Origin of the sequence: Halomonas sp. R57-5 (assembly GCF_900070345.1) — a bacterium.
Taxonomy (GTDB): Bacteria; Pseudomonadota; Gammaproteobacteria; order Pseudomonadales; family Halomonadaceae; genus Vreelandella; species Vreelandella ventosae_B.
In genome coordinates, this window is the sequence record NZ_LN813019.1 from 865,074 (window position 1) to 922,744 (window position 57,671).

General features: G+C 58.0%; 53 protein-coding genes (2 of these 53 cut by a window edge). 27 read left to right on the forward strand and 26 right to left on the reverse strand.

The features are described 5' to 3' along the window. The 3 genes in view from HALO_RS03905 to mtnB are tightly spaced (at most 56 nt apart) and all read right to left on the reverse strand, a layout consistent with a single transcriptional unit that may run on beyond the window. Positions 1–405, reverse strand: partial view of a 1,2-dihydroxy-3-keto-5-methylthiopentene dioxygenase gene (locus HALO_RS03905; RefSeq protein ID WP_035580722.1) — the 5' portion only. It extends 144 nt beyond the left edge of the window; 405 of the gene's 549 nt are visible here — the first part of the coding sequence; its start codon is at positions 403–405; the stop codon falls past the left edge of the window. An 11-nt stretch (positions 406–416) separates the two neighbouring features. Then, positions 417–1,103: an acireductone synthase gene (gene mtnC / locus HALO_RS03910; protein ID WP_035580720.1), complete on the reverse strand. Its 687-nt coding sequence runs from the start codon at positions 1,101–1,103 to the stop codon at positions 417–419. 56 nt (positions 1,104–1,159) lie between these two features. Next, on the reverse strand, positions 1,160–1,747 hold the full coding sequence (gene mtnB, locus HALO_RS03915; RefSeq protein ID WP_050713078.1) for a methylthioribulose 1-phosphate dehydratase: 588 nt from the start codon (positions 1,745–1,747) through the stop codon (positions 1,160–1,162). A gap of 102 nt (positions 1,748–1,849) precedes the next feature. Here mtnB and mtnA point away from each other — a divergent pair, with 102 nt between their 5' ends. Continuing rightward, positions 1,850–2,875, forward strand: coding sequence for an S-methyl-5-thioribose-1-phosphate isomerase (mtnA, locus tag HALO_RS03920; RefSeq protein ID WP_035580717.1), 1,026 nt, complete (start codon positions 1,850–1,852; stop codon positions 2,873–2,875). 16 nt (positions 2,876–2,891) lie between these two features. Here the strand turns inward: mtnA and HALO_RS03925 are convergent, their stop codons facing one another. The 8 genes from HALO_RS03925 to HALO_RS03960 form a co-directional block, all read right to left on the reverse strand. Further along, positions 2,892–3,572, reverse strand: a complete 681-nt coding sequence (locus HALO_RS03925; protein WP_050713079.1) for an RES family NAD+ phosphorylase — start codon at positions 3,570–3,572, stop codon at positions 2,892–2,894. Next, entirely contained in the window at positions 3,569–3,970 is a 402-nt protein-coding gene (locus HALO_RS03930; RefSeq protein ID WP_050713080.1) for an MbcA/ParS/Xre antitoxin family protein, read from the reverse strand. The genes HALO_RS03925 and HALO_RS03930 overlap by 4 nt, the downstream gene beginning before the upstream one ends. 93 nt (positions 3,971–4,063) lie before the next feature. Beyond that, positions 4,064–5,902 carry a DNA helicase RecQ gene (gene recQ, locus HALO_RS03935; protein WP_035580708.1) on the reverse strand — a complete coding sequence of 613 codons (1,839 nt, stop codon included), beginning with the start codon at positions 5,900–5,902 and terminating at the stop codon, positions 4,064–4,066. A 64-nt stretch (positions 5,903–5,966) separates the two neighbouring features. After that, entirely contained in the window at positions 5,967–6,809 is an 843-nt protein-coding gene (locus tag HALO_RS03940) for a carbohydrate ABC transporter permease (protein ID WP_050713081.1), read from the reverse strand. Continuing rightward, positions 6,806–7,690: a carbohydrate ABC transporter permease gene (locus HALO_RS03945; RefSeq protein ID WP_035580701.1), complete on the reverse strand. Its 885-nt coding sequence runs from the start codon at positions 7,688–7,690 to the stop codon at positions 6,806–6,808. The genes HALO_RS03940 and HALO_RS03945 overlap by 4 nt, the downstream gene beginning before the upstream one ends. Positions 7,691–7,752: 62 nt before the next feature. Further along, complete coding sequence (locus tag HALO_RS03950) at positions 7,753–9,033, reverse strand: ABC transporter substrate-binding protein (RefSeq protein WP_050713082.1); 1,281 nt, start codon at positions 9,031–9,033, stop codon at positions 7,753–7,755. Positions 9,034–9,062: 29 nt separating this feature from the next. Beyond that, positions 9,063–10,193: an ABC transporter ATP-binding protein gene (locus HALO_RS03955; RefSeq protein WP_050713083.1), complete on the reverse strand. Its 1,131-nt coding sequence runs from the start codon at positions 10,191–10,193 to the stop codon at positions 9,063–9,065. 113 nt (positions 10,194–10,306) lie between these two features. Beyond that, positions 10,307–11,725: a sigma-54 interaction domain-containing protein gene (locus HALO_RS03960; RefSeq protein WP_050713084.1), complete on the reverse strand. Its 1,419-nt coding sequence runs from the start codon at positions 11,723–11,725 to the stop codon at positions 10,307–10,309. Between the two features lie 222 nt (positions 11,726–11,947). Here HALO_RS03960 and speB point away from each other — a divergent pair, with 222 nt between their 5' ends. The 7 genes from speB to HALO_RS03990 all read left to right on the forward strand — a co-directional run bounded on the left by speB (position 11,948) and on the right by HALO_RS03990 (position 19,584). Further along, positions 11,948–12,898, forward strand: coding sequence for an agmatinase (gene speB / locus HALO_RS03965; protein WP_035580690.1), 951 nt, complete (start codon positions 11,948–11,950; stop codon positions 12,896–12,898). 103 nt (positions 12,899–13,001) lie between these two features. Next, complete coding sequence (locus tag HALO_RS03970; protein ID WP_035580687.1) at positions 13,002–14,384, forward strand: YjiH family protein; 1,383 nt, start codon at positions 13,002–13,004, stop codon at positions 14,382–14,384. A 10-nt stretch (positions 14,385–14,394) separates the two neighbouring features. Continuing rightward, the gene (locus HALO_RS03975) at positions 14,395–16,068 is read left to right on the forward strand and encodes a 5-guanidino-2-oxopentanoate decarboxylase (RefSeq protein WP_231896804.1); all 1,674 of its coding nucleotides are present in this window, start codon (positions 14,395–14,397) and stop codon (positions 16,066–16,068) included. Continuing rightward, positions 16,058–16,195: a hypothetical protein gene (locus HALO_RS23435; protein WP_231896805.1), complete on the forward strand. Its 138-nt coding sequence runs from the start codon at positions 16,058–16,060 to the stop codon at positions 16,193–16,195. Before HALO_RS03975 ends, HALO_RS23435 begins: the two co-directional genes overlap by 11 nt. Then, the gene (locus tag HALO_RS03980) at positions 16,144–17,367 is read left to right on the forward strand and encodes a purine-cytosine permease family protein (protein WP_231896806.1); all 1,224 of its coding nucleotides are present in this window, start codon (positions 16,144–16,146) and stop codon (positions 17,365–17,367) included. Before HALO_RS23435 ends, HALO_RS03980 begins: the two co-directional genes overlap by 52 nt. Then, positions 17,364–18,098, forward strand: coding sequence for an MBL fold metallo-hydrolase (locus HALO_RS03985; RefSeq protein ID WP_035580685.1), 735 nt, complete (start codon positions 17,364–17,366; stop codon positions 18,096–18,098). The genes HALO_RS03980 and HALO_RS03985 overlap by 4 nt, the downstream gene beginning before the upstream one ends. Before the next feature lie 13 nt (positions 18,099–18,111). After that, on the forward strand, positions 18,112–19,584 hold the full coding sequence (locus tag HALO_RS03990) for an aldehyde dehydrogenase family protein (protein ID WP_050713085.1): 1,473 nt from the start codon (positions 18,112–18,114) through the stop codon (positions 19,582–19,584). Between the two features lie 28 nt (positions 19,585–19,612). Here HALO_RS03990 and HALO_RS03995 read toward each other — a convergent pair whose 3' ends face one another. Together HALO_RS03995 and HALO_RS04000 are read right to left on the reverse strand one after the other, a co-directional pair. Further along, a complete protein-coding gene (locus HALO_RS03995) occupies positions 19,613–20,542 on the reverse strand; it encodes a hydroxymethylglutaryl-CoA lyase (protein ID WP_050713086.1) in 930 nt (309 codons plus the stop codon). Positions 20,543–20,552: 10 nt separating this feature from the next. Then, the gene (locus HALO_RS04000) at positions 20,553–21,758 is read right to left on the reverse strand and encodes a CaiB/BaiF CoA transferase family protein (RefSeq protein ID WP_050713087.1); all 1,206 of its coding nucleotides are present in this window, start codon (positions 21,756–21,758) and stop codon (positions 20,553–20,555) included. Positions 21,759–21,906: 148 nt separating this feature from the next. Here HALO_RS04000 and HALO_RS04005 point away from each other — a divergent pair, with 148 nt between their 5' ends. From HALO_RS04005 to HALO_RS04020, 4 genes are all read left to right on the forward strand, one after another. Continuing rightward, positions 21,907–22,815 (forward strand): LysR family transcriptional regulator, encoded by a 909-nt coding sequence (locus tag HALO_RS04005; RefSeq protein WP_050713088.1) that lies wholly within the window; start codon positions 21,907–21,909, stop codon positions 22,813–22,815. A gap of 121 nt (positions 22,816–22,936) precedes the next feature. Further along, the gene (locus HALO_RS04010; RefSeq protein WP_035580674.1) at positions 22,937–23,917 is read left to right on the forward strand and encodes a TRAP transporter substrate-binding protein; all 981 of its coding nucleotides are present in this window, start codon (positions 22,937–22,939) and stop codon (positions 23,915–23,917) included. A 91-nt stretch (positions 23,918–24,008) separates the two neighbouring features. Next, positions 24,009–24,563, forward strand: a complete 555-nt coding sequence (locus tag HALO_RS04015; RefSeq protein ID WP_035580671.1) for a TRAP transporter small permease — start codon at positions 24,009–24,011, stop codon at positions 24,561–24,563. Next, complete coding sequence (locus HALO_RS04020; RefSeq protein ID WP_050713089.1) at positions 24,560–25,855, forward strand: TRAP transporter large permease; 1,296 nt, start codon at positions 24,560–24,562, stop codon at positions 25,853–25,855. Before HALO_RS04015 ends, HALO_RS04020 begins: the two co-directional genes overlap by 4 nt. Here the strand turns inward: HALO_RS04020 and HALO_RS04025 are convergent. The 3 genes from HALO_RS04025 to HALO_RS04035 are packed head-to-tail and all read right to left on the reverse strand — an operon-like array spanning position 25,842 to position 29,816. Continuing rightward, entirely contained in the window at positions 25,842–27,299 is a 1,458-nt protein-coding gene (locus HALO_RS04025) for an FAD-binding oxidoreductase (protein WP_035580665.1), read from the reverse strand. The two genes, HALO_RS04020 and HALO_RS04025, sit on opposite strands and share 14 nt — an antisense overlap. Continuing rightward, on the reverse strand, positions 27,299–28,600 hold the full coding sequence (locus HALO_RS04030) for an L-fuconate dehydratase (RefSeq protein ID WP_035580661.1): 1,302 nt from the start codon (positions 28,598–28,600) through the stop codon (positions 27,299–27,301). The genes HALO_RS04025 and HALO_RS04030 overlap by 1 nt, the downstream gene beginning before the upstream one ends. Positions 28,601–28,652: 52 nt before the next feature. Next, complete coding sequence (locus tag HALO_RS04035; protein ID WP_035580659.1) at positions 28,653–29,816, reverse strand: fumarylacetoacetate hydrolase family protein; 1,164 nt, start codon at positions 29,814–29,816, stop codon at positions 28,653–28,655. Positions 29,817–30,075: 259 nt separating this feature from the next. Here HALO_RS04035 and HALO_RS04040 point away from each other — a divergent pair, with 259 nt between their 5' ends. From HALO_RS04040 to nanR, 8 genes are all read left to right on the forward strand, one after another. Continuing rightward, positions 30,076–30,840, forward strand: coding sequence for an SDR family NAD(P)-dependent oxidoreductase (locus HALO_RS04040; protein ID WP_035580657.1), 765 nt, complete (start codon positions 30,076–30,078; stop codon positions 30,838–30,840). Beyond that, entirely contained in the window at positions 30,837–31,850 is a 1,014-nt protein-coding gene (pdxA, locus tag HALO_RS04045; RefSeq protein WP_035580655.1) for a 4-hydroxythreonine-4-phosphate dehydrogenase PdxA, read from the forward strand. The genes HALO_RS04040 and pdxA overlap by 4 nt, the downstream gene beginning before the upstream one ends. Then, on the forward strand, positions 31,847–33,037 hold the full coding sequence (locus HALO_RS04050; RefSeq protein WP_035580652.1) for a four-carbon acid sugar kinase family protein: 1,191 nt from the start codon (positions 31,847–31,849) through the stop codon (positions 33,035–33,037). Before pdxA ends, HALO_RS04050 begins: the two co-directional genes overlap by 4 nt. A gap of 198 nt (positions 33,038–33,235) precedes the next feature. Further along, a complete protein-coding gene (locus tag HALO_RS04055) occupies positions 33,236–34,237 on the forward strand; it encodes a sialic acid TRAP transporter substrate-binding protein SiaP (protein WP_035580649.1) in 1,002 nt (333 codons plus the stop codon). Between the two features lie 56 nt (positions 34,238–34,293). Next, positions 34,294–34,836: a TRAP transporter small permease gene (locus tag HALO_RS04060; protein WP_035580646.1), complete on the forward strand. Its 543-nt coding sequence runs from the start codon at positions 34,294–34,296 to the stop codon at positions 34,834–34,836. 41 nt (positions 34,837–34,877) lie between these two features. Beyond that, positions 34,878–36,257 (forward strand): TRAP transporter large permease, encoded by a 1,380-nt coding sequence (locus HALO_RS04065; protein WP_035580644.1) that lies wholly within the window; start codon positions 34,878–34,880, stop codon positions 36,255–36,257. A gap of 46 nt (positions 36,258–36,303) precedes the next feature. Next, positions 36,304–37,380: an Ldh family oxidoreductase gene (locus HALO_RS04070; protein ID WP_035580641.1), complete on the forward strand. Its 1,077-nt coding sequence runs from the start codon at positions 36,304–36,306 to the stop codon at positions 37,378–37,380. A gap of 76 nt (positions 37,381–37,456) precedes the next feature. Then, positions 37,457–38,176 carry a transcriptional regulator NanR gene (nanR, locus tag HALO_RS04075; protein ID WP_035580639.1) on the forward strand — a complete coding sequence of 240 codons (720 nt, stop codon included), beginning with the start codon at positions 37,457–37,459 and terminating at the stop codon, positions 38,174–38,176. Between the two features lie 29 nt (positions 38,177–38,205). Here the strand turns inward: nanR and HALO_RS04080 are convergent, their stop codons facing one another. From HALO_RS04080 to HALO_RS04095, 4 genes are all read right to left on the reverse strand, one after another. Further along, positions 38,206–39,843, reverse strand: coding sequence for a UxaA family hydrolase (locus HALO_RS04080; protein ID WP_035580636.1), 1,638 nt, complete (start codon positions 39,841–39,843; stop codon positions 38,206–38,208). Positions 39,844–39,891: 48 nt separating this feature from the next. Further along, positions 39,892–40,743, reverse strand: a complete 852-nt coding sequence (locus HALO_RS04085; RefSeq protein WP_050713090.1) for a fumarylacetoacetate hydrolase family protein — start codon at positions 40,741–40,743, stop codon at positions 39,892–39,894. Positions 40,744–40,767: 24 nt separating this feature from the next. Beyond that, positions 40,768–41,517, reverse strand: a complete 750-nt coding sequence (locus HALO_RS04090; protein ID WP_035580631.1) for an SDR family oxidoreductase — start codon at positions 41,515–41,517, stop codon at positions 40,768–40,770. Positions 41,518–41,806: 289 nt separating this feature from the next. After that, a complete protein-coding gene (locus tag HALO_RS04095; protein WP_035580628.1) occupies positions 41,807–42,883 on the reverse strand; it encodes a TRAP transporter substrate-binding protein in 1,077 nt (358 codons plus the stop codon). Between the two features lie 332 nt (positions 42,884–43,215). Between HALO_RS04095 and HALO_RS04100 the strand changes: the two genes are divergently transcribed. From HALO_RS04100 to HALO_RS04115, 4 genes are read left to right on the forward strand one after another with little or no spacing between them, the layout of a single operon-like run. Beyond that, positions 43,216–45,018, forward strand: coding sequence for an IlvD/Edd family dehydratase (locus HALO_RS04100; RefSeq protein ID WP_050713091.1), 1,803 nt, complete (start codon positions 43,216–43,218; stop codon positions 45,016–45,018). Positions 45,019–45,035: 17 nt separating this feature from the next. Then, positions 45,036–45,980 (forward strand): DMT family transporter, encoded by a 945-nt coding sequence (locus HALO_RS04105; RefSeq protein WP_035580625.1) that lies wholly within the window; start codon positions 45,036–45,038, stop codon positions 45,978–45,980. Between the two features lie 31 nt (positions 45,981–46,011). Then, a complete protein-coding gene (locus HALO_RS04110; protein ID WP_035580622.1) occupies positions 46,012–46,782 on the forward strand; it encodes a FadR/GntR family transcriptional regulator in 771 nt (256 codons plus the stop codon). Positions 46,783–46,817: 35 nt separating this feature from the next. Next, positions 46,818–47,744: a Gfo/Idh/MocA family protein gene (locus HALO_RS04115; RefSeq protein WP_035583506.1), complete on the forward strand. Its 927-nt coding sequence runs from the start codon at positions 46,818–46,820 to the stop codon at positions 47,742–47,744. 19 nt (positions 47,745–47,763) lie between these two features. Here HALO_RS04115 and HALO_RS04120 read toward each other — a convergent pair whose 3' ends face one another. The 6 genes from HALO_RS04120 to HALO_RS04145 form a co-directional block, all read right to left on the reverse strand. Then, positions 47,764–49,338, reverse strand: a complete 1,575-nt coding sequence (locus HALO_RS04120) for an aldehyde dehydrogenase (NADP(+)) (protein WP_050713092.1) — start codon at positions 49,336–49,338, stop codon at positions 47,764–47,766. A gap of 30 nt (positions 49,339–49,368) precedes the next feature. After that, positions 49,369–50,355, reverse strand: a complete 987-nt coding sequence (araD1, locus tag HALO_RS04125; protein ID WP_050713093.1) for an AraD1 family protein — start codon at positions 50,353–50,355, stop codon at positions 49,369–49,371. A gap of 34 nt (positions 50,356–50,389) precedes the next feature. Continuing rightward, complete coding sequence (locus HALO_RS04130) at positions 50,390–51,691, reverse strand: TRAP transporter large permease (protein ID WP_035580615.1); 1,302 nt, start codon at positions 51,689–51,691, stop codon at positions 50,390–50,392. Further along, positions 51,691–52,296 carry a TRAP transporter small permease subunit gene (locus HALO_RS04135; RefSeq protein WP_035580613.1) on the reverse strand — a complete coding sequence of 202 codons (606 nt, stop codon included), beginning with the start codon at positions 52,294–52,296 and terminating at the stop codon, positions 51,691–51,693. Before HALO_RS04135 ends, HALO_RS04130 begins: the two co-directional genes overlap by 1 nt. An 88-nt stretch (positions 52,297–52,384) precedes the next feature. Beyond that, the gene (locus HALO_RS04140) at positions 52,385–53,404 is read right to left on the reverse strand and encodes a TRAP transporter substrate-binding protein (protein ID WP_050713094.1); all 1,020 of its coding nucleotides are present in this window, start codon (positions 53,402–53,404) and stop codon (positions 52,385–52,387) included. Positions 53,405–53,637: 233 nt separating this feature from the next. Further along, entirely contained in the window at positions 53,638–54,579 is a 942-nt protein-coding gene (locus HALO_RS04145; RefSeq protein WP_035580609.1) for a LysR substrate-binding domain-containing protein, read from the reverse strand. 145 nt (positions 54,580–54,724) lie between these two features. Between HALO_RS04145 and HALO_RS04150 the strand changes: the two genes are divergently transcribed. The 3 genes from HALO_RS04150 to araG form a co-directional block, all read left to right on the forward strand. Continuing rightward, positions 54,725–55,966 carry an aldose epimerase family protein gene (locus HALO_RS04150; RefSeq protein WP_035580607.1) on the forward strand — a complete coding sequence of 414 codons (1,242 nt, stop codon included), beginning with the start codon at positions 54,725–54,727 and terminating at the stop codon, positions 55,964–55,966. Positions 55,967–56,038: 72 nt separating this feature from the next. Then, a complete protein-coding gene (locus HALO_RS04155; RefSeq protein ID WP_035580605.1) occupies positions 56,039–57,034 on the forward strand; it encodes an arabinose ABC transporter substrate-binding protein in 996 nt (331 codons plus the stop codon). Between the two features lie 71 nt (positions 57,035–57,105). Then, positions 57,106–57,671: the 5' end (the start) of an L-arabinose ABC transporter ATP-binding protein AraG gene (gene araG / locus HALO_RS04160; RefSeq protein ID WP_050713095.1), read on the forward strand. The gene runs 928 nt beyond the window's last position; only the first 566 of its 1,494 coding nucleotides appear in the window; its start codon is at positions 57,106–57,108; its stop codon lies off the right edge, out of view.

The following is a 57,671-nucleotide window of genomic DNA, read 5'->3' on the forward strand; positions in this document are numbered from 1 at the left end:
TACGCTAATCAGGTCGTTGCGGGTACATAGAACCTGATACACCTTGTCTTCAATGTGCAGGCAGAACAGCCCCTGACCTTTGACGAAGAAGCGCACTTCATCTTCGTGGTGACGGTGCTCGTTCAAGAACTTTTGACGCATGGCCTCTTTTTCTGGATGTGTAGGCACCATGTGCAGCACGTCGACGGTTTGGTAGCCGTCCTTGGCTTTTACCCGGTCGATATCTTGCTGATAAAGCGTCAAGATATCTTCCTGGGTGGCATCAGCGGCAATCTCGCCTGGCGTGGCCCAGCGCTCAAAAAGCACACCCACCTTGTTTAGCTCAGTAGTAATCTGCTCGCCGTCAGTGGTGTCGATCAGGGCATCGTTAGGGTTTTGATCAGCAAATACTTTCAGTTGCGACATCGTAAGCTCTCCTAAAGCGCAATTTCATCAAAGCGAGTAACGCAAGCATGGGTGTTGCCAGGCTGGGTACCTTCGCGCACCAACTGCAGGGTTTGCATGCCTGCCTGTTTGGCGGCGTCCAGTTCTTCGACCACGTCCGACAAGAACAGCACCGCTGCTGGCGGCAGGTCAAGCTCGGCGACAATACGCTGATAGGCAGTAGCCTCGCGCTTATGGCCAATATGGGTATCGAAGTAGCCGCTAAACAGCGGCGTTAAATCACCCTCATCGCTGTAACCAAACAGCAGTTTTTGGGCCTGTACTGAGCCCGACGAATAAACGTACAGCGCCTTGCCCGAGTCCTTCCACTGACGCAGGGCAGGGGCTACATCGCTATAGAGATGGCCTTTAAAGTCGCCGCGCTGGTAGCCATCGGCCCACACCATACCTTGCAGTGCTTTCAGCGGAGTTACTTTTTGGTCAGTCTCGATCCAATGTAGTAACTGCGCAATGATTGCTTCCAGCGTGGCATCAGGGGCACCCATTTCACTGCGCACGGCGTCGATCTGCTCGGCGACGGCTGGGGTTTCTGCATTAGCGCGTAAGAAGTCGGGCAGCTTGGCGTGGGCGTAGGGAAACAGCACCTTATGAACGAAGTTAATATCCGTGGTGGTGCCTTCAATATCGGTCACAATGGCGCGAACAGTTGAATTACTCATTTAAGGCTACTCATTTAAGGCTACTCATTTAAGACTGCTCATTTAAGACTGCTCATTTAAGACCAGCGACTCTCTTCAAGAACACAGGCAAGTAAAAACTCAATCGCTTCCAGGTGGCGGCGACAGCTGGCAATACTATCGCCCACGGCATAAATGCCGTGCCCTGCGACCAAAAAGCCCCAGGGCATTGGCCAGCCGCTGCGCACGTGCTCGGCCAGTTCTTCCATATCCTGGGCGTTGGGCACCACCGGTAACGTAATGGTAGCGTCGTGGGTAACGTTGCCCGCTAGCGCCTTTTGCATCTCAAAGCCGCTTAGCTCGATGCCCTGGGGGAAGCGACGCGAGAGTACCGTGCTGGCTACCGTATGGGTATGCAACACGCAGGTAATGGTACTGTCCAAGCGGTAGAGCGCGGCATGCAGGTCACTCTCTGCGCTAGGCTTGCCGTTGCCTTCAAGCACTTTGCCATCAAGGTCACACAGCAGCAGGTCATCGGCCTGAATGCGGGTTTTATCCCGGCCAGAAGCGGTGACAAGATAGCCCGCCTCGGTACGGGCGGAAAAATTACCGCCAGTGGCTGGCGTCCAGCCTTGCTGCGCCGCCCATGAAATGGCGGCCAGCAGTTCAGTTTGTAGCGTCATCATAGGATCTGCGTCGCCTCTTCTAGTGGCAGCCATTCTATATGATAAGCTTCGCGGCTGATAAGCCGTGTAGCTGTTCCGATCAAGTGCTCAAGGAGTCCATCGATGCCTCATCTTCAATCACGCAGTTTGCGGATCTATGCCGACCACCTTGAGTATTTGGATCAAACCCAACTGCCCCAGGCGGAGCAGTGGGTGCGCTGTGACTCGCCAGAAGAGTGGCAGGTAGCGGTGAAAAGCTTAGCGATTCGCGGCGCGCCGTTGATTGGTTTGAGCGCCGCTTTCGTGCTGGCCCAATACGCCGCTCGCCATCCACAAAATGATTGGCAGTTGGTAAGTGATCGCTTACGCGCCACGCGTCCCACCGCAGTTAACTTAATGTACTGCCTGGATGCCATGGAAGCCTGCTTTGAGCAAGGCGCCAACGCCCTGGCCGAACGTGCCGCTGAACTGTTTGCAGAAGACCGTGCGCTGTGCCAACGCATGGCTGAGCGGGGCGCTGACTTGCTGAAAACGGGTGACCGTGTGCTGACCCACTGCAACACTGGCGCCCTGGCCACCGCCGGGGTGGGTACGGCCATTGGTGCGCTGGCAGTGGCCAAGCAGCGCGGTGTAGAGCTGCATGTGTTTGTGGATGAAACCCGTCCGCTGCTCCAAGGTGGCCGCTTAACCGCCTGGGAAATGGCCGACCTGGGCATTCCCTACCAGCTAATTACCGACAGCATGGCCGCCAGCCTAATGGCAGCAGGGAAAGTCGACAAAGTGATGGTGGGCGCCGACCGTATCTGCGCCAACGGCGACTTTGCCAATAAAGTGGGTACTTACATGCTGGCGGTGATCGCTCACTACCACCAGGTGCCGTTCTATGTGGTGGCTCCCTACACTACGGTTGATCCCGCTTGTGCTACTGGTGCGGACATTCCTATTGAACAGCGCGACCCCGCTGAGATCCGCGGCGTCGCTGGTGCCTTTGGTGAGGTTACCTGGGCACCCGATAATGCACCGGTATGGAACCCGGCCTTTGACGTCACTCCCGCCAAGCTCGTGACGGCTTGGGTGTTGGATACCGGCGTATTTGATGCCGCCGCGATAGCACGCGGCGAACACTGCCTGAGGCGCGGCGAAAATTAGGAGCGAAAGTTAATCGCTAGCCCAATAGCGTTAGCTCATAGACATGGCGGATATGCTGACCATCCCAGTCATAGCCAAGATGCCGTCCTTGCCTTGTGGCGGAGAGCACGGGCGGCCGTAGCACAGCGGCACACTCGCCTTCAGGGTCTCGAACGCTAGGGTAAACGATGCCGTCCGTGTGTTCCTCCCAGGCTTTTCTCCCCAAGGTTTGCCCAGCTGCCCAGCTATCCGGTCTGAGAAGCGTTTGGGCCGCATCCTGTCGGCGTAAATCAATTAGTTGGCCCGTTAAATCTGACAGATAAACACGCTGCTGAAGCATCATGGGCGGTTCGTTTGACTCCCCCATAAAGCGCTCTGCGTGGTAAACGGTTTCGGCAATGGCGGTGGCTTCGGKGAGTGCGCAGTAGTAGGCGCCAAAGGTGCCATCGCTAAAACGCGAACCGGTCGCGGGGAAGTGGCTGAAGGCCGCCATGACGGGCGTCCAGCCGGGGCCGTAGCGACGGTCGTCATCACGAACCAAGTGAATAGCTCCCGCTTCCTCACGTAGCCTTGCGGAGGTTTCACCCTCCAGCTCATTGAGTAAGTCCCAGTCATCAGCGTTGCTGTTGACGCCTTCGAATAAATCAATGGGAGGGAAACGCGAGGGAATAACGCGGTAACTGGGCCGCCACGTAACGTTGCTCAACGGGAATGTCACGCATGCCCCCCACCACGCGCTGCATCTAAATGCTGGCGAACAACGTAGAGGKCGGAGACGTGTCCATTTAACAGACGCTCCATTGGTGTGTGGCCAGCAAAAAGAGGGTTACGGTTGGCTCGCTGCAACCAACTGTTAGCCGCTTCTTTATTGGGCAACAGTATATGCAGTGCTTTGTAGATGCCGAGAATCAACGACATCCGCTCCAGATGATTAGCATCCAGGCGGGCATTCTCTGGTGCCTGCTTCCAACGCCGATAGGTGGAATCAGGCACCCCGAGTAGCAGAGCGGCTTCGTTCTCTTTCAAACCCCATGCGTGTGAAATGTTGGGGTAGGTGCGCATCGCAGCGGCTCCCATTTCGCGGCGTTTGTCGGCGGTTTTGTGTTGAATAGCCATCTATTGTCCTCCTCACTTATGTATAGATTACGCCAAGTGAGCGAATTTTGAAAATATCGACCATTTGAGCTTTTTTATCCCCGGTGCGCTGGTTCAACTGCTTTGCTCGGTTTCCTGATGCGTCAGAATGACATCCAGAAAGCCCTCGCCGTAATCCGTCAATTTGCGCGCGCCGATGCCGGAGATCGCGCCTAGTGCCGCTAGGCTTTGGGGTTTCTGCTCGACCATTGCAGCCAGGGTGGCGTCGTGAAAAATCACATAGGCTGGTACGCCCTGGGCTTCGGCCAGTTCCCGGCGGTGCTGGCGCAGGGCTTCCCACAGTGGGCCGTGGCCCTGGGGCGCAGAAGCGCTTTTGCTTCCCCGTCGCGCGGTTTTGGCTTTGCTGGGTTTGTTGCTTGGCTTGCGCAGAGTGAGGCTCTGCTCGCCGCGCAACACCGGCTTGGCATTGGCAGTGAGCTTAATGCCGCCGTGCCCCTCCATATCCACGCTTAAAAAGCCGCTGGCAATCAGCTGGCGAAAGAGCGCTTTCCACTCGCTGGCGGAGAGGTCTTTGCCTATGCCGTAGGTGCTGATTCGGTCGTGGCCAAAGCGGGTGATGCGCTCGTTGCTTTTGCCTAGTAGCACGTCCACGAGATAGGTCACGCCGAAACGCTGCTCGGTGCGGTAGACACAGGAGAGCGCCTTTTGTGCCGCCACGGTGGCCTCCCAGGTCTCGGGTGGGGTGAGGCAGTTGTCGCAGTTGCCGCAGGGGGCGTCCAGATGATCGCCAAAGTAGTGCAAAAGCGCCTGGCGACGGCAACTGATGATCTCACATAGTCCCAGCATGGCGTCGAGCTTCTGCTGTTCGATGCGCTTTTGATGGTCAGCGGCGCTGGAGTCCTGCTGCATCTGGCGCAGCGTGATCACGTCTTGAAGGCCGTAGGCCATCCAGGCATCGGCGGGCAGGCCGTCGCGCCCGGCGCGGCCGGTCTCCTGGTAGTAGGCTTCGATGCTCTTGGGCAGGTTGAGGTGGGCGACAAAGCGCACGTCCGGCTTGTCGATGCCCATGCCAAAGGCGATGGTAGCCACGACGACCACGCCATCTTCACGCAGAAAGCGGGTCTGGTGGTGCTGGCGCTGCTCCGGGGGAAGCCCCGCGTGGTAGGGCAGTGCCGTCAGCCCCTGGCGCTCCAGCCAGGCGGCGGTCTCCTCCACCTTGCGCCGGGAAAGGCAGTAGACGATACCCGCCTCGCCGTCGTGGTGCTCGCGAATAAAGCGCAGCAGCTGTTCCTTGGCGTTACCCTGATTCTCGGCGATATGGTAGCGAATGTTAGGTCGGTCAAAGCCGCTGTTGTAAAGCGCCGCCTCCTGGAGCTGCAGATGCTCCATGATATCGCCCCGGGTGGGCACATCGGCAGTGGCCGTGAGGGCGATGCGCGGCACTTGGGGAAAGCGCTGGTGAAGCTGGGAAAGCTGGCGATACTCTGGGCGGAAATCGTGGCCCCACTGAGAGACGCAGTGGGCTTCATCAATGGCGAACAGCGCAATCCGGGTCTGCTCCAGCAGCATCTGCATACGCGGCGTGGCCAGCCGCTCGGGCGCGACATACAAAAGATCCAACTCGCCCGCCCGCAGGCGGTTTTCCACATCGACCGCCTCGTGATAATCGAGGCTGGAGTTCAGGTAGGCCGCCTTGACCCCGTTCTGCTGAAGTGCCGCTACCTGATCCTGCATCAGCGCGATCAGCGGTGAGATCACAATCGCGGTGCCTTCGCGCAGTAGCGCTGGGATCTGATAGCACAGCGACTTGCCGCCGCCGGTGGGCATCAATACCAGCGCATCGCCACCAGCAATTACATGCTCAATGATAGCCTGCTGCGGGTCGCGAAAGCTGTCGTAGCCAAATACCTCCTGCAGCACCTTCAGGGCTGTTGGGTGGGTGTCGCCGTGCATCAATGCTCTCCCGTGTCTCATACTTAAGAGAGAATTGTGCACGAAAAATGTGAGGGGCGTCAGCCTAGCGAATCCCGGCCCTTAAAAACGACTGCACGAACTGGCGCTGGAAAAGCAAAAAGGCAATGAGCAGTGGGGCGATACTTAACAGCGTGGCGGCGCTAACGGTGGCCCAGTTAACCCCAGTTTCTGGCGCAGAGAAAACGCCTAACCCCACCGTTAACGGGCGGCTCTCTACCGAGTTGGTAACTACTAGCGGCCAGATAAAGTTGTTCCAATGGTGACTAATTGAGMCCAGCCCGTAAGCAAGGTAGGTGGGCTTGGCTAGCGGTACGTAGACCTTCCAGAGAATTTCCAGCCAGTTGCAGCCTTCGATGCGGGCGGCGTCTTCCAGCTCCCTTGGGATGGTTTTAAAGGTTTGGCGGAGCAGAAAAATACCCAAGGCGCTGGCCACATAGGGCAGGCCAATCCCGGTGATGGTGTTGATCAGTCCCAGCTCACTGGCGATGCGGTAGTTCTCGACAATCAGCACTTCGGGGAACACAAAGAGCTGAATCAGCACCAGCATAAATAATATGTTCTTGCCGGGAATCGGAAAGCGCGCAAAGGCAAACGCTGCCAGGGTACAGACCACAAACTGACCGATCACCACCCCTGTCACCAGCGCAAAGGTGTTCAGGTAGTAGCGGGCAAAGGGCGCTTGAGACCAGGCGTTAGTGAAGTTCTCCAGTGTCAGCGGGGCGAAGAGCTCAAAGCTCACCATAAACTCGCTGGGGTGGAAGGCAGCCCAAAAGGCATACAGCAGTGGAAAAATCCAAATAATCGCTAGTAGCCACGCGGCCACTGTTTCCAGCGCTGGAATTGAGACGAAACGGGAGCGGGGCGCATAGGTAGTAGTCGACTTCATTGATAGTGCGTCCTGCGATCTAAAATCGTGAACTTAAGCGTGGCCACTACCGCGAGCACCAGTAGAATAACCACCGTAATGGTGGCAGCCGTGGTGCGGTCAAAGAACGAGAACGCATTCTCGTAGACGTAATAGAGCAGCAGGTTGGTGGCGTTGTTGGGCCCGCCCTTGGTCAAGATAAATAGGTGATCGACTACCCGCACCGAATTGATTAGCGCATTGATCAGCACAAATAGCGTGGTGGGCATCAGCAACGGAAAGGTGACCCGCCAGAAGAAGCTCCAGCGACTAGTGCCTTCTAAGTCAGCTGCCTCTTTTAACTCTGGTGGCATACTCTGTAGCGCCGCCAAGTAGAAGATCATAAAAAAGCCGGCTTCTTTCCACACCGACATCACGATCACCGAGCTTAACGCAACGCTGGGATCGCCCAGCCAGTTCACCCCGGAAAAGCCCAGCATGCCGAGCAGTTTATTGAATAGGCCAATCTGCGGCGCGTAGAAAAACATCCAGATATTGGCCGCGGCGATCATGGGTAGAATCGTCGGCGTAAAGTAGGCCATGCGCACAAAGCCCCGCCCGCGAAGCTTGCCATTGACGAACAGCGCCATACCCAAGGCCAGCGCGATAGACGTAGGAATCGTACCGACGGCGTAGATTAAGTTGTTACGGGCTACTTTCCAAAACGTCGGGTCATCGAACAATACCTGATAATTTTCAAGGCCTACGAATTCAGTGGGTGCACCGCGAAAGCCGGGTAAAAACAGGCTGTTAATGACCGTGGTAACGGTTGGTAAATAAGCAAACGTCGTCAGCAGTAGCGCAGCGGGAAGCAGCAGAAGCGCGCCGTAGAGCTGCATTTTGCGGTGGTTGGTGAATGACATAGAGACGTACCGCACGTTGGAAAAGCCGGGGCATGCCCCGGCGAAGAGTAAAATTCTAACGATTAGCGGGCGTAGCGGCGCAACACGCTGTCGGCCTCTTGCTGCGCCTGACTAAGCGCTTCTTGCGGCGTCATTTGACCGGTTAATGCCGCCTGCACGGCGTTATCCAAGGCGCGGCGAATGCGGCCACCCTGGTAGGTGGAAAGCTCCGCCGTGCCGTGTTCAAGCTGGTCGCGGGCGACCGCTGCTGGCGCGAACTCTTCCACGTAGCTTTGCAGCGCGTCGGTCTCATAAGCGGCGGGGCTAACGCCCATATAGCCCGTCTCAATTGACCAAGCTGCTGCGCGCTCGGGGTCTGTCATCCAGCGAATAAAGGTCATTGCTGCGCGCTGCTCTTCTTCAGTGGCGTCTTCAAAAATATAGAAGTTTCCGCCGCCGGTGGGGCTGCCGCGCTGGGTTTTCATCGGCAGCATGGCGACGCCAAAATCAAAATTGGCTTCGCTGCGTACGGCTGTCAGGTTGCCCGTGGTGTGCCACATCATTGCCGTGGACTCTTCAAGGAAGTTCTGGCGCAGGGTGCCCCACTCGATGGTGCCGTCGGGCATGGCGTTATGCTCGGTGGCCAGTGACACCCAGTACTCCAGTGCTTCAACCGCTGCGGGGTCGTCGAAGTAGACCTCGGTGCCGTCTTCGCTCATTAGCCGATGGCCGTTCTGAAAGGCAAAGGCCTGGAACATCCAGTAGGGGTAGCCAGTCGACGGCACCATCACGCCCCACTGCTCGCCGTTGGCGGCTTTGCGCACGGTCGCGGCCATCTCGGCCATCTCTTCCCAGKTTTCCGGGGGTGTTTCGGGGTCTAGGCCGGCGGCTTCAAAGGCGTCTTTGTTCCAGAACAGTACGATGGTGGAGCGCTGGAAGGGGATGCCGTAGGTTTTGCCATCCAGTTGGCCATTTTCCATCAGCCCTGGATAGAAGCCATCGAGCCATTCACGCTCTTCATCGGTTTCAACCAGGTCGTCAAAGGCGACGATGGCGTTCTGCTCAATCAGCTCGTACAGATCGATGGAGAACATGACCGACAGTTGCGGCGTTTCACCCGCTTCCATTGCCGACATGGCGCGCACGCGGGTGTCGTCGTAGTTACCGGCGTAGATCGCTTCCACGTTGATATCGGGGTATTCGCTCTCAAACTCTTCCACCAGGTTATCAACGACGTCGGTGAGAGCACCGCCCACCGCGACCGGGTAGTACATGGTCAGATCGACGCTATCCGCGTTTACCTGGGCGGCGCTTAACAAGCCCGCTGCCAGGGCGGTCATTGCAAAAGGGGTACGCAAACGCATAAGAGACTCCGCAAGTGTCAATACTGCTGTCAGTGTTGGAAAGAGCCCACCGCCGGTGGACGAGGAACGCTTCGAGATGAGCTGGGTAAGGGGGTCGGTGTCAGGTCGTCCCGCCGCAGGCCGTCGGCATCGAAAAGGTGTGTATTCTTTGAAGTCCAATAGAGGCTGCATGGCTGGCCTGTCAGTGCCTGCTTGCCGCTAAGCCGCACGCGTAGGGTGTGCGACCCCACCGCGACATAAGCAATGGTGTCCGCTCCCAGATACTCTTCACTTAATACGTTTGCGGGTACGCCGGAACCGGGTGCGATTCGCAGCTCGACATCTTCCGGGCGGATGCCCAAGTGGCCACCAGCGGCATCCAAGGAGGCTACGGGGGTACTCGGTTCGCCTTCGATAACGGCACCCTGTTCACCTTTAACGAGTGGTAGCAAGTTCATCGCGGGGCTGCCAATAAAGCTAGCGGCAAAAGCGCTAGCGGGGCGGTTATAGAGCTCGTCTGGGGTGCCGTCCTGCACGATTTTGCCATGCTGCATCAGAATCACACGATCGCCCATGCTCATGGCTTCCMCCTGGTCGTGGGTAACGTAGATAACCGTCATATTCAGGCGGTTCTGTAATGCTTTGATTTCCCGGCGCATGTCGCTGCGCAGCCGGGCGTCGAGGTTGGATAGCGGTTCATCCATCAGGCAGATAGGGTGTTCGGAAATAACCGAGCGCGCCAAAGCAACCCGCTGGCGTTGGCCGCCGGAAAGCTGGGCAGGTTTGCGATCTAGGTACTCGGTTAAATCGACCAGTTCGGCGACTTTCGCCAGTCGCTGGCGCTGTTCATCTTTGGGAACTTTGCGGCTGCGCAGGCCAAACACGATATTGTCGGCAACGCTTAAGTGCGGAAACAGGGCGTAGGATTGAAATACCATGCTTAGCCCACGGTCGCCGGGCGGCAGGCGTGTGACGTTGCGTTCGCCAATATGAATTTGGCCGTCGCTGGCTTCTTCCAAGCCTGCAATCATGCGAAGCGTGGTGGATTTACCGCAGCCTGAAGGGCCGAGCAGAATGACAAACTGCCCTGGGGTCACATCAAACGAGATACCATCGACAGCCGCAGAGGCGCCCCAACGTTTAGTGACGCCCTCTAAGCGTATTCGCGATTGGTTTGACATAGCACACACATCACCGGCTGTTGGTTGTTATTGGTTCAGCTTGTGTTGAAGGTGTTGCCGTTTCATGACACTTACATGGATGGTTGATGACAGCCGTTGTGTCAAGCAGAAAATCACCTGGCGACTTTGATGCCATAGCGCTGAAGCCTGCGCACCACGCTGGATTGGCTGATGCCCAGCCGCTCGGCAATGGCGTAGGTGCTGGGGAGTGTGTTGCACAGCTCTTCAAGCGTTTCACGCTCCAGCCGCGCTAGGTATTGCTTGAGGGTTTCCTGGGGCTCGAGTGCTACTGCCGACCTTGCTGGCGAGGCGCTCGGCAAGTTGGCCGGATGCTGTTCGGCGTGAGGGAGTGTGGTGGGCTCCTCGATTTGATCGGTGGGGCTGGAAAGCCAGGCTCTCTCTAGCCAGTTCTCCAGCTCGCGGACGTTACCCGGCCATTCGCTGCCCATCAGCGTCGACCAAACGCGGGTATCAAGAATTTTTTGCCGGCCATAGCGCTGGTTGAGCCGGTTTAAACACGCTTCAACCAGGTCGGGGATATCCTCCCGGCGGTCACGCAGCGGCGGCAGGGTGACCGGGATCACATTGAGGCGGTAGTAAAGATCCAGACGGAAAAGTCCGGCCTCTACTTGCTTGCCCAAATCCTGATTGGTCGCCACGACCAAGCGAAAATTGACCTTGCGTGATCGGGTGTCACCCAGTCGGGTCAAACTACCGTCCTGGATCMCCTTGAGCAGTTTGGTTTGCATTAGCAGCGGCAGCTCGCCTATTTCATCCAAAAACAGCGTGCCGCCCTCGGCCTGCTCTAACAGCCCGGCTTTGCCCTGGCGAGCGGCACCGCTGAAAGCGCCGGGCTGGTAGCCAAACATCTCGGACTCAAACAGATTCTCTGGAATCGCCGCACAGTTAACGTCAATAAAGGGGCCGTCACAGCGCTGGCTCCAGCGGTGTAGCTGCTTGGCAAAGGCGGTTTTACCCACACCTGATTCACCCAGCATCAGCACGTTGGCATCCGAAGGGGCGACCCGCTTAAGCAGTAGCGCAATTTCACGCATCACGCTGCTGCGCACCTGCAAATTGTCCAGGGCGTCATCCAACGCCTGCTCTTCCGCGTCTGGCGCTGCCTGACTGCGCTTTAAGTGTTCGCTAAAGCGTTTTTGTAGCAGCGCATACTCGTCCTGCAATAGCTGCAAGTCGGTTAAGTCCCGCGAGCGGCTGATAATGCGCTCCAGCTTGCCGTCGACGAATACAGGGTAGGCTTCGGCGATCACCCGGCGGCCCGTGCCGGTGACCTGCATAATCTGCGCAGGCCGACGGGTGCGCATTACTTCCATGGTGATGGAGGGCTTGAGCACCCCGGCCGCTTGCAGTTGCTGCACACTGCTAGAGAGCAGCTCCTCTCTGGATACCCCGTAAACCGCTTCGGCTCCTGGGCTAATATCGACTATTTGCCCATCGCCACTGACGATAAAGAAGTGGTCGTTTGCGGTCTCCACAATGGTTCGCAGCACGCGTTTATCTATTTCACTCATCGCAGCCGACTCCTCTGAGTGATTCATTTATGAATCTTTGATTCAAGAATGAATTAAAAAAGCACCTGGCTGATTCATTTTTGCATCGTTCGGTCGCTAATCCCACCACTTTATAGGCATCTACGACTTGGCATGGTCTGTGCAATGTCTTTAGAAGAGTAGTGAAAAGAGCTAGGCCAATACCTACACCATGCTCACCGCCAAAAAATATAGGAGATGTGTATGTCGGAGTTTAATCAGCCCCTGGGCGGCAACACCATGCCGCGCTTTGCAGGCCCTGCCACCATGATGCGCCTGCCCACCCAAGAGACAGCCGAGGGTCTGGATGCGGCATTTATCGGTATTCCCATGGATATCGGTACTTCAAACCGCCCCGGTACGCGGCTTGGGCCGCGCCAGATTCGCGACGAGTCGCGCATGCTGCGCCCCTACAACATGGCGACCCGCGCAGCGCCCTTTGAAAGTCTGCAGGTGGCCGATATCGGCGACGTGCCTATCAACACCTTTCATCTGCCAAAAAGCGTCGACATCATCACCGCCTTCTATGACGACGTGCTCAAGCACGATTGCATTCCGCTGACCCTGGGTGGGGAGCACACCCTGACGTTGCCAATTCTTCGCGCCATGGCCAAAAAACACGGCCCGGTGGGGCTGATTCATATTGATGCCCACGCCGATGTCAATGAGCACATGTTCGGCGAGCCAATTGCCCACGGCACGCCGTTTCGTCGCGCCCAGGAGGAGGACTTATTGGCCCATGGAAAGGTAGTGCAAATCGGACTGCGCGGTACCGGCTATGCCGCTGAAGATTTTGACTGGTGTCGCGACCAGGGCTTTCGCGTCGTTCCCGCCGAAGAGTGCTGGTATCGCTCGCTAGCGCCCTTGATGGCCGAGGTGCGTGAGCAGATGGGCGATATTCCGGTGTACATCAGTTTCGACATCGACGGCCTGGATCCTTCTGTTGCCCCCGGCACCGGCACGGTGGAAATGGGCGGGCTGACCTCTACCCAAGGATTGGAGCTGGTTCGCGGTGCCGCTGGGCTGAATATTGTCGGCGGCGATCTAGTGGAAGTGTCACCMCCTTATGATCCCAGCGGCAACACCGCGCTGATGGGCGCCACGCTGCTGTATGAAATGCTCTGCGTACTGCCGGGCGTTAAACACAGCGAGTGACGCCGACCAAATGGCTAACAAAGAAATAGCGACTAAATAAAAAAGTACTGACCTAGCTACGCCGCCAGCCACCTCCAATAATCACTTCCAATGGGTGACCCCTATGTCGTATAGCAACGTTAAATCGGAACAGCCGACCTCGTCGGCACCGATACCCCGCGCGCACTTACTGAAATTTATCATTCCATCGCTAATTGGGGTGCTGCTGTTTCTCGTCCCTTTTCAAGTGGGCGATACCATCAATATCGGCATGGGGCTCATGGCCGATAGTCTGCAGGCTTTGCTGGGCTCGGCGCTGCCGGCCATTGCTGTCGTTGTGCTCTGCCTGTCGGTGGTAGCGACGATTTACACCAAGCTAGCTAACCCTTCCTGGGCCAAAAAGGGCATGCTGCACGAAATGTTTCATGTTGGCCCGGTGTGGCTTGCGATGCGCGTATTAGGCGCGCTTTTTGCTGTGATGACCTATTTTCAGTTCGGGCCTGAGTTCGTGACTGCTTCCTTTACCGGTGGCGTGATGCTCAATGACCTGGCGCCGGTACTGCTCACCTTCTTTTTCTTTGCCGCGCTGCTGCTGCCGTTTCTGGTCGAGTTTGGCTTTATGGAGTTCATCGGCAGCATGGTACGTAAGCCGTTTCGGGTGATTTTTAACCTGCCGGGGCGCAGCGCCATCGATGCCACTGCCTCCTGGATGGGCTCGGGCACCGTCGGCGTGCTGATCACCACGCAGCAGTACGAGCAGGGATTCTATAACCGCCGGGAAGCCTCGGTGATTGCCACCAATTTTTCCGTGGTGTCGATTGCGTTTGCGCTGCTCGTTACCAGCTTCGTGGATATCAACCACCTGTTTGTGCAGTTCTACTTTACGGTGGTGGTGTCCGGATTGATCGCTGCGGTGATTGTGCCTCGCCTGCCGCCGCTGTCGCGCAAATCCAATGACTATTACGAGCCCGTAGGCTGCCAGTTGAGCGAAGAGCGCACTGAAAAAGTGGGCCTGTTTCGTTACAGCTTGGTTCAGGCCACTAATCGTGCCGCTGGAGCTCCTGGGCCCCGTGAGCTGGCACGTTTGGCGCTCCTCAACGTGATGGATATTTTCCTCGGCTTACTGCCCTTGGTTTTTGCTATTGGTACGGTGGCACTGATTCTGGCGGAATTTACCCCGCTATTTACCTGGCTTTCCTACCCCATGGTACCGGTGCTTGAGCTGCTGCGGATTCCTGAAGCAGAGGCGGCGGCGCCTGCCACTCTGGTGGGTTTTGCCGATATGTTCCTGCCCGCGGTGCTGGCGACCAATATCGAAAGCGAACTCACCCGCTTTGTGATTGCCTGCCTGTCGCTCACCCAGTTGATCTACATGTCGGAAATTGGCGCACTGCTGCTCAAGTCGAAAATCCCTATTAAGCTCTGGGAGCTGGTCGCCATCTTCCTGCTGCGTACGGCCATTACGCTGCCGATCATTGCCTTTATGGCCCATACGTTTTTCTTCTAAGGGGCCTGTAATGAACGCTGATGCAACGAATACTGATGTAACGAGCAATCAAGCGACGATGACCTGTGCCGAACTGCTGATTCACCTGCTGCGCGATACTTACGGGGTGCGTACCTTGTTCGGTATCCCCGGTGTGCACACGGTGGAGCTTTACCGCGGCCTGGAAGGCAGCGATGTGAGGCATGTCACGCCACGCCATGAGCAGGGCGCAGGGTTTATGGCCGACGGCTATGCCCGGGCCAGCGGCCAGCCGGGTGTGTGCCTGATTATCACCGGGCCGGGGATGACCAATATAGCGACCGCCATGGGCCAGGCCCTGGCGGACTCGATCCCCATGCTGGTGATCTCCAGCGTGAATCGTCGCGATACGCTGGGCATGGGCCAAGGGCGGCTGCACGAGCTGCCCAGCCAGCAGCAGATGATCAGCGGCGTGGCGAGGTTCAGCCACACGCTGCTGAACGCCAATACGCTACCCGAGGTGCTGGCCCGCGCCTTTGCCGTGTTCAACGGCGCGCGGCCGGGCCCGGTGCACATCGAAATTCCCATCGATCTGTTCAATGCACCGGTGAACGCGCCGGTGAGTTGGCAGGCGCCTAGGCTTTACCGCGCCGCGCCTGATCCAGAAGGGCTTGCCGAAGCCGCTCGCTTGTTACACGCGGCGAAACAGCCCCTGGTGCTATTAGGCGGTGGCTGCGTTTCAGCCCCAGAAGCAGCGCGAGCATTCGTCGACAAGCTAGATGCCCCCACGGTGACCACGATCAACGCCAAAGGCCTGCTGGGCCGTGACCACCCGCTGGATTTGGGTGCCAATGCAGCGTTGCCCGCGGTGCGTGAGCTGGCGGCCAACGCCGATGTGATTCTGGCGGTGGGCACCGAACTTGGCGAGACCGATTACGACGTTGTGTTTGATGGTGGCTTTCATCTCAACGGCACGTTGATTCGTATCGATCTCGACCCAGAGCAGTTGGTGCGCAATCAGCGCGTAACCCTGGGTTTAGTCGGCGACGCTGGGCGTAGCCTTGAGCTTCTTCTTGACCACCTCTCCGAGCCGCTGAAGCGCCAAGGCACTGAGCGAACCGCTGCCGTATTGAGCGCATTGAATCTGGAAAACGATCCGGCCTTTAGCGACTTTGTGCCGCTGTATGCAATGCTTGCCGAGCACCTACCTGATGCCATTCTAGTGGGCGACTCCACCGCACCGGTATACGCCGGCAACCACCTGGTCAGCCAGCCCGCGCCCAGGCGTTATTTCAATGCCTCAACGGGTTACGGCACCTTGGGCTATGGTCTACCGGCGGCGTTGGGCGCACAGTTAGCGCGAGCGGATCTGCCGGTGGTGGCACTGGKGGGGGACGGCGGGGTGATGTTTMCGCTCTCGGAAATCGCCACCGCCGTAGAAGAGCGCCTGCCCGTGGTGATTGTGCTGTGGCATAACGCTGGTTACGAAGAGATTCGTCGCTATATGGATGCCAACGGTGTGGCGCGCCTGGGCGTGGATATTCAGGCGCCCAATTTCCTCMCCCTGGCCGAGGGCTTTGGTTGTCCCGGCGTACTGGTAGAAAGCCCCGCGGAACTTGCCAAGGCGCTCGCCAACCGGGAAACCAGCGGGCCTCTACTGATCGAAATTGACGCTACTGCCTGGCAGAAAAACCTGATGTCACCAGGAGATAACAATGAAGAATAACCATGTGCTCGGCCAGGACACCCTATCTGCCGACGACGTTGAACACAGCCTTGGGCTGCCGGGAACCTTTGCCCTGTGGCTCGGCGCCAACGTGGTGGTCACCACCATCCTGACCGCATGTTTTTAGTCCCTGACCTGACCTTTCAGCATGCGATGTTGCTGATATTGATCGGTTCAGCGGTAGGGATTATCCCGCTAGTATTGATCGGGGTGATGGGCCAGCAAACCGGCATGACCACCATGGTGCTGGCGCGGGGCACCTTCGGCAGAAAAGGCGCTAATTTCCCCGCCTGGGTGAATCTATTGGCGCTGATTGCCTGGAGCTGGATCCAGGCGCTGCTCGCCGGCATGAGTCTGGACTACGCCGTGGAAAGACTGACCGGTTACTCCAATGTCGCGCTCTTCACAGTCATCTGTGAATCACTGGTGGTGCTGATTGCCCTGCGTGGCCATCTGGGGATCGAGAAAGTCGAGAAGATAGCGGCCTTGCTGATGCTGGGGCTCTCGGCGGTGGTGCTGTTCGCGCTTAATCGCCATTACGATCTGCCAAGCATCACCCAGCTGGAACCCGAAGGCGTGTTGGGCGGCGGCGTGGTGTTCGATATTGTGGTCGCGACGGCTTTTTCCTGGATTCCATTGGCGGCGGACTACAACCGCCACTGCCGCTCGCTAAAAGCCGCTGTGGTGGGCACCTGGGGCGGCTACGTGGTGGCAACGCTGGTAGCGATGGGCCTGGGCGCCACGGTGTCAGCGCTGTCAATCAGCGTGGGTATGGAGCCCACCTACGACCCGACGACCCTGCTCAGCGGCTTCGGTTTCGGCCTGCCCGCCGCCCTGGTGATTTTCTTTTCGGTGCTGACCACCAACGTGATGTGCGTCTACAGCGCGACGCTTTCATTCATGAGCGTGCGTCCCAATGTGCCGTTCTGGAAACCGGCGTTGATCATTGGCGTGGTATCGGTGGTGGGCGCGCTCATCCCTGGCATTCTCGATCAGTTCCAGACCTTTCTGTTGATTATCGGCAGCGTCTTTATTCCGGCCTTTTCGCTGATGATCGTGGATTACTACCTGCTGGGTCGCCAGCGTTATACCTCAGCACAGCTGATACAGGCTGAACATAGCCTTCCCGCCTTCAACTGGCTGGCGCTGGGCAGCTACGCGGTCGGGGCGTTACTGGCTTACTACTGGAACTGGGTCGCACCACTTGATTTTGGCGCGTCGCTGCCGGTATTCGTGATCACTGGCGCGCTCTATTTCGTGGTCAGTAAGGCAGTTGCCGGGAAACGGGTGGCTGCATGAGCCTTCAACGTATCAGTGAAAAGCAATGGTACCGTACTACCCCTAAGGCGGACGGTATCACCCTAGTGGATGAACCGTGGATCAAGCCGTTTTATCGCTGCAATATCTGGCATGTGCAGGGCAGCAAGCGCGGCATGGTCGTGGACTTTGGGCTGGGCGCAGTGCCGCTACGTCAGCACGTGGCGCAGCTTGCCGAGCGTGACCTGCTGGCGGTTGCCAGCCACACGCACTTTGACCATATCGGCGCCGCCCACGAGTTTGGCTGTTGCCATGTGCATGCCGCTGAGGCGGACATCCTGGCCTCACCCGATAACACGAGCACCCTGGCTGACCAGTTTCTCAGCGATGACATGTTTGAGGCGCTACCTCCCGAACCCTATTCGCACACGCGCTACCGCATCACGGCACCGCAGCAGGTGTGCCCGCTGGCGGATGGCGAAATACTGGACTTGGGGAACCGTCAGTGGGAGGTGATCCATACGCCGGGCCACTCCCCCGGCGGCATCGCCCTGTGGGAGGCGGCCACCCAGACGCTGATCTCGGGCGATCTGATTTACGATGGCCCGCTCATTGAAGACCTCTGGCACAGCGATCTTACCGACTACGCTGCCAGCATGCGGCGGCTGCGCAAGCTGCCCGTCCGCACCGTCCACGGCGGCCATTTCCCCAGCTTTAGCGGCCAGCATCTCACAACGCTCATCGATGATTGGCTTCGCCAACACGACCTCTAAAGGAGCCACGATTATGCCCATGACCTCCCAGGCCGATTACCCTTCGGTTGTTGACCACCAATTCATCAACAACCAATGGGTGCCCTCGGCGGGCACTCGCCTGCTCGACGTAATGAATCCTTTCCGCGAAGAGCGGATTGCCCAGGTTACGGCAGGTGACGCCGCGGATGTCGACGCCGCCGTCAAAGCCGCAAAGCTGGCGCAGCCCGCCTGGCAGGCGCTGGGCGGAACCGCACGGGCTAAATACCTTGAGGGGTTTGCCGATGCACTGGCAACGCGCCGAGACTCGATTATCACGCTTTCAGCGACCAACAACGGCAAGCCGCTTGCAGAAGCGGAGATCGATCTAGACGATGCCATTGCCTGCTATCGCTACTACGCCGGGCAGGCCAAGGCACTGGATGCCCGCCAGGGCGAATTGGTCAGTGTGGAAATGGAAGGCGTCGAGGCGCGTACCTATCACGACCCCGTGGGCGTGGTAGGGCTGATTGCGCCGTGGAATTTCCCGCTGGTGACCAGCGCCTGGAAGCTGGCGCCCGCCTTGGCGGCCGGTTGTGCCGCGGTGCTTAAACCGTCCGAAGTTACGCCGCTCCCCGAGCGGGTGCTGGCAGAAATAGCCCTAGAGATTGGCCTACCTGCTGGGGTGCTCAACCTTCTAAACGGCGACGGTGAGGGCATCGGTGCACCGCTGACCAACCATCCGGATGTGGATAAAATTTCCTTTACCGGCAGCAACCGCGTCGGTGAAGCGGTGATGCAAGCGGCAAGCGCCCGTACCGCCAGCGTTTCTCTGGAACTAGGCGGAAAGTCACCGATTCTGGTGATGGAAGACGCCGACCCCGCCCAGGCCGCCGACTGGGTAATGGCCGGTATCTACTTCAACGCCGGGCAAATCTGTTCGGCGACCTCGCGTTTATTGGTGCACGAAGACGTGGCCGAAGCACTCTACACAGCCCTTGCCGAGCGTATGGATGCGCTGACGCTGGGCGACCCGGTTGCCGAAGGTACGGATTTAGGACCGTTGACCAGCGCCAAGCAGCGCGACGCCGTGCAGCGCTATCTGGATCTGGCCGAACAGGAAGGGCTAACGGTCGTGCGCGATGCGCAACACCGCACGTTGCCCGCTCAAGGCTACTTCCTGTCCCCCACGCTTTATCGCGATGTACCGGTGGAAAGCCGCTTGTGGAAGGAAGAGATTTTTGGCCCGGTGCTCTGCGGACACAGCGTGGCAAGCGAAGCCGAGGCGGTTCAGCTTGCCAACGACAGCGTCTTTGGTCTGGCAGCCACGGTGATTAGCGGCGACCCCGAGCGGGCAAAACGCATTGGGCGGCAACTGAAAGCGGGCAGCATTTGGTACAACAGCGAGCAGCTGGTGCTCCCCGAAACCGGCTGGGGCGGCTTCAAGCGCAGCGGCATTGGGCGTGAACTAGGCCCTTGGGGGCTAAGTGCTTATCTGGAAGTGAAGCATGTGATTGGGCCTGCCTAACGATTAGACGTGAGCTTTAGGCATGAACTTATGGCATCGCATAACGCTGAGTCGATTTCCCGGCTTTTACCACCTGCCCCGGCACATCATGGCCGATAAGGKCGGGAAGGGTGGCGGCGACCTCAAGTAGGGCATCCAAATCGACGCCGGTATCGACGCCCATGGCCTCAAACATATGCACCAAATCTTCGGTGCATACATTACCGCTGGCGCCGGGGGCGAAGGGGCAGCCGCCCAGCCCGCCTAGTGATGAGTCAAAACGGCTAATGCCCGCCTGCCATGCCGCTAGCGCGTTGGCCAGCCCCATTCCGCGGGTGTTGTGGAAGTGCAGCGTGAACGGTGTTTCTGACCAGCGCTTAAGCACTGCTTCACACAGGCGTTTGACCTGCGAAGGGTTGGCCATACCAGTGGTGTCACAGAGAGTAACTCCCTGAATGCCAAGGCCGATAAGTTGTTCAATGAGCTCAAGTACCCGCGCTTCGGGCACTTCGCCTTCGAAGGGGCAACCGAAGGTCGTGGAAAGCGATGCATTGATAAAAACGCCGCTACCCTGTGTCAGTTCCAAAATAGCTACGAACTGTTCAAGGGATTGTTCCGGCGTCATGCGCAGGTTAGCCAAACCATGGCTATTACTGGCAGACATCACCAGATTGATCTCATCCACTTGGCAGGCCAGCGCCCGTTCGGTGCCTTTTACGTTGGGTACCAGTACGGTGAGATCGACGCCCTCCCGGCGTTGAATGCCGGTCACCACCTCAGCGGCATCACGCAGGTTGGGGATCGCTTTAGGCGACGTAAACGACGTTGCTTCAATACGTCGTAGCCCGGTGGCGGAGAGCGCATCGATCCAGCGAATTTTGTCTTCTGTGGGCACAAAGCGTGCCTCTATCTGCAGGCCGTCCCGGGGAGCAACTTCGTTGATCTCTATCTTGGCGGGGCAGGGTGATAACTGGCTCATAATAAACTTCCTAGATAATGCCCGCTTGGCGTAGTTTGGCGCGGGTTTCGTGGTCAATGCCCAGCTCATCCAAAACATCGTCGGTATGCTGGCCAAGCGCCGGGCCGCCGCCGCCAAGTCGCCCAGGGGTAGCGCTAAGCTTAGGCAACACGCCGGGAACTTTGAGCGGTTTGCCGTTGGGGCGGGTAAAGGTTTGAATCATCTCGCGGGCTAAATAGTGGGGGTCATGGGCGATATCTTCTGCAGTGTAGGGGTAGCCTGCGGGAACGCGGGCCTCATCCAGGGCTTGCAGAATGGCATCCCGAGGGCGATCTTCCGTCCACGCCTGAATCGCCGCATCAATCATCTCGGCTTGCTGGCTGCGCCCATCGTTATGGGCCAGCGCCGGGTCGTTGGCGAGGTCATCGCGACTAATCACGCCCATCAAGCGCTTGAAGATGCTGTCGCCGTTACCGGCAATCAGCACATAATCGCCGCCCTGGCATCGGTAGGCGTTTGATGGGGTAATGCCGGGCAGGGCGCTGCCGCTGGGTTCGCGCACCTGGCCGCTGGCATCGAACTCCGGCAGCAGGCTCTCCATCATCGCAAATACTGATTCATACAGGGCAACGTCGATCTCTTGGCCCAGGCCGCTGCGGGKGCGCTCCTGAAGAGCGAGTAGTGTACCGATGACGGCGTACAACGCGGAAAGCGAGTCGCCGATGCTCACGCCCACGCGCACGGAAGGCTCCCCCGGCTGACCGGTAAGATAACGCAGCCCGCCCATGGCTTCGCCAATCACCCCAAAGCCAGGCTTGTCGCGGTAGGGCCCCGTTTGCCCGTAGCCGGAAATATGCACCATGATCAGCCGCGGGTTGAGTGTGGAGAGCGCTTCCCAGCCTAGCCCCCAGTTGTCTAAGGTGCCGGGGCGGAAGTTTTCCACCACTACATCGGCCTCGGCGGCGAGTTGGCGCACCAGGCCTTGCCCCTCTTCGCTGCGTAAATCCAGCGCCACAGAGCGCTTGTTGCGGGTTTGCACATGCCACCACAGCGAGGTGCCTTCTTCCAGCATTCGCCATTTGCGAAGTGGGTCGCCAGTGCCGGGCGGCTCAATTTTAATCACATCGGCACCGAATTCGCCCAGCAGCTTAGTGGCGAATGGCCCCGCAATCAGTTGGCCAAGCTCGAGCACTTTTAAGCCCTGTAGCGGAAGCTGGCGCGCTTCGGAAGCATTCATTAAGGCTCTCTCTTATCATTGGTGTATCACTACTTGTCAGCATGCGTGAGCTGATCAGGGGCGACAATTAGGCAATCGGTAACAAAGGGTTCGTGGCTGGCGAAGGTGTGGGCTACCATAGTGAGCTTGCTTTAAAGGAGTCCGTTACATGCGCCGCTTCGATTTCGTCACCCTTAAACTGTTTATCTCCGTAGCGGATGAGGGGCGTCTGACGGCGGCTGCCGAGCGCGAACATTTGGCGCTTGCCGCGGTGAGCAAACGTATAAGCGACCTGGAAGCGCTGGTGGGCACAACGCTGCTCTATCGTCGCCCTCGAGGCGTGGAGTTGACCCCCGCAGGCCAAGCATTTCTACATCATGCTCGGCGTATTATGGATAACATTGAACGCCTTAACGCAGAGCTTAGCGAATATGGTGAGGGCGTGCGCGGCCATGTGCGCATTCACTCCAATACCTCGGCAATTATTGCCTTTCTTCCTCAGGATCTCAGCGCCTTTTCCCGCCTCTATCCGGAAATCAAAATTGATCTACAAGAGCGGGTCAGCAGTGAAATCATTGCCGCGGTTCGCGATGGGCTAACCGACATTGGCATTTTCGCCGGGCATGTGGCGGCGCCCGACCTGCAGCAGCTCTCCTATCGGCATGATCGGCTAGTGTTGATGACGCCCATTGACCATCCCTTKGCAGAGCGTGAAAGCATCGCCTTTAACGAAGCGCTGGCGTTTGATTTTATCGGCTTACAGCAGGACGCTTCGCTGCAATCGCTATTGAATGAAAAGGCCAATCTGGCCGGCAAAGCGCTGCATATGCGCATTCAGGTACGCAGCTTCGACGCTATTTGCCGCATGATTCACCACGGCATGGGTGTGGGGGTACTTCCCGAGCAGACCATCTATCGTGATCTGGGCGATTTGCAGCTCAAAAGCATTCCGCTCAGCGATCCATGGGCTCAGCGGGAGTTGGTCATTGGCATGCGCCGTTACGCCACGCTTCCAGTCACAGCTCGGCATTTAGTCGACCACCTCACCCAACATAGCCGGAATGGGAGCATACTCTAAAGCCAAGCCATCGTATTTGACGAAGCCAGCCTTCTCGAACGTCGATTTGAGACACTGGGCAGCTTGTTTCAAGATCAAACCAGCATCACACCCAATAACGACAATCGTAGAGAGTCCTCCCATGCGGAAACAACTACTTGCCACGCTGGCTACCCTAGGCATGCTAACGACGGCCCCGTTCGTCTTGGCTAATCCGATCGAAATTCAAGTCAACAACACTATGAGCGAAGGCGGTTCGGAAAGCGCCGCCGTTGAACGCTTTGCTGAATATTTAGAGGAACAGGCACCAGGCCGCTTTGAAGTGCGTCCTTTTTTAGCCGGTTCTTTGGGCGGTGAGAACGCCGTGCTGGAACTGCTGAATCTGGGCCAAACCCAGCTCTCCATTACCGGTGGTAACTGGCGCCAGCAGTATGCGCCTGAATACGACGCCATTACGGTTCCCTTTGTGTTCACCACCTGGGATGAAGTAGACGCCTATATGGAGAGCCCTTCCGGCCAAGCGCTGGTTGAGAAAGCAGAAAGCCAGGGTGGCCTGAAGTATTTTGGTTTGCAGCACCGCGGGCCCCGCCACATGACCGCTAACAAGGAGATACACACGCCGGCTGATCTGGATGGTTTCCGCCTGCGCCTGCCTTCGCTGCCAGTATGGCTGGAAGTGTGGGAAGAGATCGGCGCTCAGGTAGTGAACGTGCCTGCGCCAGAGATTTATCTCGCCATGCAAACCGGCCAGGTAGATGGCCACGAGAACTCGCTCTCCTCCCCCTATACCCGTCGCCTATGGGAAGTACAGGACTACCTGATTATGACCAGCCACGTACAGTTTCCGTGGAGCTGGGTGGCCAGTTCGCGCTGGTGGGATGGCCTAGAAGCCGATGACCAGGCATTGATTGAAGAGGCGATCGACGTAGCTCGTCAATACGGTTCAGAGCAAGAGCGTGAACTTGACGAGTTCTATCTGGAAGCACTTCAGGATGAAGGGATGACCGTCATTGAGCCGGATGTGACGCCTTTCCGCGAAGCGGCGTTACCGGCCATCGATCGTGTTATGGCTGACATGGCCGACGGTGTGCGTGAAGATGCGCTGGGTAACGACAGCGAGTAAAGCGTGCTGGCCAGAAATCGCGGCGGCCCCATGGGGCCGTCGTTGTAGTTTCATAGACGACCAAAAAGACGTCAGGGTAAGGAGTTCTTCTGTGGAAGATGCGGTAGCGCCCAGTAACGGGCCAGATCGAATTGCTTTCTACACGCTGCGCGGCGTCACCCGGCTATGCGATGGGGTGGGCGTAGCGTTAATGGCGGCCATTCTGCTGCTAATCGTGGCGGCCGTTATTGCCCGTGACCTGCTGGGGCTAGGTATGCCCTGGACCGAAGAAGTGGCGTCAATGCTGGCGATTTACGCGATTGGCTTTGGCTCATTATCGGCGTGGGTGCGCAGCGAGCACCTGGTGGTAGATCTGTTTAGTCACAAGCTCTCAGGGCTGGGTAAAAACATCCAATATCGGCTCACAGCGCTGATTTCCTGCGGTTTTTTTCTGCTCGCTGCGTGGGGCGCATGGATCATGTCGGATATGAGCGCCAATAATAAAACGGTCTCGTTAAGCATCAGTTTTAGTTACCTCTACTACGGTGTTTTCTTCAGCTTTGCGGGCATGGCGCTGATTGCTCTGTGGCAAACCCTGCGTGGACCGGTGGCGTGGTTGGAGGCCTCCCTCGAAGAGGAGCGTACAGAGGAGATAGCCAAACCATGACCGAACTACTGATTTTTGTCGGCGGCTTGTTAGTGCTAATGGCGATTGGCTTGCCGGTAGTCGTCGCTATTGGCGTCACCTCGTTTATCGCCTTGGTATTTACCGGGACTGGCGGTTTWCCTGTCGAGCTTTTKCCGCTACGTATGGTGCAAACGCTCAATAACTTTACGCTGTTGGCGATTCCGCTGTTTATTCTGGCCGCCAATATTATGAATATCGGCTCCMCCACTACGCGGATTTTTGATTTCGCCACTGCCTTGGTGGGCTTTACCAAGGGCGGCCTTGGCCATGCTAACGTAGTGGCCAGTTCCATCTTTGCCACCATGTCAGGCACCGCTGTGGCTGATGCCGCAGGCCTTGGTAGCATCGAAATCAAGGCCATGAAAGAGCGTGGCTATGCGCTGGATTACTCCACAGGTATCACCGCTGCCTCCAGCGTTATCGGGCCGATTCTACCGCCCAGCATCGCGCTAGTCGTCTATGGCTGGCTGGCCAATGTAAGTATTGGCGGGCTGTTTATGGCGGGGCTGCTGCCGGGTATTTTGATGGCGCTGCTGCTGATGGGCATGACGGTTCTGCTGGCAACCACGGGCAAGGTGGTGATGCCCAAGCCAACACCCTTTGATGCCTGTGAAGTGGCCCGCACTGGTAAGCGTGCAATTCTGCCGTTGATGATGCCGGCGATTATTGTCGGTGGCATTTGGGGCGGCTTTTTCACGCCGACGGAAGCTGGTGCGATTGCCTCGCTCTATGCGGTCATTCTGGGTGGCTTGATCTATCGGGATTTGAATTGGCGGGATCTCTACAGTGCCTTCCGCCGCACCCTGATGTTTAGCGCGGTGATCCTGCTGATTATTGCGGTATCCAGTTTTTATGGCTGGATTCTKGTGCGCATGGGCATCCCCCAGGCGTTGGCGGGCCAGGTCGSCAGCATCGATATGCCCATKTTTGCACTGCTGCTCTGCTTTGCGCTGTTCTTTCTGCTGATTGGCTGCTTTATGTCGGTGATTGAAAGCATCCTGATTTTCACCCCGATTGTGGTGCCAGCGGCACTCAGTGCCGGATTAGATCCCGTTCACTTTGGTATCGTGATGGTGATTACGCTTTCGGTGGGGGTGATTACGCCGCCCTTCGGCACCGTGCTGTTTTTAATGGTGGGCATTACCCGGCTGCGCTACGGTCAGGTCGTTACGGCTATCATGCCGTTCTTACTGCCGATTATCGCCACTATTTTGTTACTAATCGCTGTGCCGGGGTTAGCCACTTGGCTACCAGATATTATGGGGTATTGACCATCGACTTTGCCTGTTGGGAAAGCCCCGCAGGCAAAATCCTGCCTGGATTCATTAGCCCCTTGGGGTCGAACAGTGCCTTAACACCGCTGACCATCTCTAGCTCAATCGGCGATAGCCGCGCCAGGTAGGGTGCCTGTTTGGTGCGGCCAATGCCATGCTCGGCGCTGATGCTGCCGTGGAAGTCGTCGAGCACTTCAAACAGCTGTTCCTCCAGATCATGCAGGTGGGCTTTCTTATCACTGTTCGCCATAGCGATAGGCGGCAGAATATTGAAGTGCAGATTGCCATCGCCTACGTGGCCGTAGGCGATAATTTCGCACTCGGAAGAAGCGGCCATGACCACTTCGGTTGCACGTGTGACGAAGTCGGGAATTGCCGAGATAGGAACTGAGATATCGGTGCGCAAGTGCTCGCCGCGCCGCCGCTGGCCTTCCAGCATGCTTTCGCGGAACTGCCATAGCTGGGCGGATTGAGTGTCGCTAGAGGCCAGGGCGCCATCCAGCACCAGCTCGCGCTCCATGCCGGTTTCCAGCAGTTGTTCCAGCATTGCACCTAAATCTATCGGGCCCGTAGCCGCAACTTCCATTAGCACGTACCAGGGGTAGGCGCTCTCCATCGGGTCGCGCAGCTCAGGCGTTGCTTCGATCGCTAGCTCAATGCAGCGGCGGGGGATCAGCTCAAAAGCGGTCAATAGGTCGCAGCAGTCGCGGCGAGCCAAACCGTAAAGATCAATCACCGCCTGAACAGAGGGCAGGCCAAGCAGTGCGGTACGGTTTTGGGTCGGGCGCGGTGAGAGCTTGAGCACCGCGCCAGTGACGATGCCCAGGGTGCCTTCGCTGCCTAAAAACAGCTGTTGAAGGTCGTAACCGCGGTTGTCTTTATGCAGCGCGTTCAGGCTTTCCCAAACGCGCCCGTCGGGCAGGACTACTTCAAGCCCCAGCACCAGCTCGCGCATCATGCCGTAGCGCAGCACGTTAAGCCCACCTGCGTTGGTGGCGATATTGCCGCCAATCTGACAGCTGCCTTGTGCGCCTAGCGAGAGCGGGAAGTCGCAATCATGCTCAGCTGCCGCTAGCTTAACGTTCTCAAGAATACAGCCCGCGTCTACCGTGATGGTGAAGTTAACCGGGTCAATCGCGCGCACGCTATTTAAGCGCTCTAAGCTGATCACCAGTTCCTGACCATTAGCGGCGGGCAAGGCACCTGCCACCAAACCGCTATGGCCACCTTGGGGCGTCATGGCGACGCCTTGCTCATAGCAGCGCTTAACGACTTCGGCGACGTCCAAGGTACTGGCCGGGCGGGCCACGGCCAACGGCATGCCTAATGTGTCGCCCGCCCAGTCGCTGACGTAGCGGGCCATGGCGTCCGGCTTGCGCAGCAGACCGCGCTCGCCGAGCAGGTGGGTCAGTTCATCTAAAAAGGTGGTCGTCTCGGTCATTAATGCTCTTCCTGCCAGGCCGCGCCCTCTGGGAAGCGGTGCTGTGCTTGGGACGCAGCGTGCATGGCAATACTGTAACCCGGCGCCTCGGGTACCTGGTAGCGGCCTCGGTTGATGACCACCGGGTCGATAAAGTGCTCGTGAAGGTGATCCACATACTCAAGCACACGGCCCTCAAGGCTACCGGATACTGCGATGTAGTCGAACAGTGAGATATGCTGGGTATATTCGCAAAGCCCAACGCCACCACCGTGAGGGCAAATCGGTACGCCAAACTTGGCGGCCATCAGCACCACTAGAATGACTTCGTTAAGCCCACCCAGGCGTGCTGCATCGAGCTGACAATAGTCGATGGCATCGGCCTGGAAGAACTGCTTAAACATCACTTTGTTGTGGCAGTGCTCGCCGGTGGCAACACCAATCGGCGCGACGCGATGGCGGATCTCTGCATGGCCGAGAATATCGTCAGGGCTGGTGGGCTCTTCAATCCACAGCGGGTCAAATTCCGCTAGGCGGCGCATTTTGGTGACTGTTTCGTCGACTTCCCACACCTGGTTGGCGTCCATCATCAGCACGTTGCCCCAGCCGATCTCATCGCGTAGTAGGGCCGCCCGGCGGGCATCCTCTTCGATATCGCCGCCGATCTTTTGCTTAAAATGGGTCCAGCCTTCCGCCAGCGCTTCCCGGGCCAGGCCGCGCACTTTCTCGTCGCTGTAGCCCAGCCAACCCGCGGAGGTGGTGTAGGCAGGGTAGCCATCGCTGCGCATTTCGGCTTCCCGGGCGGCTTTGCCGGAGGATTGGCGGCGCAGTAAACAGATCGCTTCTTCCGGGGTTAGCGCATCGGTGACAAAGCGGAAATCGAGGCAGCGCACCAGCTGTTCCGGCGTCATATCTACCAGCAGTTTCCACACCGGCTTGCCTTCGTTTTTCGCCCACATATCCCACACGGCGTTAACGATGGCGGCGGTGGCTAGGTGAATCGCGCCTTTATCGGGGCCGATCCAGCGCAGCTGACTGTCGCCGGTAATTTCCCGCCAGAAGGTGCCCATATTGTCGGTAATTGAGGCAAGTGACCGCCCTTCAATCAGTGGTGACAGCGACTGCAAGGCGGTGACGACAATCTCGTTGCCGCGACCAATGGTAAAGGTTAACCCATGCCCTTCAGGGCTGCCGTCATCGGTGTGCAGGATGACGTAGGCGGCGGAGTAATCCGGCGCGGCGTTCATGGCATCCGAGCCATCCAGAGAACGCGAGGTGGGAAAACGGATATCCTGAATCTCGACGCGAGTGATGGTTGTCATTGTGCTCTCCTTGGCGTTGAGGTGGGTGGCGTACTGATTGATAAGAGGAGTATTAGCGGCGTGCCAAGTGGCGCATCAGCTCGCGAATACCGTAGGTCCAGGGCGGCAGCTGATCGCTTCTACCTACCTTATTGACCAGGGCGCCCAGGGCCGGGGTGGCGATAGTGACGCGGTCATTCATATGATGAGTGAAACCTTGGCCCTTACCGTCGCGATCCTGAATGGGCGAGAACATAGTGCCGAGGAACAGCATAAAGCCGTCCGGGTATTGGTGGTGGTCGCCGATGGTTTGGCTGACCAGATCCAGCGGATCGCGGCTAATTTCGCGCATATCGCTCTCACCCTGGAGTAGAAAGTCATCATCTTCACCCTCAATACGCAGCGATACCTGGCAGTTGCGCACGCTATCGATATCGAAATGGTCATCAAACAGGCGAATAAACGGGCCAATAGAACAGGAGGCATTGTTATCTTTTGCCTTGCCGAGTAACAGCGCACTGCGACCTTCAACGTCACGCAAGTTGACGTCGTTGCCTAAGGTCGCGCCACGCACCTGACCACGGCTATCGACTGCCAGGACAATTTCCGGCTCGGGGTTATTCCATTGAGATGACGGGTGTAAACCTACCGGGGTGCCAAAACCCACCGAGGAGAGCGGCTGAGCTTTGGTAAATACCTCCGCGTCGGGGCCGATGCCAACTTCCATATATTGCGACCAGCCGCCGCGGGCCTGTAGCGCTTTTTTAAGCGCCATCGCTTCTTCAGAACCCGGTGCAATCTTGGAAAGGTCGCTGCCGATCAGTGCCTGCAAGTCGTCACGCAGCTCGTCAGCACGGGCGGGATCGCCACCTGCTTGCTCCTCAATTACTCGCTCCATCAGGCTGACTGCAAAAGTGACGCCACACGCTTTGACCGCCTGCACATCGCAAGGGGCGAGCAGGTAGGGCGCTTGCGCTGGAGACGACTGGGAATTAGCCAAGAGTGTTTCCAAACTGCCCAGCGGCTTACCTTCTGCGCGTTTAACAACTTCCAGCAGGTCGTCGCGTTCAAGCAGGTCGGCCATGGTCGGGCCAAGCTCGGTGATATCAATGACTTGGCTATCGTGCACGGTAACCAGTGCGGGGCCAGCATGCGGGCTATCCAGCCATACACGGCCAACCAGCAGCGCGTTATCCAGGTCATTGGGAACGGCGTCAGTCAGGGAAAGTGGGTTCATGCGTGCCTCCTGTAGTAATAATGGAACAGTGATAATGGAACAGTCATAAGTGAGTCGTTAAAAATGGTGCGCGACTGGCGGTTGGTGCGCCATCGCCTATCCTGTTATAGATATCGTGTTGTATGACAGGTATGCCAGTTCATGCCTTACTCTAGCGCACCGCTCTATTTCGGGTCGATAGGTAAATCTGTCTAGATGACGGCGACTCCACCGAGCACGGCGTTCAACAATAAAAGCAAAAAGCATTAAGGAGAATTTCATGTTAGACGAGTGGAAAGGCAAGCGAGTATTGATTACCGGAGCTAGCCGCGGCATCGGCGCCGCCGTGGCTAAGCAGTTGGGCGCGCTAGGGGCCTACGTGGCGGTGCACTATCACAGCAGTGAAGCGCCCGCCGAAGCGGTGGCACAGGCTATTCGTGATGCAGGTGGCGACGCCTTTACCCTTACAGCGGATGTCAGCCACAGCAGTGAAACCCAAAAGCTTGTTGACGATGCTGCCGAGCGGTTAGGCGGTTTGGATCTGTTGATTAATAACGCTGGCGACATGATGAAGCGCGTTGGTTTAGACGATATGAGCGATGATCTTTTTGATCAGGTCATGGATCTCAATGTGCGCTCCGTGGTCATGGCCAGCAGAGCGGCGCTGCCGCATTTTCGCCGCGCAGGGAGAGGGAATATTATTCACACCACGTCGATTGCCGCGCGCAACGGTGGCGGGGGTGGTGCCGGGTTATACGCCTCTGCCAAGGGGTTTGTAAGTACGATAACCCGCAATATGGCGAAGGAACTGGCGGGCGATAATGTTCGGGTTAATGCCGTGGCCCCCGGCACGATTGCAACTGACTTTCATGACCGCCACTCCAGTGAGGCTCATTTAGCCGCTGCTCGGGCGTCGATTCCTATGGGCCGTTTGGGTACGGCGGAAGAGTGCGTGGGTGCCTATGTCTTCCTGGGCACCGATGCACTTAGTGGCTACGTTAACGGCCAAATCATTGAGGTTAACGGCGGGCAGCTAATGCCATGACTATCTCAACGTCCGAATCGAATCAGCGCTACGACATTGTTATTACCATGGGTGACCCTGCGGGCATTGGCCCGGAAATTATTTGTCGCGCATTGAGTGCCATGTCGGCTGCCGAGCGTGCCAGCGCCATGGTGGTCGGCGATCCGGCTATTTATCGCCGTGCGGCGGCGAGCATTGGCGCTGAACTGGCGTTTGTGCCACTCGACCAGGTAGAAAGCGGGCACGACTGTGTGGCCGTCGGGGTGGTGGAGGTGCCCAAAGGAGTCGAAATTCCCGATGGACAAATCAGCGCCGGTGCAGGCGATATGGCGTTTCGTTGCGTTCAGAAAGCCGTTGATCTGGTGCAGGCGGGGCGCGCGCAAGTGATTGTCACCGCCCCATTGAATAAGGCGGCGCTGCACGAAGCCGGGCACCATTACGATGGTCACACGGGCATGCTCGCCTCGCTGACCGGKGCGCCCTCGTCGTTTATGCTGCTGGCCTCCGAGACGCTCTCGACCCTGCATGTTTCCACTCACGTGTCGCTACGCGATGCGATCGATAGAGTGACCCCAGAGCGCATCATCGCCACAGTGGAGGCGGGACACGCGCACTTGGTCGCGCTAGGCATGCAGGCGCCGCGTATCGCCGTGGCCGGGCTCAACCCTCACTGTGGCGAAGGGGGGATTTTCGGTGACGAGGATAGCCGATGCATAGCCCCCGCGGTGGAGCGTTTGCGCGAACAGGGTTTTGATGTGAGCGGGCCGATCTCGGCGGATACGGTGTTTTACCGCGCTTCGAAAGGCGAGTTCGACCTAGTCATTGCCCAGTATCACGACCAAGGCCATATTCCCGTCAAGCTGATCGCCTTTGATACTACAGTGAATGTCAGCCTCGGCTTGCCACTTCAGCGCACTTCTGTGGATCACGGCACCGCCTTCGACATTGCCTGGCAGGGCAAAGCCGATGCCACCAATATGGGCTCGGCGATTACCTATGCCCGGCGACTAGCCAGAGGCGCCAAGGCATGAGCGACTGCCGATTGGCGATTATTGCCGACGATCTATCTGGGGCGCTGGATACCGCGGCACCGTTTGCCGCGCGGGGTGGTGATGCCCGCGTGGTGATTAGTCTGGAGGCGTTAGCGGCGTCGCTGGAAAAATGGCAAGGCCAATGGCCAGACGTAATCGCCGTGAATACTGAATCCCGTCATTTGCAGGCTGAGCAAGCCGCGTTGCGGGTGAGTGAGGCGGTTCGATTATTAACGTGCGTCACCCCAAAACAGTGGTTTAAAAAGGTCGACTCGACTCTGCGGGGGCAGGTGGTTGCAGAGTGCACGGCAGTGAGAGAAGCGCTTAGCCTCCCTTTGCTGCTGGCGCCTGCGGTGCCGGCACAGGGGCGAACAGTGCGCGATGCCCTGGTGTGGGTAAATGGGGTTCCTCTCGCAGACACTGCCTACCAGCAGGATGCTCGATCGGCGCCGCTGGTCGGCCCCATTGATCAAGCCTTTTCCCCCAGTGGGCTACCCCTTCAGCGCTATCAGCCTGGGCGAGAAGCACCTTTTCCCAGCGCTGACTGCATCGCCGATACTGAGAGCGACGAAGAGCTCTCAGCCCTCTATAACGAATTAATATCTGCTGGCGAAAGCCGCGTGATGATAGGGGCGGCGGGGCTGGCAACGGCCATCGCTCAGCACAGCTTTGGGTCTTCTGTTGCGGACTTTCGCTCGCTGGGTAATGTTGCCGCAGTGCTGTACGCCGTAGGCTCTAGAAGCCCTCGCGCTGCCGAACAGCTCGAGCAGCTGTGTAAACAGTGGCCCGATTTAGCCGTTATAAAAGCGTACCAAAAGCCTGGTGATGCTTCCTTGGCTACCCATGATTTAGGTGCCTGTGTGGTAGTGCCAGGCTGCAAGGAGTGCACTCTCACAGCGAGTGAGGTGGCGCAAGCAATGGCTGTTCAGGTAGTAAGTATTATCTCAACGCGGAACGCAGATGAGAGTCTGCTGTTTTTAACTGGCGGTGATATCGCCATGGCCGGGCTCACTCAGTTGGGGGTAAGGTATATCTCCGTTGAGACGGAGTGGTCGCCGGGTGTGGCGTTGGGTTATTTGGATGGCGATCCCGTTCGTAGAGTGATGACCAAAGCAGGCGGGTTTGGTGACCCGCAGCTACTCGTGCGCTTACACCATCAACTCAGTTCGCGGCTGGCATCATCATAGGCATGACGAAAATCCTTAGCTGGATAGTTGCGCGATTGCAGGCGACCAACTAGGTTTGAAGCTGGTGGTATGATACGTATACAGCACTATGATCGGTTACGTTGGCAGCCGCCGCTTAAATAATAACCAATAAATCACAATAAACAGCAGCACATCACAGTAACCAACAACAAATCTAATGGTTATGAGGAGTACACGATGAGCCATAAAAGCCCGCAACATCTCCGTATGTCCCGTCTGCTAACCGCCACGCTGATCGCTGCAGGCATCGGTTTTGCAGGTGCCGTTCACGCTGCCGAAAACCTCCGCTTTGCCCATGTTTATGAAACCTCGGAGCCCTTCCACAAATGGGCGCTGTGGGCCGCCGATGAGATCGAAGAGCGTACCGACGGTCGCTATACCATGCAGGTGCACCCCGCCTCTTCGTTAGGCAAAGAGGAGGATATTAACGAAGGGCTTGAACTGGGCACCGTGGACGTTATTTATACCGGCACCCAGTTTGCTGGCCGCTCCTATGGGCCCATTGGTATCGCGGGTGCTGCCTATATGTTCCGTGATTTCGATCACTGGCAGGCCTTTGCTGACAGCGACCTGTTCCAAGAGATTGCCCAGGGCTACCAGGACCAAACCGGCAACGTACCGATGGCGCTCAACTATTACGGTGAGCGGCATGTCACTTCCAATGAGGCGGTCAACGAGCCTGCTGATATGGAAGGCCTGAAAATACGCGTGCCCAACGCGCCGATGTACATGATGATGCCGGAAGCGGTCGGCGCCAATCCCACCCCCATTGCCTTTGACGAGGTCTATCTGGCCTTGCAGCAGGGCGTGGTGGATGCCCAGGAAAACCCACTGCCGACCATCCGTGCCAAGGCCTTTCATGAGGTTCAGGACTACATCAACCTAACCGGGCATATTACCGACTCGTTAATCACTATTGTGGGTGGGCCACGCTGGAACCAGCTCTCAGAGGAGGATCGTGAAATATTCCGCGAGGTTTTCCAGGAAGCCGCCGAGAACAACACCCAGGATATTCTCAAATCCGAGGAAGAACTGGTGGCGTGGTTCGAGGAGCAGGGTAACACGGTCAATGAAGTGGATCGTGAGCTCTTCCGTGAGGCGGTTATGCCTGCCCATAACGGCGATGCTGCCACCTGGGATGAGGAAACCTACGACCGTCTCCAGGCTATCGGCCAATAATCCAACCCTTTGATAACACTCCGCTCCTTTGAGCGGAGTGTTTGGAGTGTTGTGCCATGAGTGACACACGCGAAGACATCCCGCCTGTCGTCGATCCAATGGTCGATTTTGAATCCGCCTTTGATGACACCCCGTTCAGGCTGAGTGATTACCGGATTGAGGATTTGGCGACCCTAATACTGTTCTGGGCGCTGATTTTAGTGGTATTCGCCCAGTTCTTTAGCCGCTATGTAATGGGTGACTCAATCGGCTGGACGGAAGAGATCGCCCGCTACCTGCTGATTGGGGTTGGGTTTATGGGCAGTGTCATGGCCGCCCGCAATGGCAGCCATATTATGGTGGAATTCTTCTACCACTATATGCCTGCGTGGCAAGCGCTTTTGCTGGAGCGTCTAGTAAACCTCATCAGCCTTACTTTCTATATAGCGATGGCGTGGGTGACCTATCAGCTGGCATCGCGCACCAATAGTTTGATGGTGTCTATCGATCTGCCCAAAAGCATCATCTATTTCACCGTGTGTGGGGCATTTGTATTGATGGCGATGCGTACCGTTCAACGGCTCTATCTCAAGTATCAACACCGCAACGATGATGTTTAAAGAGTGCTTTTCACCCCGCCATTTTTATTAAGAGGCCTGCTATGTCTCGATTAACTGTGATGCGCTGGCAAAAGCCACTCGTGTCGCCGCTGCTGGCGGCCCTTGCGGTGCTTGGTTGCGTGATCTTGCCGCTGATGGGCTACCATCTTGCGTTTCTGTTTTTCGCGCTGTTTACCATGCTGGTGCTCGGTGTGCCCATCGCTATTAGTCTGGCGGGCTCCTGCTTGATGTTTGTGCTGATCACCGGACAAGTACCCAATATTGTGGTTGCCCACCGCATGATTAATGGCATTGACAGCTTTCCGCTGCTGGCGATTCCCTTTTTTATCTTTGCCGGTAGTTTGATGAACAACGGCGGGATTACTGAGCGCATTTTCAATTTTGCCAAGGCGTTAATGGGTTGGATGCGTGGCGGGCTTGGGCACGTAAATGTTGGCGCCAGTATCGTATTCTCTGGGATGTCCGGGGCGGCGGTAGCGGATGCCGGTGGCCTTGGCATGATCGAAGTAAAAGCCATGAAAGACGCCGGTTACGATGAAGAGTTTGCGGTAGGCATTACCGCCGCGTCATCAACTATCGGGCCAATCATTCCGCCTAGTCTGCCGATGGTGATTTACGGCGTGATGGCCTCCGCCTCGGTGGGCCAGCTGTTCGCAGCGGGTCTGGTTCCTGGGCTGCTAATGGGCGCCATGCTGATGCTGATGATCTTTATTATCTCGCGTCGGCGCGGCTATCAGCGCGATGCGGTCTTCTCGATGCGGGTGCTAGGCCATACCTTTAAGCGGGCTTTCTTATCGCTAATGACGCCGGTTATTATCGTTGGAGGTATTATTAGTGGTGCTTTTACACCCACCGAGGCGGCAGTGGCCGCGGTGTTCTATGCGCTGCTACTGGGCGTGGTGGTTTATCGCACGCTGACTTGGCGCAAGCTACTCAAAGTCAGCATGGACACCATCGAAACCACCGCCGTCATTCTGTTCATTGTCTCTTCAGCGTCGATCTTTGCCTGGATTCTCACCAGTAATCAGGTCACTCAGAACGTGATTGCCCTAATGGGCCCCTTTGCCGACAGCAAGCTTGCGGTGCTGATGATGGCGAACATTGTGCTGATTATCGTCGGCTGTTTTATGGAAACCATCGCCGCGATCACTATTTTAGTGCCCGTTTTGCTGCCGATGGCGGTAGCGGTGGGGGTAGACCCGGTGCACTTTGGGGTGATTATGGTGCTCAACCTGATGATAGGGTTGCTGACCCCGCCGGTGGGCATGGTGCTCTACGTGCTCTCGCGGGTCTCCAATGTCAGCTTTGAGCGCTGCATGCGCGGCACCATGCCGTTTCTTATCCCCTTGGTGGTCTGCCTGCTCTTGGTCACCTTTATTCCGGCGATCTCCATGTGGCTACCCACACTGATTTATCGTTAAGCACTGTCGAGAACGGTTTAATATTAAGACCAGGAGTACGTGGCCCATGACTGATCCGTCGCCAGAGTTTCGCGTCGCGCGCGAAGACCTTGATCGCTTTATGCAAGCAGCACTTGCGGCTGCGGGAGCTGATCAGGCATCGGCAGAGGCCGTAACCCGCGCCCTGGTCACGGCCTCGCGGATGGGCACCGACAGCCACGGTTTGCGGCTGCTGCCCCACTATTTGCAGGCGCTTAAAGGTGGGCGCATTAATGGCTCGCCTAACATGCAATTTCACCAGCGCTTGGCCGCAACGGGGTTTTTAGACGCGGACGATGGGCTAGGCCACCTGGCGGGTTATGCCGCGATGGAACACGCCATCGCAATGGCGCAAGAGGTTGGCATGGGCGCTGTCGCCGTGGGCAACTCTTCCCACTTTGGTGCGGCGGGCTGCTATGCCTTAGCGGCGGCTGAACGCGGTTATCTGGGAATGGCGTTTTGTAACTCCGACCCTTTCGTGCTGCTGCATGACGGCGCCAAGCCGTTCCATGGCACCAACCCCATCGCCTTTGCTGCACCGGTAGCGGGTGAGGCGCCGTATCTGCTGGATATGGCCACCAGCTCGGTACCATGGAATCGCGTGCAACAGTACGCTGCTATTGGTCGTGAACTGCCGGATCAGGTAGCCGCCGATGCTAACGGGCAGGTAAGCCGCGTTCCCAGCGAGGTGGCAGCTCTGCTGCCGTTAGGAGGCAGCGCCTTCGGCTTTAAGGGCGCCGGGCTGGGTGGCATGGTGGAGATACTGAGCTCAATGCTATCGGGTATGCAGCACGGCTTTAAACTTCTCCCCATGGGCGGGCCAGATATGGCCACGCCGCGTGGAGTAGGGCATTTTTGCCTGGCCATGAACCCCGATGCGTTTGTAGACGAAGGCACTTTCGCACGCGGGCTAGCTGAGTACTTGGCCGACCTGCGTACTCAGCCTTCCGCCGAGGGTGCAGAGGTGCTAGCACCAGGTGATCGCGAATGGCGCTGCCAGAGCAAACGCGATGCCGAAGGCATTCCGCTCGATTCCGCCAATCAGTTAGCCTATGCCGAAATTGCTAAACAGTACCTAATAGCGCCGCTCACTCAACTCTGTTGAAAGCTGGTTTGAAGGATAATGTCTAAAAATGCAGTAAAATGGCGGAAAATTCCAGGTTAACCAGGGGTGACTGCCTATGAGCAGATACCGGATCGAGCGAAAAACGCTGTCCGAACAGGTCGCTGAGCAGCTCGAGGCGGAGATCCTCGAAGGGCGGCTGAGTGAAAATGATCAACTGCCTTCAGAGCGGGAGTTGATGGAGCAGTTTGGTGTTGGCAGACCAGCAGTGCGCGAAGCGCTGTTCCATCTTCAGCAACTTGGGCTAATTGCCATCAACAGCGGCACCCGTGCCAGGGTGATTCGCCCCACTGCCGAGGCGGTGATGGCCAGGCTCTCCGGGGTGACCCGGCAACTGCTTTCCAAGCCCGATGGCCAGCAATATTTTCAAGAAGCGCGGGCCATGTTTGAAATTTCATTGGCGCGCTATGCCGCGCGTAATGCCAGTGAGGAAGATTTGGCCAGATTGCGCGATGCGTTGGCCGATAATCGCGATGCGATTGGGGACGAAGCGCGCTTTAAACGCTCTGACAATGATTTCCATGGGGTGCTGGCAAGCATTGGCCGAAATCCCATATTTGATGCCATGCATTTGGCGCTATCGGAATGGCTGGACGACCGACGTGCCCAGGTGCTGCAACAAAAGGATGAGGACAAAGCTGCCACCGCCGCGCATACCGAGATCATTGAGGCCATTGAGTCCCGTGACCCAGACGCAGCCGAAGCGGCGATGCGGCGCCATCTCGACCGCCACTACGGCACCTACATGCAGCTCAAGAAGCGCCTCGCGCCTGATTGACCTGGCGTGTTTTGCAGCTGCTTTTGCTGTTAGAGAGACACGCCACGCTTCCAGGGAATAAAGTCGTACTGAGCAAGCGACACCGCACGTGGCCGGTAGCGTCCAGATGCCGTCTCGATGCACATCTCAAGCAAACGATCGGCTAATTCGCCGATCGCCACCTCGCCGCGAATGATTGGTCCGGCATCAAAGTCGATGACGTCGCTCATACGTGTAGCAAGTGTCGAGTTGCTGGCGATTTTGAGCACCGGCGTAACCGGGTTACCGGTTGGCGTGCCCAGCCCCGTGGTGAACAGGATCAGGTTGGCGCCGGAACCGGCCAACGCAGTGGTTGATTCCACGTCATTGCCCGGCGTGCACAGCAGACTAAGGCCCGCGCGTGTTTGTGGTTCGGTGTAGTCGAGCACGTCGACCACCGGGCTGTCGCCGCCTTTCTTGGCCGCGCCAGCGGATTTCATGGCATCGGTGATCAGACCGTCACGAATATTGCCAGGTGATGGGTTCATGGAAAAATCGGCGCCGACCAAGGCCGCATGACGCTGATAAGCCGCCATCAGTTCGCTAAACCGCTCTGCCACTGAATCATCACTGCAGCGGGCGATTAGTTCGTGCTCTACGCCACACAGTTCCGGAAACTCACTGAGAATGCCGCTGCCGCCCAGCGCCACTAAGCGGTCGATGACCGCACCGACCAGTGGGTTGGCGGACAGCCCGGAAAAACCATCTGAGCCGCCGCACTCCACGCCGATGCTGAGTTTTGACAGCGGCGCCGGGGTGCGCTCTACCTGGTTGGCGGTGGCTAGGCCATCAAAAATGGTGGTCAGCGATTCGCGTATCAGTGCGGTTTCACTCTGACTGGCTTGCTGTTCAAGGTAGTGTACCGGACGCAGGCCTTGGGGATCGCGAGCCTGAACCGCCGCTTTGATCATGTCGATCTGCGCCTTCTGGCAGCCAAGGCTGAGCACCGTAGCACCGGCCACGTTTGGGTGGCAGATATAACCGGCGAGTAGCTGACAAAGTGCCTGGGCGTCGCCATCCGTGCCGCCGCAGCCGAGAGTGTGGGTCAGAAAGCGTACCCCATCGACATTCGGAAACAGTCGTTCGCGAGGCGGTGGGGAGGGTTCGCCCGCATTGCCATGCAGCAACTCCCGGGCTAACTGCTTGTATTCACGGAAAGGATCTTCACCCAGCGCGTCGGCGACGCACTGACGTAGCACCTCAATGTTGCGGTTCTCGCAGAATACCAGCGGAACGACCAGCCATACGTTGGCGGTACCGACCTTCCCATCCGGGCGGTGGTAGCCATCGAAGGTGGCGCCCTGAAAATGCGCGACGTCAGGCGCCTGCCAGCTACCGCGCTTGGCTTGAGGCGTCGAGCTGGCGGTGCTGTGTTCGACGTTCTCGGTGGTAACGGCCGCACCCTGGGCGATGGAGCGGGTGGCACGTCCCACAGTGACGCCGTACATGATCACAGTGTTGCCAGGCTCAAGGGCCGTCAGTGCGAACTTGTGCTTATGGCGAATCGCCTCGGTGAGCGTGATGCGCTGGCCGTTGTCGGTGACGTCAGTGCCAGCGGGCAAATCCTTCAGGGCGACGCGAACATTGTCGGCGGCATGCACACGTAGGGTGCCCAGCTGGCCGCTGTCACTGGCAATGGTCTGGCTCATGGCAAGGCTCCAGCGTTGTGGGTTAGCGAGGTTTCGCCGCCTCCTGACTCAGCGCTGCTGGTCGGCTACGACGGTCTGGTGCTGCTCACCGAGCCCTTGGATACCCAGGCGCATGCGCTGGCCGGGTTTTAAGTAAACCGGCGGCTGTTGACCCATGCCGACACCGGGCGGCGTGCCGGTGGAGATCACATCGCCCGGCTGTAGGCTCATAAAGCGGCTTAAGTAGCTGATCAGAAAAGGAATCTGATAGACCATGGTGCGGGTGTTGCCGTCCTGGTAGCGCTTGCCMTCCACGTCGAGCCACATGTCGAGCTGATGGGGGTCTGCCACCTCGTCGGGCGTGACTAGCCACGGGCCTAGGGGGCCGAAGGTATCGCAGCCCTTGCCTTTGTCCCAGGTGCCGCTGCGTTCGAGCTGGAMCTCGCGCTCGGAGACATCGTTGACCACACAGAAGCCAGCAACGTGCTGCATGGCATCGGCTTCGTCGATGTAGCGCCCGGCCTTGCCGATCACCACACCAAGCTCTACTTCCCAATCGGTTTTCTCGGAATCGCGGGGAATGATCACCTCATCATTCGGGCCGCAGATGGCGCTGGTCCATTTATTGAAGATCACCGGCTCCGGGGGAACCTGCGCGCCAGTCTCGGCGGCATGATCCGAGTAATTCAGGCCAATGCAGATGAACTTGCCCACACCCGCAACGCAGGGGCCAATGCGCGTATCGGCGGTTATCTCAGGCAGGCTCGTGGCATCCAGCGCAGCAAGCCCTTCGAGGGTGCGGCGGTCAAGAGACTCTCCGGACAGATCGGTGATATGGGCCGACAGGTCGCGGATTACCCCATTATCATCCAGCAAGCCGGGCTTTTCATGGCCGCGCGGGCCGAAGCGTAATAGTTTCATCGGTCGGTTCCTTGGTTTACGTGATCAGATCAGCCAGCCACCGTCGATAATCTGGGCGGTGCCGGTGGTATAGGCGGACTCATCAGCGGCCAGGTAAGTGGCCAGGGCGGCAATTTCTTGCGGGCTGCCCAGACGCCCTTGAGGCTGCCTGGCGATGAATTCGGCGTAGACATCATCTTCTTTTCGCCCCTGCCGTTTGGCTTGTTCGCCAATGCGTTGGCGCAGCGAGGGCGAGTCCACTGTGCCGGGGCAGATGGCGTTGCAGCGAATTCCCTGCCCGATGTAGTCGGCTGCCACTGATTTAGTCAGGCCAATTACCGCCGCCTTGGTAGTGCCGTAGGCGCAGCGGTTGGGCACCCCTTTGAGGCTTGAGGCCACCGAAGCCATATTGATGATACTGCCGCCGCCGTTGTCGAGCATGGCCGGTAGAAAGGCGCGAATCATGCGCATCATCGCCATCACATTGAGTGATAGTGAGAGTTCCCAGTCATCGTTGCTGCCATCCAGCAGCGAGCCATTAGCCACGTAGCCGGCGCAGTTGAAGAGAATGTCGATAGCGCCTAGCTCGGCGGCTAGACCCTGAATGGCGGCCTCATCCAGTACGTCGAGTCGGCGCGTGGTGATGCCTTTGACGTTGGCCAGTTCGTCGAGACTTTGGGCATCGATGTCGGTGGCAATGACCCGTGCGCCCTCGGCGGCGAAGTGCAGCGCTGTGGCCCGGCCAATGCCTTGGCCTGCGGCAGTGATCAGTGCCGTCTTGTCTTTAAGTCGCATGGCGGTTCCCGGTGCTATTGTTATTGATTCAGTACAGTTGTTAACCCGGTACTGCTGTTGATCCGGTGATGATCGCTTGTTGATTGCTACTTTGATGACGAAAAGTCATATGGTATGACAGGATGCTAGCATGACATTTAGCTAAGTATGGCCTAGTTACTGACAGTTGCCAATATTCTGAGAGGCATTATGAAACGCAAAAGGGACAGCCGAGGCCGTCCCTGTCATTGCGTTTGAGAATTTACTGTTAAGCGGTGAATGAAGGGGAAGGCCCCAACGTTGAAGGCGATTACTCCGTCATCGATGATTCAGCAATGCGCTGAAACTCAGCCACTAGGTCTTCACCAATGCGTGGGGCCCACTCTTCGTAAACCGGCTGCACGGCTTCCTGGAAAGCGGCAATCTGCTCGTCATCAAGACGGGTAATTTGCATGCCGCGCTCTTCAAGTTGATCCCGCGCCCAGTCGTCGTACTCGCTGGAAAGCTGGATTTCGTAATCCGCGGCTTGCATCGCCGCTTCCTGTACAAGCGCTTGATACTCGGGGTCGAGGCGATCCCAGGTACGCTGCGAGATCATCTTGATAAAGGGTGTGTAGACGTGGCGGGTTTCGGAACCGTAGTCCTGAACTTCATGGAAGTTGGAAGTCAGGATGGTGCTCCAGGGGTTCTCCTGGCCATCGACAACGCCCTGTTCCATGGCGGAGAAGAGTTCACCAAAGGCCATGGGGGTCGGATTGGCGCCCAGGGCTTCCCAAATCGCCAGGTGCACCGGGTTTTCCATGGTGCGAATCGACAGGCCACGAACGTCTAGGCCTGCCACATCCTCTGGAGAGGAGACTTCCCGCGCGCTATTGGAGAGCTGGCGGAAGCCGTTTTCAGAGAATGCCAGGGCTTTCAGGCCGGTGCCATCGAAGGCGTCGAGCATCTCCTGGGCAGCATCGCTACGCATGGCCTCGATAGCCGCCTCCCGGGTAGGTAGCAAGAAGGGGAGGTCGAAAACCGCTAGCTCTTCAACATACCCGGTAGCAGGGGAAGACGACGGGTAGGTCATATCCAGCGTACCGGTCTGCAGCATTTCCATCATCTGCACGTCGTCGCCAAGCTGGCTGTTGGGGAAGATGTTGACGGTGATACGGCCTTCACTGCGCTGGTCAAGAATATCCGCGAAGTACTGGCTGGAGATGTACTGAGGCGAGCTTTCCGCTAAGCCAAGCCCCATGCGTAATGTAACGCTGCCATGATCGCCCACCGTTTCGCCTTCGATTTCAGGCGGGTCGGAAAGGTCGGGTGTTTGCGCGTAAGCGATGCCTGAGCTGAGCAGTGTGGCGCCGGTCAATAATAGGGTGCGTTTCCAAAGATGGTGCATAGTCGTCACTCTCCTGGCGTGCTGCAGACCGTTTCGCTAAGGGGGCTTCTAAACGAGCTGCAGCGTGGTTAATTGTTGTTGTATGTCAGCGGTACTCACCTATTAACGATGTGAGCGCCGCCACCCTTAGATGTGAATGTGTAACGTTTTTTATATATGTTCAACATATACTTTTGTATGTGTCGACGCCGCAGAGAAGAAAGCGTACCTTCATGGCGACTCTCCCCTACATTTAAGGGAGCTTACTTAATCGATTATGTTGGTGGGGCAGTTTGAGTGCCTAAAGCGCGCCTACTGACTTGTTCTATTTACTTTAGGCGTGGAGAGACACCATGGCCAATTTTCAACGAATAACGCCTGAGCAGTTGCGTTCACGCTACTGGTTCGATAACCCCGATCACCCCGGCACCACGGCGCTATGCATCGAGCGCTACCTGAATTACGGTATTACCCTGGATGAACTGACCAGCGGTAAGCCGATTATTGGTATTTGCCAGTCGGGCTCGGATTTAACCCCCTGCAATCGTCACCATATTGACTTGGTTAAACGGGTGAAAGACGGCATTCGCGCGGCTGGCGGGGTGCCGTTTGAATTCCCCATGCACCCTATTCACGAGAATKTACGGCGCCCCACCGCCGCGCTGGATCGTAATCTTGCCTACTTAGGCATCGTCGAAGTGCTGCACGGCTACCCGTTAGATGGTGTGGTGTTAACGACTGGCTGCGATAAAACCACGCCGGCTGCGCTGATGGCGGCGGCAACGGTGAATATCCCCGCTATCGTGCTCTCCGGTGGGCCGATGCTCAACGGCTGGCGCGGTGCCGAGCGGGTAGGCTCGGGGACGATTATCTGGGAGCTTCGMAAGCGCCTGGCCGCGGGAGATATCGACTACGCGGAGTTCCTCTCTCGCGCTAGCGACTCGGCACCCTCGATTGGCCACTGCAACACCATGGGCACCGCTTCCACCATGAACTCTATGGCGGAAGTGCTGGGCATGAGCCTGCCGGGGTCGGCGGTGATTCCCGCGCCCTATAAAGAGCGCGCCATGGTGGCCTACGMCACCGGCACGCGGATTGTCGATATGGTCTGGGAAGACCTGCGCCCGCTGGATATTCTGACCCGGGAAGCGTTTGAGAACGCCATCGTGGCCTGCTCGGCATTGGGTGGTTCATCCAATGCGCCGGTGCATATCAATGCGATCGCCCGCCATTCGGGCATTGAATTGGATAACGATGACTGGCAGCGGCTGGGCCATGAAATCCCTTTGCTTGCCAATGTGATGCCCGCCGGTGCTTTCCTTTGCGAAGAGTTCTACCGCGCCGGGGGTGTGCCCGCGATCCTCCATGAGCTACACACTGCCGGTAAGCTGCACGGCGAGGCGCTAACGGTCAATGGCCGCTCCATTGGCGATAATTTGCAGGGCCGTGAAACTCAAGACACTAATGTGATTTGTCGCTATAGCGACCCGTTGGTGGATCATGCGGGCTTCCTCAATCTCAAGGGCAATCTATTCGACTCGGCGCTGATGAAAACCAGCGTGATCTCGCGGGATTTCCGCGAGCGCTTCCTGAATGACCCCAATGACCCGGAAGCCTTTGAGGGCAAGGTGGTGGTATTCGATGGCTCCGAGGATTACCACGCCCGCATTGATGATCCAGCGCTCAACATCGACGCTCGTACCATTCTGGTAATGCGCGGTGCTGGCCCGGTAGGCCACCCTGGCGGTGCCGAAGTGGTCAATATGCAGCCGCCGGAGGCGCTGATCAAACAGGGCATCGAATCGCTGCCGTGCCTGGGCGATGGTCGCCAGTCGGGTACTTCCGGCTCACCGTCGATTCTTAATGCCTCCCCGGAAGCCGCTACCGGGGGTGGCTTGGCGCTGCTGGAGAGKGGCGACCGACTGCGGGTCGATCTCAAGCGCGGTGAGGTGCAACTGCTGATCGAACCCAGTGAACTGGAAGCCCGCCGGGAGCGTTTAGCCCAGCAGGGCGGCTACCGCTACCCTGGCCACCAGACGCCTTGGCAGGAGATCCAGCGCAGCATGGTCGAACCGCTGGACCGCGGTATGACATTGGAACCCGCCACCAAGTACCGCGATGTGGCTCGCCAGCATCCGCCCAGGGATAATCACTGAAGAGACGAATACTAAAGATGAGTCGTTGGAGTACCTTATCGCATCGCCAGCAGGGACTACTATTGACCGCTGGCGGGGCGCTGATCATGGCCCCGGATGCCCTGCTGATTAAAGTGGCCGACCTGCCTGATGCCGAGATATTGATGTGGCGTGGCTTCCTTTCGGGCTTAGGTTTTCTACTGATCGCCCTGATGCGCTATGGCCGCGGCACGCTGGCAGCCTACCGTCGCTGTGGCTGGACGGGTATCGCCGTGGCGCTGCTGTTCAGCCTGACCACCTGCGGTTTCGTGCTGGGCAACCAGTACACCAAGGCGGGCAACGTACTGATGATACTGGCCAGTTCGCCGTTAATCGCTGCCGTGCTCTCCTGGATCATCCTCAATGAGCGTCTGCCCCGACGCACCTGGCTGGCGATATTGCTGTGCATGGTGGGCGTCGCCATGATCGCCCTCGATGACGCGGGCGCAGGTTCTTGGGTCGGAAACGCTTTCGCTTTGATGGCGGCAACGACCCTGGCGATTAACTTTACCCTCTGCCGTACGCGGCCGGGGGTGGATATGAGCCCGATGCTGGTGTTCAACGGCCTTATTGTGGGTAGCACCGCAGGGCTGTTTTGGCTGGCGGGCAGCGAGCCAACCCTGCCTGCAGCCAACCAGCTTGCTGTCGTTATCCTGCTCTGCCTGATTATTGTGCCTTGCGGCGTGACGCTACTGCAGCGTGGGCCGCTCTATCTGCCCTCCGCCGAAGTGGGCCTGCTAATACTGCTGGAAGTGGTGATAGGCACGCTGTTGGCCTGGTGGATTCTGGCCGAAAAGCCCGCGCCAATGGCCATGGTTGGCGGCGTTCTGGTGCTGGGCACACTGGGTGCTAAAGGCCTCTATGAACGGCGGCTGGAACTGAAACAGCGGGCGGGGCTCGATGCTACGCCGTCGATAACAGTCGACCGGTCAAGTACGGTATGATTGACAGGAATCGAAATAGGGTCTTATCGCAGTGACGTCATCTCCTAGTAAGCCAGTAGCTCGCCCCAGTATTGCCGAACATCTCGCCGAGGAGATCTTTGGTGGGCGCTATCACCCCGGTGACTTAGTACCCCGAGAAATGGATCTATGCGAACGCTTTGCGATCAATCGCTCAGCGGTGCGTAGCGATCTTCGCCAACTGGTCGATGCCGGGATTATTGAGCGGATTTCTGGTCATGGTTCCAAGGTGCGCGAATACTCAGAATGGCATATTCTTGATGCCCAGGTGACTGACTGGCTGACCCGCTACGCTGCCCCCAACCCGGATATTCAGCGCGAGATTCTTGCCTTCCGTCTGGACGTTGAGCCCTATGTGGCGATGACCGCCGCCAAGCGGGCCAAGGCGCGTGATTTAGTCGCCATCGAAGAAGCCTTTGAAGGGCTAGGGCAGAATTTACGCAACGCCACCTGCGAAGAGGAGCGGCGGCTGCACAGTGAGTGTGATGTCGCTTTTCACGAGGCGATCTTCAAGGCGACCCACAATATTGTCTGGGCGCAGCTATCACATATCCTGCGACCCTCCATCTACATGCTGATTTCCATGTCCAACGAGAACGCCCCAGATCCTGAAGAGAGCCTGGAGCGTCACCGTCAACTGATGGAGAGCATCCGGCTGCGCCGCCCCCGGGAGGCGTTTTTAGCGTCCCAAGCGGTGTTGGCAGGTACCGCCGCAGCGCTAGGGCTTGAGCACAGCGTTAGCTCATTAGGGCGCAGCGTTGAGTTGCCCCACACCAACTCCTGACCCCATTTTCAATGGTAAATAACAAAGGCCAGCGTATGTCTGACTTCAACCTCGGCTTAGTGGGCGTGGGCAAAATCGTCCGCGACCAGCACCTCCCGGCAATAGCCGCCACCCCGAATTGCCATCTTGTCGCCTCGGCGGATCCCTTCGCCTCGCTGCCGGATCTGCCCGGCTATCAAAACCTGGAAGCGATGCTAGACGCCCACCCTGAAATTACCGCTGTCTCAATCTGCACGCCGACCCATCTGCGCTACTCCCAGGCGCGGGCCGCACTGATGCGCGGCAAACACGTGTTGCTTGAAAAGCCGCCGGGGGCGACGCTTAGCGAAGTAGAGGACTTGATTGCCACCGCGGCCCAGCAGGGCGTTAGCCTATTTGCCGCCTGGCACTCGCGGTTTGCCCCCGGCGTTGCCCAGGCCCAGCAGTGGTTAGCCGAACGGCAGGTGCAGCGGGTAGAGATCGAGTGGAAAGAGGACGTGCGGGTGTGGCACCCAGGCCAAGCGTGGATCTGGCAGCCGGGTGGCATGGGCGTGTTTGATCCCGGTATTAATGCGCTGTCGATTGCGACCGCCATCTTGCCCCAGCCGTTTTTTCTACAACAGGCGCGACTGCTGGTGCCGAGCAATGCGCAAACTCCGATTGCGGCGAAGCTCACCTTTACTGATCCACAAGGCGCGTCGATCGAGGCCGATTTCGACTTCCTACAAAGCGGCCCGCCGACCTGGGATATGCATATCGAAAGCGATGGCAGCCGCTTGAGTCTCACTAAGGGCGGCTGTCGATTGGTCATCGACGATGAACTGGTCATTGAAGAGGAGGAGCGCGAGTATCAAGGTTTATATGCGCGCTTTGCCGAACTGATCGCAAACAAACGCAGCGAGGTTGATGTTGCCCCGCTGCGTCAAGTCGCCGATGCGTTTCTATACGGTCATCGTGAAACCACCGACGCCTTCGTTGAGTAACGTCTTGAGTGACGCTCGTTTATTCACGCTTGCCATCGACCAGGCGGGATACCCCACAAGGGTTGCCGTCACGAATGGCCTCGGGCAGTAACCCTTCCGGCAGCGCCTGGTAGCAGACCGGGCGCAGGAAGCGGAAAATCGCCGCGCTGCCCACCGAGGTCGTGCGGGAATCCGACGTCGCCGGATAAGGGCCGCCGTGTACCATGGCGTGGCACACTTCCACCCCGGTTGGCCAGCCGTTGGCCAGAATCCGACCCGCCTTGCGCTCCAGGGTGGGCAGCAGTCGTTTGGCAGTCGCCAAGTCACCGTCGTCCATCTGCAGGGTAATGGTTAGCTGGCCTTCGGCCTGGGCCGCGACCCGCTGCATCTCGTCGACATCGGCGCATTCGATGACCAGCGAGCTGGCGCCGAACACTTCAGCTTGCAGGGCCTCATCGGCCAGGAAGTCGGCCGCGCTTGCGACGAACAGCCCTGCTTGGCAAGGGTTAGCCGACTCACCTGCTTGGCCGCGCGCGACCTCGGTGACCTTGGCATGGCTGGCCAGCCGATCAACGCCCTGTTGGTAGGCGTCGTGAATGCCTGGGGTGAGCATGGTCTGAGCAGTGCTGCCCTTGACCCCCTCACCGGCCGCTTCAACAAAGGCATCCAACTCGGCGCCCTTCAGCCCGATGACCAAGCCAGGATTGGTGCAAAACTGTCCGGCACCCATGTTAAGCGAGCCTACGAAGCCTTCAGCGATCTGCTTACCACGCGCCTTGAGCGCTTCCGGCAGCAGAAACMCCGGGTTGATAGAGCTCATCTCGGCATACACCGGGATCGGCTGTGGCCGCGCCTGAGCAGTGGCCATTAGCGCCGTGCCGCCGCCGCGTGAACCGGTAAAGCCGACCGCCTGGATGCGCGGGTCGGCGACCAGCGCCTGGCCAATCTCTTTGCCGGAACCAAACAGCAGCGAAAAGACGCCTTCGGGCAGGTTGCACTTGGCAACGGCGCGCTGAATGGCGCGACCCACCAGCTCAGAGGTGCCGGGATGGGCGGAGTGGCCCTTGACCACCACCGGGCAGCCTGCGGCCAGCGCCGAGGCGGTGTCGCCACCGGCCACGCTGAACGCGAGTGGGAAGTTGCTGGCACCAAACACGGCCACCGGGCCCAGGGCAATATGCCGCTGGCGCAAGTCGACACGCGGCATCGGTTCACGATCCGGTAGGGCGGGATCGATGCGCACATCGAGCCACTCGCCAGCCCTAACCACGTTGGCGAACAAGCGAAGCTGACCACAGGTACGGCCGCGCTCGCCCTGCAGGCGCGCTTCGGGGAGGCCAGTTTCGGCGACGCCCCGCTCGGTCAGCTCTTCGCCGATCGCCTCGATCTCGCTAGCGATGGTTTCGAGGAACACCGCCCGGTCTTCAAGCGAGGTTTCGCGGTAAGTGGCGTAGGCCGCTTCGGAAAGTTCACACGCTTGCTGGACCTCGGCCTTGCTGCCGCCAGGGTAGGCGGGAGCTAAGGTCTCGCCTGTGGCGGGATTGACGGCTTGAATGTCAGCCTGTTGGCCGCTGATGGCCTGCTGACCGATCAGTAGTTTACCTTCCAGAGTCATACTTCCTCCTGCTGGGGTGGTTAGAGTACGTTAAAGCGACTTTACGCTTATGGCCGGTGCGTCTGCTTCCACCCTTAGCGGGTTGCGCAGGGCGCGGCCAAACTGATTGATTTTGATCTCAAAGCGATCGCCTTCGCGGACCTTAATGCCGTCGGCGAAGCTGAGTGTTGCGGTGCCGAAAAAGTGCACATGGACGTCGCCGGGTCGGCGGAAGCCCGGGTATTTAAAGTGGTGGTACTCCAGGTTAGCCAGGCTATGGGCCATATTGGCCTCGCCGGTCAAAAAGGGTTTCTCCCACACTGTTTCGCCACTGCGTTGAATACGACTGATGCCTTCAAGATTTGCGGGTAGTTCGCCGATCAACAACTCGGGCCCAAAGCTGCAGGCGCGCAGTTTGGAGTGGGCCAGCCACAGGTAGTTGAAGCGCTCGGTGACGTGGTCAGAGAACTCGTTACCCAAAGCATAGCCGACTCGCCAGGGTTGGCCATCGGTGCCAATCACATATAGGCCCGCCAGCTCCGGCTCCTCGCCCGCATCCTCGGCGAAGGCGGGGGAGGGAATCGCTGCTTCCGGCGCTACCACGCACTGGCCATCGCCCTTGTAGAACCACTCCGGCTGGGCACCTAGCTGGCCGGCGCCGGGTTTGCCGCCCTCCACGCCCAGCTTGAACATGCGCATGGAGTCGGTCATATCCTCCTCCGCGGCCTGGGCTTTGGCGTGCATTGCCGAGCGGGTATCGGCACTGCCCAGGTGGGKAAGGCCGGTGCCGGTCACCAGGCAGTGGGCCGGGTCGCTATGCGTTAGCGGCGGTAGCAAGCGCTTAGCGTCGACCAGCGCTTGATAATCAAGGCGGGTATCGGTCAGTGCATCCGTCACCATCTCGCTAAGTGGCTTACCGGCGCTAATGGCCCGGTTGGCCAGGGTGTAGGTGTCGCAGTCGAGCAGTCTGACCTGCTCTTCGCTCTCGACCAGGGCGGCGCGAACCTGGCCGTCGTGGTCACATTGAATCAGGCGCATGGTGATCTCCTTATGAAGCCCAGTTTAGTCGTTATCAGAGCGGCCAAATGGCCAGTTGCGGCCACATCAATAGCGCCGCGAGTACGCATAGCTGAATGGCCATAAAGGGGAGTACGGACAGGTAGATATCCTTCAGGCTGATATCCGGCGGTGCCACGCTTTTAAGGTAGAAAGCAGCGGGCCCGAAGGGCGGCGACAGGAACGATACCTGCATATTCACGGCGAACAGAATGCCGAACCAGATGGGGTCGAAACCCAGCTGAATAACGATGGGCAGAAAGATCGGCAGGGCCAGCATGGCGATCCCGATCCAGTCGAGAAATAGCCCGAGTACCAGCATGATGGCCATCATTACCAGGATAATCACAATCGGCGCGACGTCGAGCCCGAGAATCAAGCTCGACACAAAGCGGTTGCCCCCCATCAGGTTGTAGACGCCTACCAGGGCGGCGGCACCGATGCCGATCCAGATGATCATGCCGCAGGTGTTCATGGTTTGCCCCAGGCTATGGTGCAGCATGCCGGGGGTGAACTCGCCGCGCACAATGGTCGCGAGTAGAACGCCGAATACGCCCATGGCCGCCGCCTCTGTGACCGAGGCAATACCGCCGTAGATAGTGCCCAGCACGAGAAAGGCAATCAGCCCTGGTAGCAGAATCGCTTTGACCGCGTCCAGCTTATTGGCGAAAGGGTTGTCCTGGGTGTCTTTATCCAACGGCGGGCCCAGCGCAGGGTTTTTCAGGCAGCGTACCAGCACATAGGCGATATAGGAGCCCATCAGGATGATGGCTGGGGTAACGGCCGCGGCGAACAGATCGGCAATCGATACGCTGGCGATCAGCCCGTAGATAATCAGCACGATGGACGGCGGCATCATGGTGCCCAGGGCGCCCCCGGCGCATACCACGCCAATGGAGAGGCGCTTGTCATAGCCCAGGCGCAGCATTTGCGGCAGCGCCAGAATCCCCAATAGCACGATCTCCCCGCCGATAATGCCCGAAAGGGCGGCCAGGAAGAACGCCACCACGATGGTCTGCACCGCCACGCCACCGGGCAGGCGGCCAGCGAAAACGCGCATGGCATTGAACAAATCCTTGGCAATGCCAGAGCGGTCCAGCAGCGATGCCATCAACACAAACATGGGTACCGCCACCAGCGAATACTCGGTGATAAACCCATAGACGCGGCTGGTGACCAGCGGCAGTGCCGCCTCACCGAACCAGCCGAAGGTGAACGCCATGGCCACCAAACCTGTGATAAACGCCAGCGGCAGACCGGTAACCAGCAGCGCGAAAATTGCCCCTACCATGAGGATCGTTGCGGTTGAAATATCCATCAGCGCTCCTCCTCGGTGCGGGGCTTCGCCTTAAGCGATTGCCATAAATGCAGCGAGGCTTGCAGGGTCATCAACACCAGGGCGAACAGAATCATGCCCTTGACCATGGCGGGAAAGGGCGGATTCCAGGAGGTGCCGGAGCGCTCCAGTGACCACTCGCCGAGCGGGTTATGCGACGCTCCCCAGAACATATGAAAGGCGGCATAGCTCATTGTCAGGCAGAAAATCAGAGTGAGCAGGTCATTGAAACGATCCATCCAGCACTTTAACTTTGGCCCGGCGCTGTCGTAGAGCACCTTGACGCGGATATGGCTATTGCGCGCCATGGCCGCTGGGCCGCCCAGCACAAAGATAACCGCGATCAGGAACACCACGGTTTCGTGTACCCAGGAGGTGGGGTTGTTGAAACCGTAGCGCATAAAGACCTCGACGACGCTGATACCCATTGCCACCAGCACCAGCCAGGAAACGGCACGACCGCCCCGTGCAATCAAGCGGTCTAAGGCATTGCGTTCAGGGGCTACTTCCTCAACCGTTTCTAAGATCTCGGGAAGATCATGGGTGGGCGGCGAGCGGTATTGATTGTCAGGTGTTTTTTGAGACATGGCGCGACTCTACGCGCATCGCTCGGGGGCTCCCGAGCGCTGCGTTGGTTAGGTTAATGAAGCCGAGTTGAGAGCAGAGAACAAGGAGTTAGAGCAGATTGCGCGAGCGCAAAAAGGCGGTCGCCGAGTCATAGATCTTCTGGGTCATCTCATTTTCACCCGCCCACTCTTGCCACTCCTGCTCAGCCGCGGCGCGGAACTTACGGCGCTCCTCTGCTGGCAGGTCGAAGGGATGAACGTCAGGGTCTTCCTGAAGCCGCTGCAGGGTCTCGATATCCTGCTCTTTGAGGCGGGCAATCAGGTCGTAGGCCATGCCGTCGAAGGCGGTATTTAGCGTCGTCTGTAGCTCTTCGGGCAGGCCATCCCAGATGTCCTTATTGATCGATACGGCGATCATGGGCATGGAGTGAAATCCTGGGTAGAGCGGGTAAGGAGCGAAGGCGTGTAGGCCCATGGCGTCGTTATTCGAGAGCACCGTGGAGTCAGCAGCGTCGATCACGCCTTTTTCCAGACCGGTATACACCTCAGAGCCCGGCAGGTTAACCGGCGTGGCACCAATGCGCTCGAAGATGTTGTACACCATGCCTTGGGGGGCGCGAATCTTTAGCCCTTCAAAATCGGCGATGGATTCGATGGGCACCGTGGAAGGCACCGACTCCAGCGGAAAGGTCGCTGCGCTGATTAAGTGCGCGCCGTAGGGCTCGMCCAGTTCGTTGTAGAGCTCTTCACCGCCGCCGTACTTCATATATTCCAGGAAGTCGTAGGGGTTCTGCCAAGCGCCGACGAGGTTGCCGAGCATCCCGAAAGCGGGATCTTGGCCGGAGAAGTAGCTAGGGTCGGTCATATGACCCTGCAGAATCCCGGAGCTCACGGCGGTCAACGTTTCGGTCGGTCCAACCACGGAGTTAATCGGCATTACTTCAATCTCGACGCGACCATCGGTCATCGCCGTGATTCTCTCGGCCCACTCCTGCTTGATCTTGAAACTGGGCTCGCCCGAGGTTTCTGACGCCTGAAATTTCCATTCGTACTCGGCCGCTTGAGCCGTCGAAAGCCCTAGCAGCAGGGCTGAGCCAGTGAGTAGCAAGCTGTATTTGGATTTGAGCATGGCACTATTCCTCAAGATTCTTGTTTTTGAAAGCGTGTGGTTAACGCTGAAGTGCAACGGGCAATGACCCATGCGGGAGGGTAATGTTGAACATTAAAAACAATTGTTCAACATATACTTTTGTATGGTCGACTAGATTGGCGAGGAGTTTTAGTGTCTTGCCCAAGCGGACGAAGGCTGCGACTTTGACTTTCTGGTCGGTTGTAGGGGGCTGATGTACCGCGCCAGTCGCACTAACTGGACTGGGCAATAATCTCGCGCAGGGTGCTCATTAGCGCGGCGGCACCGGGTGAGAGCCGTTGATGACGCAAGCTCACCAGCCCATAGGGCTGAACACTTAGCGTCTCGCTGAAGGGCAGCAGGTGAAAGCGTTGCGGTGGGCAGAGCAGGTCGGCGGCTTCCCGGGTGGTCACCGTGATGGTGTCGGATTTATCCACCAGCGCCAGCGATAGCAGCAGATCGGCGGTATCGACGATCTGATGCGGTGGTGCAACCTGATGGTGCAGAAACAGGCTATCCACCCGCTGGCGCATCAACGCGCCGGTGGGCTGTAGCGACCAGGGGAAGCCCGCCATATCCGCCAGACTGAGCGGTTGTTTACCGGCTAGCGGATGACCTTGGCGGCATACGAAGCAGAGCTCCTCCTCACCAATTTCCTCAAATACGAAGCGCTCGGCATCGACGCCTGCGGGAATACGGGTAATCGCGAAATCCAGCTCACCTTCGAGCAGGCGCGGTACCAACACCTTGCTGACATCCACATCCACGCTGATCTTTAGCCCCGGTCGGTCGCGGTGCACCCGCTCAATCGCGCTGGTAAGCAACGTGACCGCCGGGGCCATTACCGTACCGACCGCTACCGTGCCCGCATTGCCTTCGCCGAGGGCGTTCAACTCCTCACCGGTATGACGTAGCGCTGAAAGCATGCTGTGGGCGTGACGAATCATAATCTCGCCGTACCAGTTAGGCGTTAGCCCTCGGGGGTGGCGATCAAACAGGCGAATACCCAGGTTGGCTTCCAGGTCGCTGAGTAGTTTTGAGGCGGCGGGCTGGCTCATATTGAGCTGGGTCGCAGCGCGATGCAGGTTGCGCTGCTCATCCAGGGCTAAAAATAGCTGAAAATGGCGCAACTTTAGTCGCACGTCTAAAAACCAGTTCTCGCCGAGAACGCCCATAGAATAAGCCCTGAGTTGTTATTGATACTTAGAAGTATATCGATAATAAGGTGTTTGTATATTGGTTGGTTATGAAAGACGTGGCTACTGTAGTGACTGAATAGGCGTTCCAATAACAACAACGATCTCCACCAGGAGGAAAAGCATGCCACTCATAAATACTCAGGTAGGCGCTCAGAAACATAGCGCGGGATCAACGCTGCTGCTAAGCGCCGGTATCGCCCTGCTAATGATTAGTGCAGCTCAAGCACAAAGCGAGACTCAGGCGACAGCGGGAAATGGCGCCGAAAACGGCGTTGAGAAATCGGTGTTTGGCCACTTGCCCGATGGTCGTCAGGTCGATGTTTACCAATTTACCAACGCCAACGGTATCGAACTGCGGGTGACCAACTACGGCGGCATCATCCTGTCGCTGAAGACCCCCGATATGAACGGCAAATTTGACGATATAGCGCTGGGTTTCGACTCCCTGGAAGCGTACCTTTCCGATGAGTACCGTCAGGCAAATCCCTATTTCGGTGCCATCATCGGCCGTTATGGTAATCGTATCGCAGGTGGCCAATTCCCCCTTGATGGGGAAAGTTACTCGTTGGCTACCAACGATGGCAGCAATCATCTGCATGGCGGCGATCAGGGCTTCGACAAAGTGCTGTGGCAAGCCGAACCCTTTGAAAACGAAGCGGGCACTGGATTGGTGTTGCGCTATACCAGCGAAGATGGCGAAGAGGGCTACCCTGGCAGGCTGGAGACTGAAGTCACCTATACGCTGACCGATAATGACGAACTGATGGTGGATTATCGAGCGGTGACCGACAAAGCCACCCCGATTAACCTCACCCAGCACAGCTACTTCAACTTAAAAGGTGAAGGCAGCGACACCATTCTTGATCATCAGTTGATGATCAACGCCCCTGAATTTACCCCGGTTAACGACAGCCTGATTCCCACTGGCGAGATTCGCTCGGTAGACGGCACGCCGTTCGACTTTACCCAGGCGATTCCCATCGGCGAACGCATTGAGCAAGACAATGAGCAGCTCGCCTTCGGCGGCGGTTATGACCACAACTTTGTGCTTGCCCGCGATAACGCGGCAGCGGATGAACTGGTGCTGGCTGCCAAGGCGTGGGAGCCGCAGAGCGGACGCATGGTGGAAATCACCACCACCGAACCCGCGATCCAGTTCTATTCCGGCAACTTTCTTAACGGCGACCTGACCGGTAAGCAGGGGCAGGCTTACGGACACCGTTCTGGCTTTGCGTTGGAAACCCAGCACTACCCCGATTCTCCTAATCAGGAGGCGTTTCCCAGCACGATCCTAGAGCCAGGCGATACTTACCGCTCGCGTACGGTATACCGCTTTTCGGCGCAACAGAATTTTGATTCATAATCCACCATGGGATGCGAATAAAAAGATCGAAATCTCAATAAAAACAACGCTAAAAATCGCAGGAGCACAACAATGAAATTGACTAAGACATTCACTCGTTTAGCCCTTGGCAGCGCCATCATGATGGCTTCACTGGGATCCGTCCATGCCCAGGAGGACGAGGTAAAAATCGGCTTCATCGTTAAAAAACCGGAGCAGGCCTGGTTTATCAATGAACAGGAAGCGGCCACCGCAGCAGGCGAAGAGCTTGGCTTCGAAGTGGTGCGCCTTGGCGGTGAGGATGGTCAGGAAGTACTCAGCGCGATTGATAACCTTTACTCACAAGGCGCTCAAGGGTTTGTAATCTGTCCGCCGGATGTACGGCTGGGGGCAGCCATCATGAACCGCGCCGAGCAGTACGACATGAAAGTGATCACCGTCGATGATCAGTTTGTGACCTCCAGCGGTGAGCCCATGGAGGGCGTGCCGCATCTGGGAATGTCGGGCACCAAAATTGGGCGTCAGGTGGGCGAAGCCATTAACGCCGAAATGGAAGCGCGGGGCTGGAACCCCGATGAGGTTGCTGCGCTGCGCATTACCAATAACGAACTACCTACCGCCGTTGAGCGTACCGATGGCGCTACCGAGGCGCTGTTAGCTGCAGGCTTCCCGGAAGACAATATTTTTGATGCGCCCCAGCAGAGTACCGACACCAGCGGGGCTTTCTCAGCCGCATCGCCAGTGCTTTCCCAGCGTGGCGATTATGAGCACTGGGTGATCTATGCCCTTAACGAAGAGAGCGTGCTCGGCGGTGTTAGGGCGACCGAGCAATATGGCTTAGCGCCGGAAGATGTGATCGGCGTGGGTATCAATGGCTCCGGCGCCGCCTTTGCCGAGTTTTCCCGGGATAACCCCACTGGCTTTCACGGCACGGTAGCGGTCAGTTCCACCATGCACGGCCGCCAGACCGCCGAAGACCTCTACCGCTGGATTAGCGAGGATCAAGAGCCCCAGGCCAACACTGAAACCTCCGGCACGTTAATGACGCGCGACAACTGGGAAGAAGTGCGCGCAGCGCTCGGTCTATAAAGCGCTTGGTTGGCAATGAAAGAGGCCTGTAACGGGCTCGCTGTTACAGGCCATCTGTGGAGTATTCATGCATGTCTGATGCTTATTTACGGTTCGACGGGATTAGCGTGGTGTTCCCCGGGGTGCGCGCGCTGGATGGGGTGAGCTTTGCCGCCCACGCCGGTCAAGTGCATGCGCTAATGGGTGAGAACGGCGCGGGTAAATCCACCCTGCTCAAGGTGCTCAGTGGCGTTAACCGGGCAGCCGAAGGCGCGCTATGGATCGATGGCCAGCGCCACGTATTCAGCAACGCCCGGGAGGCGCTGCGGGAAGGCATCGCGATTATCTACCAGGAGTTGACGCTCTCGCCCAATATGTCGGTGGCCGAGAATCTGCTGCTGGGCCAACTGCCCACACGGCAGGGGTTTGTTAACCGCCGCGAGTTAAAACAAAAAGCCCTGGCGATTCTGGCTGATCTTGGCGAGGGGGAGATTCACCCCTCGACCAAGGTGCGCGAGCTCTCCATCGGCCAGCAGCAGATGATTGAGATTGGCCGCGCACTGCTGCGCGACGCCAAGGTGATCGCTTTTGACGAACCCACCAGCAGCCTCTCGATTCAGGAAATTCGCCAGCTTAAGCGTATCGTCCAACGGCTGCG

Bases quoted from the DNA above. Each gene is read 5' to 3' on its own strand.
- mtnC (WP_035580720.1), bottom strand. From the start codon at position 1,103: ATGAGTAATTCAACTGTTCGCGCCATTGTGACCGATATTGAAGGCACC.
- mtnB (WP_050713078.1), bottom strand. From the start codon at position 1,747: ATGATGACGCTACAAACTGAACTGCTGGCCGCCATTTCATGGGCGGCG.
- mtnA (WP_035580717.1), top strand. From the start codon at position 1,850: ATGCCTCATCTTCAATCACGCAGTTTGCGGATCTATGCCGACCACCTT.
- recQ (WP_035580708.1), bottom strand. From the start codon at position 5,902: ATGCACGGCGACACCCACCCAACAGCCCTGAAGGTGCTGCAGGAGGTA.
- HALO_RS03945 (WP_035580701.1), bottom strand. From the start codon at position 7,690: ATGTCATTCACCAACCACCGCAAAATGCAGCTCTACGGCGCGCTTCTG.
- HALO_RS03970 (WP_035580687.1), top strand. From the start codon at position 13,002: ATGTCGTATAGCAACGTTAAATCGGAACAGCCGACCTCGTCGGCACCG.
- HALO_RS23435 (WP_231896805.1), top strand. From the start codon at position 16,058: ATGAAGAATAACCATGTGCTCGGCCAGGACACCCTATCTGCCGACGAC.
- HALO_RS03985 (WP_035580685.1), top strand. From the start codon at position 17,364: ATGAGCCTTCAACGTATCAGTGAAAAGCAATGGTACCGTACTACCCCT.
- HALO_RS03990 (WP_050713085.1), top strand. From the start codon at position 18,112: ATGCCCATGACCTCCCAGGCCGATTACCCTTCGGTTGTTGACCACCAA.
- HALO_RS04010 (WP_035580674.1), top strand. From the start codon at position 22,937: ATGCGGAAACAACTACTTGCCACGCTGGCTACCCTAGGCATGCTAACG.
- HALO_RS04025 (WP_035580665.1), bottom strand. From the start codon at position 27,299: ATGACCGAGACGACCACCTTTTTAGATGAACTGACCCACCTGCTCGGC.
- HALO_RS04030 (WP_035580661.1), bottom strand. From the start codon at position 28,600: ATGACAACCATCACTCGCGTCGAGATTCAGGATATCCGTTTTCCCACC.
- HALO_RS04035 (WP_035580659.1), bottom strand. From the start codon at position 29,816: ATGAACCCACTTTCCCTGACTGACGCCGTTCCCAATGACCTGGATAAC.
- HALO_RS04040 (WP_035580657.1), top strand. From the start codon at position 30,076: ATGTTAGACGAGTGGAAAGGCAAGCGAGTATTGATTACCGGAGCTAGC.
- HALO_RS04050 (WP_035580652.1), top strand. From the start codon at position 31,847: ATGAGCGACTGCCGATTGGCGATTATTGCCGACGATCTATCTGGGGCG.
- HALO_RS04055 (WP_035580649.1), top strand. From the start codon at position 33,236: ATGAGCCATAAAAGCCCGCAACATCTCCGTATGTCCCGTCTGCTAACC.
- HALO_RS04060 (WP_035580646.1), top strand. From the start codon at position 34,294: ATGAGTGACACACGCGAAGACATCCCGCCTGTCGTCGATCCAATGGTC.
- HALO_RS04065 (WP_035580644.1), top strand. From the start codon at position 34,878: ATGTCTCGATTAACTGTGATGCGCTGGCAAAAGCCACTCGTGTCGCCG.
- HALO_RS04070 (WP_035580641.1), top strand. From the start codon at position 36,304: ATGACTGATCCGTCGCCAGAGTTTCGCGTCGCGCGCGAAGACCTTGAT.
- nanR (WP_035580639.1), top strand. From the start codon at position 37,457: ATGAGCAGATACCGGATCGAGCGAAAAACGCTGTCCGAACAGGTCGCT.
- HALO_RS04080 (WP_035580636.1), bottom strand. From the start codon at position 39,843: ATGAGCCAGACCATTGCCAGTGACAGCGGCCAGCTGGGCACCCTACGT.
- HALO_RS04090 (WP_035580631.1), bottom strand. From the start codon at position 41,517: ATGCGACTTAAAGACAAGACGGCACTGATCACTGCCGCAGGCCAAGGC.
- HALO_RS04095 (WP_035580628.1), bottom strand. From the start codon at position 42,883: ATGCACCATCTTTGGAAACGCACCCTATTATTGACCGGCGCCACACTG.
- HALO_RS04105 (WP_035580625.1), top strand. From the start codon at position 45,036: ATGAGTCGTTGGAGTACCTTATCGCATCGCCAGCAGGGACTACTATTG.
- HALO_RS04115 (WP_035583506.1), top strand. From the start codon at position 46,818: ATGTCTGACTTCAACCTCGGCTTAGTGGGCGTGGGCAAAATCGTCCGC.
- HALO_RS04130 (WP_035580615.1), bottom strand. From the start codon at position 51,691: ATGGATATTTCAACCGCAACGATCCTCATGGTAGGGGCAATTTTCGCG.
- HALO_RS04135 (WP_035580613.1), bottom strand. From the start codon at position 52,296: ATGTCTCAAAAAACACCTGACAATCAATACCGCTCGCCGCCCACCCAT.
- HALO_RS04145 (WP_035580609.1), bottom strand. From the start codon at position 54,579: ATGGGCGTTCTCGGCGAGAACTGGTTTTTAGACGTGCGACTAAAGTTG.
- HALO_RS04150 (WP_035580607.1), top strand. From the start codon at position 54,725: ATGCCACTCATAAATACTCAGGTAGGCGCTCAGAAACATAGCGCGGGA.
- HALO_RS04155 (WP_035580605.1), top strand. From the start codon at position 56,039: ATGAAATTGACTAAGACATTCACTCGTTTAGCCCTTGGCAGCGCCATC.